At 61.8% G+C, this 56439-nt stretch carries 53 protein-coding genes, 1 tRNA gene and 1 CRISPR repeat array (1 of these 55 cut by a window edge); of the genes, 24 read left to right on the forward strand and 30 right to left on the reverse strand.

Features of this window, described 5'->3' with window-relative positions; genetic code table 11:
• From glpX to Q8K08_RS18465, 4 genes are all read left to right on the forward strand, one after another.
• Positions 1-17, forward strand: partial view of a class II fructose-bisphosphatase gene (glpX, locus tag Q8K08_RS18450; RefSeq protein WP_305251168.1) — the final stretch only. The gene continues 964 nt to the left of window position 1, outside the view; 17 of the gene's 981 nt are visible here — the last part of the coding sequence; the start codon falls outside the window, past its left edge; the stop codon is at positions 15-17.
• Positions 18-171: 154 nt separating this feature from the next.
• Positions 172-1917, forward strand: a complete 1746-nt coding sequence (gene recJ, locus Q8K08_RS18455) for a single-stranded-DNA-specific exonuclease RecJ (protein WP_304802367.1) — start codon at positions 172-174, stop codon at positions 1915-1917.
• A 64-nt stretch (positions 1918-1981) separates the two neighbouring features.
• Positions 1982-2056, forward strand: a tRNA-Glu gene (locus Q8K08_RS18460).
• A 94-nt stretch (positions 2057-2150) separates the two neighbouring features.
• Positions 2151-3506 carry a GntP family permease gene (locus tag Q8K08_RS18465; RefSeq protein ID WP_305251172.1) on the forward strand — a complete coding sequence of 452 codons (1356 nt, stop codon included), beginning with the start codon at positions 2151-2153 and terminating at the stop codon, positions 3504-3506.
• A gap of 9 nt (positions 3507-3515) precedes the next feature.
• Here the strand turns inward: Q8K08_RS18465 and Q8K08_RS18470 are convergent, their stop codons facing one another.
• Both Q8K08_RS18470 and Q8K08_RS18475 read right to left on the reverse strand, forming a co-directional pair.
• Complete coding sequence (locus Q8K08_RS18470) at positions 3516-4286, reverse strand: hypothetical protein (RefSeq protein WP_305251174.1); 771 nt, start codon at positions 4284-4286, stop codon at positions 3516-3518.
• A complete protein-coding gene (locus Q8K08_RS18475) occupies positions 4287-5594 on the reverse strand; it encodes a hypothetical protein (protein ID WP_305251175.1) in 1308 nt (435 codons plus the stop codon).
• Positions 5595-5810: 216 nt separating this feature from the next.
• Between Q8K08_RS18475 and Q8K08_RS18480 the strand changes: the two genes are divergently transcribed.
• The 10 genes from Q8K08_RS18480 (at position 5811) to Q8K08_RS18525 (ending at position 18183) form a co-directional block, all read left to right on the forward strand.
• A complete protein-coding gene (locus tag Q8K08_RS18480; protein WP_304804268.1) occupies positions 5811-6269 on the forward strand; it encodes a pyridoxamine 5'-phosphate oxidase family protein in 459 nt (152 codons plus the stop codon).
• A gap of 133 nt (positions 6270-6402) precedes the next feature.
• On the forward strand, positions 6403-6621 hold the full coding sequence (locus tag Q8K08_RS18485; RefSeq protein ID WP_304804270.1) for a ribbon-helix-helix domain-containing protein: 219 nt from the start codon (positions 6403-6405) through the stop codon (positions 6619-6621).
• An 84-nt stretch (positions 6622-6705) separates the two neighbouring features.
• Positions 6706-7374 (forward strand): phosphoribosylformylglycinamidine synthase subunit PurQ, encoded by a 669-nt coding sequence (gene purQ / locus Q8K08_RS18490; protein ID WP_304804272.1) that lies wholly within the window; start codon positions 6706-6708, stop codon positions 7372-7374.
• Positions 7375-7502: 128 nt separating this feature from the next.
• Positions 7503-9191: an ATP-binding protein gene (locus Q8K08_RS18495; protein ID WP_370654184.1), complete on the forward strand. Its 1689-nt coding sequence runs from the start codon at positions 7503-7505 to the stop codon at positions 9189-9191.
• A 7-nt stretch (positions 9192-9198) separates the two neighbouring features.
• The gene (locus Q8K08_RS18500; RefSeq protein ID WP_305251178.1) at positions 9199-10527 is read left to right on the forward strand and encodes a sigma-54 dependent transcriptional regulator; all 1329 of its coding nucleotides are present in this window, start codon (positions 9199-9201) and stop codon (positions 10525-10527) included.
• Between the two features lie 65 nt (positions 10528-10592).
• The gene (ppk2, locus tag Q8K08_RS18505; protein WP_304799285.1) at positions 10593-11498 is read left to right on the forward strand and encodes a polyphosphate kinase 2; all 906 of its coding nucleotides are present in this window, start codon (positions 10593-10595) and stop codon (positions 11496-11498) included.
• 442 nt (positions 11499-11940) lie between these two features.
• Complete coding sequence (locus tag Q8K08_RS18510; protein ID WP_305251180.1) at positions 11941-14640, forward strand: Rne/Rng family ribonuclease; 2700 nt, start codon at positions 11941-11943, stop codon at positions 14638-14640.
• 147 nt (positions 14641-14787) lie between these two features.
• Positions 14788-15546: a cytochrome c biogenesis CcdA family protein gene (locus Q8K08_RS18515; protein WP_304800616.1), complete on the forward strand. Its 759-nt coding sequence runs from the start codon at positions 14788-14790 to the stop codon at positions 15544-15546.
• A gap of 70 nt (positions 15547-15616) precedes the next feature.
• Positions 15617-16840 carry a hypothetical protein gene (locus Q8K08_RS18520; RefSeq protein ID WP_304800614.1) on the forward strand — a complete coding sequence of 408 codons (1224 nt, stop codon included), beginning with the start codon at positions 15617-15619 and terminating at the stop codon, positions 16838-16840.
• Complete coding sequence (locus Q8K08_RS18525; protein ID WP_305251185.1) at positions 16837-18183, forward strand: cytochrome P450; 1347 nt, start codon at positions 16837-16839, stop codon at positions 18181-18183. Before Q8K08_RS18520 ends, Q8K08_RS18525 begins: the two co-directional genes overlap by 4 nt.
• A gap of 91 nt (positions 18184-18274) precedes the next feature.
• On the opposite strand, the gene purS is transcribed toward Q8K08_RS18525, so the two are convergent.
• The 3 genes from purS to Q8K08_RS18540 all read right to left on the reverse strand — a co-directional run bounded on the left by purS (position 18275) and on the right by Q8K08_RS18540 (position 20075).
• Complete coding sequence (purS, locus tag Q8K08_RS18530) at positions 18275-18514, reverse strand: phosphoribosylformylglycinamidine synthase subunit PurS (RefSeq protein ID WP_305251186.1); 240 nt, start codon at positions 18512-18514, stop codon at positions 18275-18277.
• Positions 18515-18633: 119 nt separating this feature from the next.
• Positions 18634-19404 (reverse strand): phosphoribosylaminoimidazolesuccinocarboxamide synthase, encoded by a 771-nt coding sequence (locus Q8K08_RS18535; RefSeq protein WP_304800608.1) that lies wholly within the window; start codon positions 19402-19404, stop codon positions 18634-18636.
• 221 nt (positions 19405-19625) lie between these two features.
• A complete protein-coding gene (locus Q8K08_RS18540; protein ID WP_305251189.1) occupies positions 19626-20075 on the reverse strand; it encodes a tellurite resistance TerB family protein in 450 nt (149 codons plus the stop codon).
• 190 nt (positions 20076-20265) lie between these two features.
• Between Q8K08_RS18540 and Q8K08_RS18545 the strand changes: the two genes are divergently transcribed.
• Complete coding sequence (locus tag Q8K08_RS18545; RefSeq protein ID WP_304800603.1) at positions 20266-20580, forward strand: DUF1476 domain-containing protein; 315 nt, start codon at positions 20266-20268, stop codon at positions 20578-20580.
• Positions 20581-20735: 155 nt separating this feature from the next.
• Positions 20736-21752, forward strand: a complete 1017-nt coding sequence (bmt, locus tag Q8K08_RS18550; protein ID WP_304800619.1) for a betaine--homocysteine S-methyltransferase — start codon at positions 20736-20738, stop codon at positions 21750-21752.
• A gap of 6 nt (positions 21753-21758) precedes the next feature.
• Here the strand turns inward: bmt and Q8K08_RS18555 are convergent, their stop codons facing one another.
• On the reverse strand, positions 21759-22847 hold the full coding sequence (locus Q8K08_RS18555) for a PA0069 family radical SAM protein (RefSeq protein ID WP_305251191.1): 1089 nt from the start codon (positions 22845-22847) through the stop codon (positions 21759-21761).
• Between the two features lie 159 nt (positions 22848-23006).
• Here Q8K08_RS18555 and Q8K08_RS18560 point away from each other — a divergent pair, with 159 nt between their 5' ends.
• From Q8K08_RS18560 to Q8K08_RS18580, 5 genes are all read left to right on the forward strand, one after another.
• Complete coding sequence (locus tag Q8K08_RS18560; protein WP_304800599.1) at positions 23007-23702, forward strand: B12-binding domain-containing protein; 696 nt, start codon at positions 23007-23009, stop codon at positions 23700-23702.
• 117 nt (positions 23703-23819) lie between these two features.
• Positions 23820-23975 (forward strand): hypothetical protein, encoded by a 156-nt coding sequence (locus Q8K08_RS18565; protein WP_304800596.1) that lies wholly within the window; start codon positions 23820-23822, stop codon positions 23973-23975.
• Entirely contained in the window at positions 23972-24628 is a 657-nt protein-coding gene (locus Q8K08_RS18570) for a DUF1638 domain-containing protein (protein WP_305251289.1), read from the forward strand. The genes Q8K08_RS18565 and Q8K08_RS18570 overlap by 4 nt, the downstream gene beginning before the upstream one ends.
• A gap of 24 nt (positions 24629-24652) precedes the next feature.
• Positions 24653-26020 carry an FAD-binding oxidoreductase gene (locus Q8K08_RS18575; protein ID WP_305251194.1) on the forward strand — a complete coding sequence of 456 codons (1368 nt, stop codon included), beginning with the start codon at positions 24653-24655 and terminating at the stop codon, positions 26018-26020.
• A complete protein-coding gene (locus Q8K08_RS18580) occupies positions 26017-26403 on the forward strand; it encodes an SgcJ/EcaC family oxidoreductase (RefSeq protein ID WP_304802399.1) in 387 nt (128 codons plus the stop codon). The genes Q8K08_RS18575 and Q8K08_RS18580 overlap by 4 nt, the downstream gene beginning before the upstream one ends.
• Positions 26404-26530: 127 nt before the next feature.
• Here the strand turns inward: Q8K08_RS18580 and recN are convergent, their stop codons facing one another.
• The 9 genes from recN to Q8K08_RS18625 form a co-directional block, all read right to left on the reverse strand.
• Entirely contained in the window at positions 26531-28177 is a 1647-nt protein-coding gene (recN, locus tag Q8K08_RS18585) for a DNA repair protein RecN (protein ID WP_304802397.1), read from the reverse strand.
• A gap of 36 nt (positions 28178-28213) precedes the next feature.
• On the reverse strand, positions 28214-29056 hold the full coding sequence (locus tag Q8K08_RS18590; protein WP_305251197.1) for an outer membrane protein assembly factor BamD: 843 nt from the start codon (positions 29054-29056) through the stop codon (positions 28214-28216).
• Between the two features lie 128 nt (positions 29057-29184).
• Positions 29185-30105 carry a UDP-3-O-acyl-N-acetylglucosamine deacetylase gene (lpxC, locus tag Q8K08_RS18595; RefSeq protein ID WP_304803869.1) on the reverse strand — a complete coding sequence of 307 codons (921 nt, stop codon included), beginning with the start codon at positions 30103-30105 and terminating at the stop codon, positions 29185-29187.
• 212 nt (positions 30106-30317) lie between these two features.
• Positions 30318-31961 carry a cell division protein FtsZ gene (gene ftsZ / locus Q8K08_RS18600; RefSeq protein WP_304803871.1) on the reverse strand — a complete coding sequence of 548 codons (1644 nt, stop codon included), beginning with the start codon at positions 31959-31961 and terminating at the stop codon, positions 30318-30320.
• Between the two features lie 229 nt (positions 31962-32190).
• Positions 32191-33522 (reverse strand): cell division protein FtsA, encoded by a 1332-nt coding sequence (gene ftsA / locus Q8K08_RS18605; RefSeq protein ID WP_304803874.1) that lies wholly within the window; start codon positions 33520-33522, stop codon positions 32191-32193.
• Entirely contained in the window at positions 33519-34430 is a 912-nt protein-coding gene (locus tag Q8K08_RS18610; protein WP_304803876.1) for a cell division protein FtsQ/DivIB, read from the reverse strand. The genes ftsA and Q8K08_RS18610 overlap by 4 nt, the downstream gene beginning before the upstream one ends.
• Positions 34418-35335 carry a D-alanine--D-alanine ligase gene (locus Q8K08_RS18615; RefSeq protein WP_304803878.1) on the reverse strand — a complete coding sequence of 306 codons (918 nt, stop codon included), beginning with the start codon at positions 35333-35335 and terminating at the stop codon, positions 34418-34420. Before Q8K08_RS18615 ends, Q8K08_RS18610 begins: the two co-directional genes overlap by 13 nt.
• A 62-nt stretch (positions 35336-35397) precedes the next feature.
• Positions 35398-36318, reverse strand: coding sequence for a UDP-N-acetylmuramate dehydrogenase (gene murB, locus Q8K08_RS18620; RefSeq protein WP_304803880.1), 921 nt, complete (start codon positions 36316-36318; stop codon positions 35398-35400).
• Positions 36319-36421: 103 nt separating this feature from the next.
• Entirely contained in the window at positions 36422-36769 is a 348-nt protein-coding gene (locus Q8K08_RS18625) for a PRC-barrel domain-containing protein (RefSeq protein ID WP_305251202.1), read from the reverse strand.
• Positions 36770-36995: 226 nt separating this feature from the next.
• On the opposite strand from Q8K08_RS18625, the gene Q8K08_RS18630 reads away from it, so the two are divergent.
• Positions 36996-37295 carry a hypothetical protein gene (locus Q8K08_RS18630; RefSeq protein ID WP_305251203.1) on the forward strand — a complete coding sequence of 100 codons (300 nt, stop codon included), beginning with the start codon at positions 36996-36998 and terminating at the stop codon, positions 37293-37295.
• A 30-nt stretch (positions 37296-37325) separates the two neighbouring features.
• Here Q8K08_RS18630 and Q8K08_RS18635 read toward each other — a convergent pair whose 3' ends face one another.
• From Q8K08_RS18635 to Q8K08_RS18705, 15 genes are all read right to left on the reverse strand, one after another.
• Positions 37326-37583 carry a DUF2484 family protein gene (locus Q8K08_RS18635; protein ID WP_304802253.1) on the reverse strand — a complete coding sequence of 86 codons (258 nt, stop codon included), beginning with the start codon at positions 37581-37583 and terminating at the stop codon, positions 37326-37328.
• Positions 37580-38992, reverse strand: coding sequence for a UDP-N-acetylmuramate--L-alanine ligase (murC, locus tag Q8K08_RS18640; protein ID WP_304802254.1), 1413 nt, complete (start codon positions 38990-38992; stop codon positions 37580-37582). The genes Q8K08_RS18635 and murC overlap by 4 nt, the downstream gene beginning before the upstream one ends.
• Positions 38989-40089: a glycosyltransferase gene (locus Q8K08_RS18645; protein ID WP_305251205.1), complete on the reverse strand. Its 1101-nt coding sequence runs from the start codon at positions 40087-40089 to the stop codon at positions 38989-38991. The genes murC and Q8K08_RS18645 overlap by 4 nt, the downstream gene beginning before the upstream one ends.
• The gene (gene ftsW, locus Q8K08_RS18650; protein WP_304804300.1) at positions 40089-41252 is read right to left on the reverse strand and encodes a putative lipid II flippase FtsW; all 1164 of its coding nucleotides are present in this window, start codon (positions 41250-41252) and stop codon (positions 40089-40091) included. Before ftsW ends, Q8K08_RS18645 begins: the two co-directional genes overlap by 1 nt.
• Before the next feature lie 257 nt (positions 41253-41509).
• A complete protein-coding gene (locus tag Q8K08_RS18655) occupies positions 41510-42415 on the reverse strand; it encodes a hypothetical protein (protein WP_305251207.1) in 906 nt (301 codons plus the stop codon).
• 165 nt (positions 42416-42580) lie between these two features.
• Entirely contained in the window at positions 42581-43984 is a 1404-nt protein-coding gene (gene murD / locus Q8K08_RS18660) for a UDP-N-acetylmuramoyl-L-alanine--D-glutamate ligase (protein WP_305251209.1), read from the reverse strand.
• A 78-nt stretch (positions 43985-44062) separates the two neighbouring features.
• The gene (locus Q8K08_RS18665) at positions 44063-44695 is read right to left on the reverse strand and encodes a DUF2161 family putative PD-(D/E)XK-type phosphodiesterase (RefSeq protein WP_305251211.1); all 633 of its coding nucleotides are present in this window, start codon (positions 44693-44695) and stop codon (positions 44063-44065) included.
• A gap of 112 nt (positions 44696-44807) precedes the next feature.
• The gene (gene mraY, locus Q8K08_RS18670; protein ID WP_304804294.1) at positions 44808-45890 is read right to left on the reverse strand and encodes a phospho-N-acetylmuramoyl-pentapeptide-transferase; all 1083 of its coding nucleotides are present in this window, start codon (positions 45888-45890) and stop codon (positions 44808-44810) included.
• On the reverse strand, positions 45891-47333 hold the full coding sequence (gene murF, locus Q8K08_RS18675) for a UDP-N-acetylmuramoyl-tripeptide--D-alanyl-D-alanine ligase (protein WP_305251291.1): 1443 nt from the start codon (positions 47331-47333) through the stop codon (positions 45891-45893).
• A gap of 5 nt (positions 47334-47338) precedes the next feature.
• A complete protein-coding gene (locus Q8K08_RS18680) occupies positions 47339-48808 on the reverse strand; it encodes a UDP-N-acetylmuramoyl-L-alanyl-D-glutamate--2,6-diaminopimelate ligase (RefSeq protein ID WP_304804292.1) in 1470 nt (489 codons plus the stop codon).
• A gap of 11 nt (positions 48809-48819) precedes the next feature.
• On the reverse strand, positions 48820-50613 hold the full coding sequence (locus tag Q8K08_RS18685; RefSeq protein ID WP_304804290.1) for a penicillin-binding protein 2: 1794 nt from the start codon (positions 50611-50613) through the stop codon (positions 48820-48822).
• Positions 50610-50972: a cell division protein FtsL gene (locus Q8K08_RS18690; protein ID WP_304804288.1), complete on the reverse strand. Its 363-nt coding sequence runs from the start codon at positions 50970-50972 to the stop codon at positions 50610-50612. Before Q8K08_RS18690 ends, Q8K08_RS18685 begins: the two co-directional genes overlap by 4 nt.
• Entirely contained in the window at positions 50972-51979 is a 1008-nt protein-coding gene (gene rsmH / locus Q8K08_RS18695; RefSeq protein ID WP_304804304.1) for a 16S rRNA (cytosine(1402)-N(4))-methyltransferase RsmH, read from the reverse strand. The genes Q8K08_RS18690 and rsmH overlap by 1 nt, the downstream gene beginning before the upstream one ends.
• Before the next feature lies 1 nt (position 51980).
• On the reverse strand, positions 51981-52364 hold the full coding sequence (locus Q8K08_RS18700; RefSeq protein ID WP_305251215.1) for a division/cell wall cluster transcriptional repressor MraZ: 384 nt from the start codon (positions 52362-52364) through the stop codon (positions 51981-51983).
• 762 nt (positions 52365-53126) lie between these two features.
• On the reverse strand, positions 53127-54200 hold the full coding sequence (locus Q8K08_RS18705) for an Mrp/NBP35 family ATP-binding protein (RefSeq protein WP_305251217.1): 1074 nt from the start codon (positions 54198-54200) through the stop codon (positions 53127-53129).
• 256 nt (positions 54201-54456) lie between these two features.
• Between Q8K08_RS18705 and Q8K08_RS18710 the strand changes: the two genes are divergently transcribed.
• Entirely contained in the window at positions 54457-54672 is a 216-nt protein-coding gene (locus Q8K08_RS18710; protein WP_304800733.1) for a DUF1127 domain-containing protein, read from the forward strand.
• A gap of 280 nt (positions 54673-54952) precedes the next feature.
• A CRISPR array of direct repeats spans positions 54953-55171; the repeat unit is 24 nt; unit sequence CCCCCTCCTCCTCCCTGGGGTTGG.
• Positions 55172-55243: 72 nt separating this feature from the next.
• Positions 55244-56389: a benzoate/H(+) symporter BenE family transporter gene (locus tag Q8K08_RS18715; protein WP_304800731.1), complete on the forward strand. Its 1146-nt coding sequence runs from the start codon at positions 55244-55246 to the stop codon at positions 56387-56389.
• Positions 56390-56439 lie beyond the last annotated feature (50 nt).

A 56439-nucleotide genomic window follows, 5' to 3' on the forward strand; every position in this document is an offset into this window, starting at 1 on the left:
ACCCGATCCGCACATGACCCTTGGGGTGCAGGCAAACCCTGCGCCCCGCCCTTTCGCGTGCGCGCCCTGCAATTGCTGCTTGCCAAATACTCCCGCCGGAGGTGTCCCGCGCTGGCCCCTTGTGTTGCATTTGCAGTTGAAGCCCGCCCCGGCTTGGTGCAGACCAAACCCATGACCCGCGCTTTTCTCAACGTTGATGCCTCCGTCCTTGGCCGCCGCTGGATCGGTCCCGAGAGCGAAGAGGAACGTCTGGCCGAAGCCATGGCGCAGCAGACCCGCCTGCCAATGGCGCTGTGCCATACCCTTGTGCGGCGCGGTGTCTCCCCGGCAGATGCTCCGGCCTTCCTGGCCCCTGCCCTGCGCGATCTGCTGCCCGACCCGCTGACCCTACGCGATATGGCCGCCGCAACGAGCCGATTTCTGGCCGCGGTCAACCGACGTGAACGCATTGCCATCTTCGCCGATTATGACGTCGACGGCGGGGCCTCTGCTGCGCTTTTGATCATCTGGCTGCGCGCCATGGGGCGCGAGGCTACGCTCTATATTCCTGACCGTATTGACGAAGGTTACGGCCCGAACGTGCCCGCAATGCAGGCGTTGGGCGCGGCGCATGATCTGATCCTGTGCGTGGATTGTGGCACGCTTTCGCATGACCCGATTGCGGCGGCCGGTTGCGATGTGGTGGTGCTGGACCATCACCTTGGCAGCGATACCCTGCCCGCCGCACTGGCCGTGGTGAACCCGAACCGACAGGACGAGACCGGTGATCTGGCGCATCTGTGCGCGGCCTCAGTGGTGTTTTTGATGCTGGTCGAGGCCAACCGCCGCCTGCGTGCAGATGACGTGCAGGGCCCGGATCTGATGGCGATGCTGGATCTGGTGGCACTGGCCACTGTGGCAGATGTGGCCCCGCTGATCGGGGTGAACCGCGCCCTTGTGCGCCAGGGCCTGAAGGTGATGGCCCGGCGCGAACGCGCTGGTCTGGTGGCGCTTGCCGATGTGGCGCGCATGGATCAGGCTCCCACCCCCTATGCGCTTGGCTTTGTGCTGGGGCCGCGCGTCAACGCGGGCGGGCGCATCGGTCAAGCCGACCTTGGCGCGCGCCTCCTGGCCTCTGACGATCCGCGCGCCTCGGCCGCGATGGCCGCGCGGCTGGATCAGTTGAACACAGAGCGCCGCGAAATCACCGAGCGCGTCCGCGAAGAAGCCATGGCACAGGCCGAAGCGCGCGGCGCGGATGCCCCTTTGGTCTGGGCCGCGTCCGAAGGCTGGCACCCCGGAGTGGTCGGCATCGTTGCCGCCCGGCTGAAAGAGGCGTTCAACCGTCCCGCCATCGTCATCGGGCTGGAGGGCGGCGAGGGCAAAGGCTCGGGCCGCTCGGTTGCAGGTGTTGATCTGGGGGCCGCTGTCCACCGCGTCGCCGGTGAGGGCCTGCTGCTGCGGGGCGGCGGGCACAAGATGGCGGCGGGCCTGACCGTTGATCGCACCCGGCTCGAGGAAGCGATGGCGCGTCTGTCCGATCTTTTGGGCCGGCAGGGCGCAGGCATGGACGGCCCGCGCGACCTGCGCATCGACAGCCTGCTGATGCCCTCGGCCTGCACACCGGGCTTTGTTGAACAGATTGACTCCGCCGGTCCCTTTGGTCAGGGTGCCCCCGCCCCACGATTTGCCTTTGCCGATGTCGCCGTGGTGCCGCGCCGGATTGGTGACAAGCACCTCAAACTGACCGTGTCCGACGGCACCGGCGCGCAGTTCGAGGCGATGGCCTTTGGCGCCTATGAAACCCCGATTGGCCCTGCCATGGATGGCGCTGGCCACCGCCGCTTCCATCTGGCGGGACGGCTGGAACTGAACCACTGGGGCGGCCGGACCAAAGTGCAACTCCGCCTCGAAGACGCTGCCCCCGCATCTGGCTAGGGCCTCGCGTTTTTCCTCTTGCGAGTCAGTAGCAAGGCCTCTACACACCCCCCACCGACAGCGTGGCCCGTTCGTCTATCGGTTAGGACACCAGGTTTTCAACCTGGGAAGAGGGGTTCGACTCCCCTACGGGCTGCCACTTTTTCCCATACCAGTCTTGCAAGCCTTCCCAGCGGTGGTAGCTGGTCCCTGCGGCCTGCATGCGCTATGCTGCGGCGCAGCAAGGGGGCGATATGGCGGTTATTCTGATCCTGATGGCTCTGACGCTTCTGATCGTGGGGGCGTGGCGTGGCATGTCGGTGCTGGTGTTGGCACCACTTTTGGCAATGCTGGCTGCAGCCCTGTCGGGAACGCCCGTTCTGGCAGGCTATACCCAGATTTTCATGCAGGCTGCCGGGGGCTTTGTTGTCGCCTTCTTCCCGCTCTTTCTGCTGGGGGCGGTGTTCGGCAAGGTGATGGAGGCGTCGGGTGCCGCCGCGCGTCTTGCCACAGCGATTGCCACCGCGCTTGGCCCCCGCAACGCCATTCTGTCTGTGGTGGCCGCATGTGCAGTGCTGACCTATGGCGGCGTATCATTGTTTGTGGTGGCGTTTGCGGTCTGGCCCTTGGCGCGGGCCTTGTTTGCAAAGACGGAGCTGCCTGCACGGCTGATCCCGGCGACAATTGCCTTGGGGGCTTTTACCTTTACGATGACAGCCCTGCCCGGCACGCCGTCGATTCAGAACGCAATCCCTATGGCGACCTTTGGCACCACAGCCTTTGCAGCCCCCGGTCTGGGGCTTGTTGCGGGGGCTGTTATGCTGGTGCTGGGGATTGCGTGGCTTCAGGCGCGGGTGCGGCGCATGTCAGACAACGCGCCCCCGCTTGCGGTCGATCCGATGCGCGACGATCCCTTGCCGCTTTGGGTCGCACTGGTGCCGATCTTGTCGGTAGGAGGTGTCACGCTGACCATGGGCAGTCTGATCCTGCCTGCAATTGACACAACCTATCTGGCGGACCCCCTTTATGGCGAAAGTGAGCTGTCACGCGTTAAGGGGCTGTGGTCGGTGATCACAGCGCTGGCGGTCGCTTTGGCGCTTGCGCTGCTTCTGAACCGGCCCCCAGAGGTGATGAAAACGGTAAACGCAGGGGCAGAACAGGCGCTGCTGCCGCTCTTTAACACCGCAAGCCTTGTGGGCTTTGGCGCGGTCATCGCCTCGCTTCCGGGGTTCGAGATGTTGCGCATGGGTCTCGAAGGGCTTTCAGGCGGTGACGTGCTGGTTTCGGCGGCGCTGTCTTCAGGCGCTTTGGCGGGCATCACCGGGTCAGCCTCGGGCGGGATGTCGATTGCGCTTGACGTGCTGGGCCCATCCTTGATGGTGCAGGCCGCCACACAGGGTGTTGATCCGGCAGTTTTGCACCGGGTGGTGGCAGTCGCGACGGGCGGTCTGGACACCTTGCCCCACAATGGCGCAGTGATCACGCTGCTTGGCATCTGCGGCATGACCCATCGGCAAGCCTATGGCGACATCTTTGTGGTCGCTGTGCTGATCCCCACACTGGCCTGCGCGGTGATCATCGGGTTGGCGCTGGCCTTTGGCGCTTTCTGAGCAAGGGGTCTACTCCACCATCTCGGTCGCCAGAGCGAACCCGGTCAGTTCTTCCTCGACCAGAATGTAGATGTTGGCGGGCGGGGTTTGCATGGCTTTGGCCGACAGGCGCAGGTCAATCCCCATGCTGTCCAGATAGTCCAGCACCTCGCCCTGCCCATGCTGGATGCTTTCCACCGCAAGAAACGCGGGCAGCAGGGTATTTTCGCCAAAATAGTGCTGATGCACGCCCACCAGCGCGGTGCGGCTGACCCGGCGATCAGTGCCAGCGGCAAGGATATAGGGACAGGAGGAAAAGCAGGCAGCCCCGGCTTGCATGACCGTGGGCCAGCCGCCCGCACGGATCATGCGTCCGATCTCCAGCGCGTCGGTCACGGATCCGCCGGGACTGTGCAGGGCAATCTGTTCGGGTGCTGATCGGCGCTGGTCCAGATACTGGGCCAGACGCGCGCTGTCACCGGGCTCAATCGCGCCTTCCAGCAAAACGGTTTTAAGGCCGCTCACCTGTGTCTCGGTGAATTGCAGCCGTTGCGGCACCTCGTCGCTGCGCGGAAAGCCCGGACCGGCGGGCTGGTCGCGGGGCAGATCACGCGGGGCATAGCGGCGGGTTTGGTCGCCGGGTCGCACAGGCACCGCAGCAGGCGGGGTCGAGTTTGCGCGCCACAGATCCGGGGCGATCCGGCGAAAATCGCCAAACACGATCAACCCCGCCAAAGCGATCTGGGCGGCCAGCATGGCCTGCAATATCCGACCCGACCGGGGCACGCGCCAGCCGGGCATTCAGCGCCTGCCGCTGACCAGGTGGGGCGGCGGGGAGTCTGCTCCTGACGCGTCGGCAAGCGGTTCGACCGCAGCAACGCGCACCGGCACGGACGCAGGCGGGTCAAGCGCGCGCAGCGCCATCACTGCCGCACGGATTTCGGCCAGCGTCATGGTTTCTTCCGGCGCGGTCGTTCCCCGGTCAGACCGGATGGCACTTTGCGCCACCATCATGATCAGCACCAGCACCGCCGGCAGCAGGTCAATCGCGATGGCCCCGGCCCATGACGGGATGAAATCGCCCGCATAGCGCAGCACCGCATCTGCGGTGGAAATCGGCGCATAGGTCGTGTCGTCTGGCGTCGGCATCGCCAGCACCTCATCCGCCGCCACCTTCAGCGTGGTCGCGCGTTGCGCAAGCAAGGTCAGCACCGCATCAATCGTGCTGCGCTGGTCATTGCGGATGCTGTCGGTAGACCCGTCCAGTTCCGGCACCACAACCGAGGCCGACAGATCCTGCGCCGCGCGTGCGACCAGCGGGGCCACCGACAACTGCCGCAACTGCGCGATCAACCCAGCAAGGCGCACAGATTCTTCGGCAAACTCCACCGATCTTTGTTCAACATCCCCGGCCGAAGCCGTCAGCGCCCGCATCCGGCTAAGGATCTGGTTTCCCTCGGCAAAGGCGGCATCAACCAGCGGACCTTGGGTGGTAATCTGCGCTTCCAGCCCGGCCAGTTCGTCCGCCTTCTGGATCAGCACCCGAAACACCGCGCCACGTCCGGCGGTGCCGGACAGGTTGCCCGTGGCCTCTTGCGCGGAAAGATCCTGAAAACTCTGCCGGGTGCGCGCGACATCAAGGCCCAGACCTTGCGCCGCAACCGTAACCCTGTTGGCCTGTTCTAACCCGATCTGGTATTGCTGCACGGTCTTGGCCAAATGCTGTTCAACCGCCGCCGACCCGGCCAATGCTGCCGCGTTCAGCCAGCTGGACATCGCAATAATCGCAACCGACCCCAGAGCCATCGACAAAAACAACCCAAGACGTGAAGCTGCACTGCGCATCGCAGGCAACAGCCGGATCAGATAGCTCCAGAACACAAAAATCGCGACCGACACGGCCAGCGAATAGGCGATGGCGGCAAAAAAGCTCATCGCGCCGCTGTCATTCAAAAGCGATGAAACGCCCAGATAGGTGTAAATCCCGGATGCCACCGACAAGACGCCCAGCGCCATCGGGGTAAAGGTTTCCAGCGCCGTCAGATGGCCCTCGATCTCGCGAGCTGATTGCAGGCCGCGCGTCTCGGCGGCGGTGGGGGGCTGGGTCATTCGGCTGCGGTTCCTTTTGTACGGCCGGAAGCCGGAAGGCGGACCAGCGCAAGATAGGCGCTGGCAGGCCCCGAACCAAATGCCAACACCGTGAACGTGCTTTGCCCTTTGGCGCGCATTGGGTGGAACCCTGACCCGGCCCAGGCGTTGACAAAACGACGGTGTACGGTGCCGCAACTGCGCGCGCCCATCCCAAATTCACATATGAGGTAATCCATGTCGGTTGAGAAATTCTGGAAAGAACTGGAGGGCGTCCGGTCCTCGATGCTGGCCATTGGCAGCGCCCGCCATGTACCGATGGCACCCTATGCAAAGCAAGATGACCGCGCGATCTGGTTTATCACCGCGCAGGGCACCGCTCTAGTAGAGGCGGTCACGCGCGGCGAGACCGAGGCATCGCTGATCGTGACAGGCGACAGCAACATCCACGCCCGCATCGAGGGCAGCGCCGCCATTGTTGCGGACCGCGCCAAGCTGGAAGAGCTGTGGAACCCGGTCGCAAGCAGCTGGTTTGACGGGATCGACGACCCCGATATCCGTCTGGTCAAACTGACCCCATCGGCGGCCGAGGTCTGGCTGACCTCGGGCGCGCTTGGTTTTGCGTTTGAATTGGTCAAATCCAAGGTCACTGGCGAGCAACCAGATATGGGCGAGCATTTCAGTCTGGCATTCTGAACCGCTTCAAACCCGAAATGAGAAAAACCCGGACATGCCTGTCCGGGTTTTTTTGTTGGCACCAGCTTTCTGCACGCGCCAGAGTGGTCGAACTACCCTTTGCGCCACGCCCTGCCCGCGATAGACTGTCATCATGACCACCCGCCCCGCCAAACATTCGCTGACCCTGCACGGCCACCGCACCAGCGTTTCGCTGGAGCCAAGTTTCTGGGACGCGTTTCGCAGCATCGCCACCGAACAGGGCGAGACGGTAAACGCCCTTGCCGCGCGCATCGACGCGGGCCGTGAGGGCGATGAAGGACTGGCCTCGGCAATCCGGGTGTTTGTCTTGCAGCATTATCGCAGCAAATAGGCCAATCGCGCACTGGAAGCGGCCAGCGGCTTGCGCTATGGGCAAGTCACCCAACCATCAGGGCCAACCAGCAGGGAGAGTCCCATGAAAGCCGCTGTAATCACCTTTCCCGGTTCAAACTGCGACCGCGATCTGGCTTCGGCCTTCGAGCAGGCAGGCTTTCAGGTGGCACGGGTCTGGCACAAGGATACAGACCTGCCGCATGGCGTGGACGTGGTCGGTGTGCCGGGCGGGTTTTCCTTTGGCGATTACCTGCGCTGCGGGGCGATTGCGGCGCAATCCCCGATCGCGGCGGCGGTCAAGGCCCATGCCACCCGCGGCGGTCATGTGCTTGGCATCTGCAACGGCTTTCAGGTGCTGACCGAAATGGGCCTTCTGCCCGGTGTGCTGATGCGCAATGCGGGGCTGAAGTTTGCCTGCAAACGTGTTGCCTTGCGTGTGGCAACCACCGACAGCCCCTATACCAACACCTATGGCCGCGGACAGGAGATCGAGATCCCGATCGCGCATCACGACGGCAATTACACGATTGACACCGAAGGTCTGGCCCGGCTGCAAGGCGAAGACCGGATCGCCTTCACCTATGCGCAAAACCCCAATGGCTCGATGGCGGATATCGCGGGCGTGCTGTCTGAGAACCGTCGCGTGCTTGGCATGATGCCTCATCCCGAACGTGCATGTGAGCCGGTTCACGGCGGCACGGATGGCGCCGGAATGTTCCGGTCGCTAATGGGCGGGATGGCGCTTGCCTGACCGACCCCGGCTTGAGGCGGCAGTGGCCACAGCCTAGAGTCGCGCCCATGGCAGAGACAAGGCCCCCTTACGACCAAGGCGATGATGCGCAGGGCATTTCCTGGCGCGTAAAACTGGTTATTGCGCTAATGGTTGTGCTGGCGGTCGGTGTGGTGCTGGTCACAAACCGCTGGCTGACCGAGCGATTCTCGGAAACCACCCGCAACCGGGCCGATCTGCGGCTGGCACTGTATTCGGGCAATATGATTTCCGAATTGCAGCGAACTTCGGTCGTGCCGCTCTTGCTGTCCACCGATCCCGCCTTTGGTGAGGCCCTGCGCAGCGGCAATTTTTCGCAGACCTCGCAACGGCTGATCAAGGTGCAGTCCGAAATCGGCGTGGCCTCGATCATGATCATGGACCGCGATGGCCGCGTGGTCGGGGCGACCAATCGCAATCTGCTCGGCACGCTTTACCGCACCGAAAGTTTTTACGTCGACGCTCTGCGCGCCAAGGACACGATCTTTACCGCCGCCCGTCGTGGCACGGCGGGGTTTGATTTCACCTATTCCCGGTCGATCATCATTGATGGCCGCCCGGTGGGCGTGATCGCGGTGGCCGTCGACCTGTTGAAATACGAACGCGCCTGGGCAGGGTTTCAGGATGCGGTGCTGGTGACCGACAGCGAAGGCACGGTCATTCTGGCGACAGAACCGCGCTGGCGCGGCCTGCCGTTGGCAGATGCGCTTGCCGTTCGCGAAGAACGATCAGCAATCGGGCGCGCCTTGCAGGCCACCGCAGACTGGGCGCAGAACCCGCCCGATGCTTATCTGGCCGGGCAAGCCGTGATGAAGACCGAAGCGCGCGTGCCATTTCGCGGTTGGCGCATGGTCACCTTTACAGCCTACGATTCGGTGCGTGAGCGGGTGAATGGCGTGCTGGCGCTTGAAATCATGGGCTTTGCCATCCTGCTGGCGCTGACCTTCTATGCGCTGTCGCGCAAGGCATGGTCGCAAAGCATGAGCTTTCAGCGCGAGTCGGCGGAACTGCGGCTGCTGAATGCGCGGCTGCAACGCGAGATTGCAGAACGCGAAAAGGTGCAGAAAGATTTGGCGGTGGCCGAACTTACGCTGGCACAATCGTCCAAACTGGCGGCTTTGGGCGAGATGTCGGCGGCGGTCAGCCATGAGTTGAACCAGCCCTTGGCGGCTATGAAAACCTATCTGGCGGGGGCGCGGCTGCTGTTACAACGCCGCCGTCCCGAAGAAGCCTTGTCGTCGTTCCAGCGCATCGATGATCTGATCGAACGGATGGGCGCGATCACCCGGCAGCTGAAATCCTATGCCCGCAAGGGTGGCGAGGCGTTTGAACCCGTCGATCTGCGTCAGGCGCTCAGCTCTGCCCTGTCGATGATGGAACCGCAGCTCAAGGCGCGCGTGGTCAAGATCACCCGCACCCTGCCCCGCCAACCCGTGATGGTGATGGCCGACCGCATCCGGCTGGAACAGGTGATCATCAACCTGCTGCGCAATGCGCTGGACGCGACCAAAGATCGCTCTGGCCCGCAGATCGACCTGATCCTCAGCCAAGGCGACACTGCCATGCTGCTGGTGCGCGACAATGGCCACGGGATTGCCGATCTGGATAACCTGTTCGAGCCTTTCTACACAACCAAGAAACCCGGCGAAGGCGTGGGCCTTGGCCTTGCGATCTCTAGCGGGATCGTCGGCGATCTGGGCGGTCGCCTGACTGCACGCAATGCGACAGGCGGCGGCGCAGTCTTTGAAATGCAATTGCCCCTGATGGGGCCAGCGAAAGAGCAGGAAGCTGCGGAATGAGGTATTCATGTCGCGCGCAATGAAAGTGGCCATCGTCGATGACGAGGCCGATATGCGTCAATCCATCAGTCAGTGGCTGGCCTTGTCAGGCTTTGACACCGAAACCTATGCCAGTGCTGAAGACGCGCTCAAAGGCATCGGCGCTGATTTCGCGGGCGTTGTGGTCAGCGATATCAAGATGCCGGGCATGGATGGGATGGCGTTTCTGAAACGCCTGATGAGCATGGATTCGGGTCTGCCTGTCATCATGATCACGGGGCACGGCGATGTGCCGATGGCGGTCGAGGCGATGCGGGTCGGGGCCTATGATTTTCTGGAAAAACCGTTCAACCCTGACCGGATGACCGAACTTGCCAAGAAGGCCACGCAGGCGCGCCGGATGACGTTGGACAACCGAGCGCTGCGCCGCGAATTGTCAGATGGCACAATCCTGATGAAAAAGCTGATCGGCGGCAGCCCGGTGATGGAGCGTTTGCGCGAAGATATCCTCGATCTGGGGCAGGCCGACAGCCATGTTCTGATTGACGGCGAAACCGGCACCGGCAAAACGCTGGTCGCCCACGCGTTGCATGCCGTGGGGCCGCGCGCGTCAAAGAAGTTTGTCACCATTTCTTGCGCAGCATGGTCCGAAGACCAGCTTGCCGCCAAGCTGTTCGGCCCCGCCGAAGATGGCGCGATTGCGCTGGTCGAAGAAGCCCGTGGCGGGACGCTGTGTCTGGAAGATGTCGAGGCGCTGAGCCATTCGCTGCAAGCCCGGCTGCTGACCGTGATCAACGAGTCTGGCACGCCGCCGGAAACCCGGATCATCGCAATCTGCAACGAACATGTGGCCGATAAAACGCTCGAAGATATTCTGCGTGCCGATCTGTTCTACCGCCTTGGCGCCATGACCATCCTGTGCCCGCCGCTGCGCTCGCGCGGCGAAGATATTCTGACCCTGTTCACCCGGATGTCGGAACAGTTCGCCGAAGAATACGGCTGCGACGCGCCGCAAGTCACCGCGCAAGAGGCGGCGCAACTGTTGCAAGCCCCATGGCCCGGCAATGTGCGCCAGCTGGTCAACATCGCCGAACGTGCGGTCTTGCAAAACCGGCGCGGGTCGGGGTCCATCGCCAGCCTGTTGATGGCCGACAACGAGGCATCTGGCCCCGCGATGACCACCGAAGGCAAGCCCCTGAAAGAATATGTCGAAAGCTTTGAGAAAATGCTGATCGACAACACCATGCGCCGCCACAAGGGCAGCATCGTCGCGGTTATGGATGAGTTGTGCCTGCCGCGCCGCACACTGAACGAGAAGATGGCGAAATACGGGTTGCAGCGGCAGGATTACACCTGACCCCGTCGCGATACTGTTACACTGCCGGGGGTAAGCACGGGGGAAATCCCCGAAAGGTGCCTGCCGTGAACACCCCCGCGCAAGACTGGCTTAAGGCTGAACTGGCCGACACCTTTGACGAAGACTTTGAGCTTGAGCTGGAAGACGCCCAGCTTTCCTTGGAAATCGCGCGAATCTACAAGGAAAAGCACCCTCAGACGATTGATCGCACCCAATACTTCCACGCCCTGATCCGCATGCAGTCAGAGCTGATCAAGCTACAGGATTGGGTGCAATATCACCGCAAAAAGGTCGTGGTGATCTTTGAGGGTCGCGACAGCGCCGGTAAAGGCGGCGTGATCAAGCGCCTGACCCAGCGGCTCAATCCGCGCGTGGTGCGCGCAGTGGCCCTGCCCGCCCCATCAGACCGCGAAAAGTCGCAATGGTATTTCCAGCGCTATGTACCCCATCTGCCTGCGGGCGGCGAGATCGTGCTGTTTGACCGCAGTTGGTATAACCGCGCCGGGGTGGAGCGTGTGATGGGCTTTGCCAGCGATGATCAGGTAGAGCAGTTCTTTCACGACGTGCCAGAATTTGAACGCATGCTGGTGCGGTCGGGGATCACAGTCATCAAATACTGGTTTTCGATCACCGATGAGGAACAGCAGATGCGCTTTTTGATGCGCATCCATGACCCGATGAAGCAGTGGAAACTGTCGCCTATGGATCTGCAAAGCCGGATCAGATGGGAACACTATACCAAGGCCAAAGAGGAAATGATGGCACGCACCAACATTCCCGAAGCCCCATGGTATATTGTGGAAGGCAACGACAAAAAGCGGGCGCGGCTGAATTGTATCGACCATTTGCTGGGTCTGATCCCTTACGAGCCGGTCCCGCACGAAGACATCAGCCTGCCCGAACGCGTGTTCAACCCTGACTACGAACGCGCCGTCCTGCCGCCTGAACTTTACGTTCCGGCCAAATACTAGACCGCGACTTCGGCACAAGACCCGGCTTCTTTGCGTCAAACACGCAACGGCCCGGCAAAAATTGCCCATTGCCCTTGGTCTTGCTTTGCCGCTAGGGTTGGCGAGCTTGGGGATAACCTATGCACAGAATTCTCTGCCTGCCATGGCCGACGCGATGAAACGCGACGCACTGGCGAGCAGCCGGATCGGCCGCAAGGCTGTTGTCATTGCCCGTATGTCTTTGGATCATCGGGCTTTTTTGAAGGTGGGGGGCGCCAGACGCCCCTCAGACGTGAACCGCGATGACGTGCGCGACAAAGACGATAGACGGCGTGGGATGCCCAACGGGCATTCCGCTGTCATGCGTTACGCGCGCCTCCGCCCGAACAAGACGCCTTATCCCGTACCAATGCCCCTCTGGTCCGCCAGAGGGTTTGGTGCGTCTAGGGCGCAATGGAACAAAATGGCCAAGAAAATGCTCATCGATGCCACCCACTCCGAGGAAACTCGGGTGGTTGTGGTGGACGGAAACAAGGTCGAGGAATTCGATTTTGAAACCGTCAACAAGCGCCAGCTTGCTGGCAACATCTACCTTGCAAAGGTAACGCGGGTTGAACCGTCGCTTCAGGCGGCTTTCGTCGATTACGGCGGCAACCGGCACGGCTTTTTGGCATTCGCCGAAATCCACCCCGATTACTATCAGATCCCGGTCGCTGACCGCAAAGCGCTGATCGAAGAAGAACGCGCCTATGCCCGCGCCGAGGAAGAAGAAGAAAACCGTCGTTCGCGCAAGCGCAGCCCTCGCCCAAAGCCCGCCGCAGAGGACGCAAAACCGCAAGACGCGGTAACCTCTGGCCCGGCCGGGATGGATGTTGTTGACCTTGGCGACGATGCCGAAGCCGATGCACCGCAGGTCGAACAATCTGACCAGGGTCACGACGAAAACGGCCATGACCATGGCACCGAAAACGGTGGCGAAAACGGCAGTGGTGAAGCGCCTTACCGCGCGATGGATCACGCGTCTGAAACTGATGATGATATCGAATCCATCGCCGAAGAAGACGTGTCTGAAGAAATCAGCCAGCCGCGCAAGCCCCGCGCCCGCCGCTACAAGATTCAAGAAGTGGTCAAGGTCCGGCAGATCATGCTGGTTCAGGTGGTCAAGGAAGAACGCGGCAACAAAGGCGCTGCGCTGACCACCTATCTGTCGCTTGCCGGTCGTTATTGCGTCTTGATGCCAAACACCGCGCGCGGTGGCGGCATTTCACGCAAGATTACCAATGCCGCCGACCGTAAAAAGCTGAAAGACATCGCCGCCGAGATCGAGGTGCCCGAAGGCGCTGGTCTGATCGTGCGCACCGCAGGGGCCAAGCGCACCAAGGCGGAAATCAAGCGCGATTACGAATACCTGATGCGGCTGTGGGAACAAATCCGCGAGCTGACGCTCAAATCCATCGCGCCTGCCCCGATCTACGAGGAAGGCAACCTGATCAAACGCTCGATCCGCGACCTGTATAACCGCGAGATCGACGAAGTTCTGGTCGAAGGCGAAGACGGCTTCCGCACCGCAAAAGACTTCATGCGGATGATCATGCCAAGCCACGCAAAGGCCGTGCAGCGCTATACCGACCCGACCCCCTTGTTCGCCAAATATCAGGTCGAAGGCTATCTGGGCGGGATGTTCAACCCGACCGTGCAACTCAAATCAGGCGGCTATATCGTCATCGGCATCACCGAAGCACTGGTTGCCGTTGACGTGAACTCTGGCCGGGCGACGAAAGAGGGCTCGATCGAGGACACCGCACTCAAGACCAACCTTGAGGCCGCCGAAGAGGTGGCCCGTCAGTTGCGTCTGCGCGATCTGGCCGGTCTGATCGTCATCGACTTCATCGACATGGAAGAGCGTCGAAACAACGCCGCGGTCGAGAAGAAGCTGAAAGACAAGCTCAAGACCGACCGCGCCCGCATTCAGGTTGGCCGCATTTCAGGCTTTGGCCTGATGGAAATGAGCCGCCAGCGCCTGCGCCCAGGCATGCTTGAATCTACCACCCAGCCCTGCCCGCATTGCCATGGCACCGGGCTGATCCGGTCTGATGATTCCATGGCGTTGCAGGTTTTGCGCGCACTGGAAGAAGAGGGCACGCGCAAGCGGTCCAAAGAGGTGCTGCTGAAAGCGCCGGTCGGGATCATCAACTATCTGATCAACCAAAAACGCGAACATATCGCGTTGATCGAGGCCCGCTATGGCATGTCCGTCCGGCTGGAAGCCGACCCGTCGATGATCAGCCCAGATTACACCATCGAAAAGTTCAAAACTGCGCTGCGTGTGGTGCCGGAACCGGGGTCGGTGATCTCGGGCAATTCCAGCCTGATGGGCGCCGCGGTAGACGAGGACGAAGACGAAGATCTGCCGATTGAAGATGATATCGAAGATGAAGCGGAGCCAGAGGCCGAACCAGAGGCCAAGACCGAACCCTCCGCCGATCCACGTCAGGCAGACGGCAACGGCACCAAGAAAAAGCGCCGTCGTCGTCGCCGCCGCAAGGGATCAGGTGCCAACGGCACCGAGACCGATGGCAATGGCGAGTCGGAAGATGGCGAGTCGGATGGGGAAGATGATGCCGACGCATCAGAAACCCCGGCAGATGCTGCCGCTGAACCTGCGGCTGCAGACCCGGTGGTGACAGCCGCAGCCGATGCCGATGCGCCAATTGCCGAGGCAGAGCCTGCGAAGAAGCCGACGCGCAGCCGTTCGCGCAAGCCAAAGGCACAGCCCGCTGATACGCCTGCCGCCCCGGCAGAGGTGACAGCCGAGCCTGTGGCCCCAGAATCGGCCCCGGAACCGGTGGCAGAGCCAGTGGCAGAGGTGGCCAAAAAGCCAACCCGCAGCCGTTCGCGCAAGCCAAAGGTCGCGCCAGCAGATGCCCCGGTCATGCCAGAGGCCGTAGTAGAGCCAGTGGCAGTGGCCGCGGCAGTGCCAACCACGATGGTGCAACCCGCACCAATGGCCGAGCAGCCTGCACCAGTGGCCGAAGCGGCCCCTGTTCCGCCGGCCCCGACGCCCGAGCCTGCGCCCGTGGCTGACACAGCCGCCGCGGTTGCGCCCGAAGACACCGGGCCCGAAAAACCCAAGCGCAAAGGCTGGTGGTCGTTGAGCCGCTAAACCTTGGCGACAAACAGTCGGGGGCGGCAGGTGATCCTGCCGCCCCCATGCTTTTGGTGATGTTTCACAAAGACCACGACGATGTGACACCCCGCCCCCGTGACGTGCAGGCGCGTCCGGGCTATCACTTGGCGAAAGGGGACAGACATGTTCGGACTAGACCTGATCGACGCGGCACTTTTGCCCGCCATGCTGATCGCGCTGATGGCGGGGGTGTTGTCGTTTCTGTCGCCCTGTGTGCTGCCGATTGTTCCGCCCTATCTGGCCTATATGGGCGGCATTTCTATGACCGACATGCGCGGCGATGCCACCGCCCGCCGCCGGGTGATCGTCCCGGCCCTGTTCTTTGTCATGGGCCTGTCCACTGTGTTCCTGCTGCTGGGCTTCACCGCCTCGGCCTTTGGCGCGTTCTTTTTGCAAAATCAGATGCTCTTCTCGCGCATATCTGGCGCTGTGGTGCTGGTGTTCGGCCTGCATTTCATTGGTCTGTTCCGCATTCCTATGCTTGACCGCGAGGCGCGGCTGGATGCGGGCGACCGAGGTGGCTCGGCCTTTGGCGCCTATGTGCTTGGCCTTGCCTTTGCCTTTGGCTGGACGCCCTGCATCGGTCCGCAACTTGGCGCGATCCTGTCACTGGCGGCACAAGAAGGTTCGGTCCAGCGCGGCACATTGCTTTTGGGCGTCTACGCGCTTGGCCTTGGCCTGCCTTTCCTTCTGGCCGCGCTGTTTGTCGAACGCTCGCTTGGCCTGATGCAACGGCTGAAGCCTCATATGAAAACCATCGAGCGGGTCATGGGCGTGCTGCTGATCATCGTCGGGCTGGCGCTTCTGACCGGGGCCTTTACGGATTTCAGCTGGTGGTTGCTGGAAACCTTCGACCGTTTTGGCATCCCGCTGCTGGGCTGATCGGTTTTCCCTTATTTCTGCCCGAAATCCCGCCTAGACTGGCCAGGATCAGGAGCGGCGTATGGCGAGAATGGATCCTTTGATACCTAAAACCACGGCGCAAAGCGTAAAGCTTTTTCACCGCCGGGTGTTCTATATCCCCGGATATGATCCGATCCATCCCCGCCGCTACCGCGAACTTTACCGCAAGGAATCCACCGATCAGGCCGCGATTTCCGGCTATGACATTTCCCTGCACGCAAAGCAGACCAAAGGCCCCTATGGCTGGCGGGTCCATGGCACGATGAACAGACGGCAGGCGCAGGCCGATATCGAGGTGCTGATCTGGTCAGACATCGTGCGTGGCAGCATGTCGAACTCGATCCCCGCCACCTATGCGCAGCTTGCGCGCACCGCATGGGCCTATATCGGATCGGGCGCGCTGTTCCGCCTGATGCTGTTGCGCAAAGGGCCAGTGATCGCGGCGCTGTATCCGATCGTGTTCCTGCTGGCGCAACTGGCCGTTGCCCTGGGCCTTGGCTGGGCTTTCGGTGCGTTGGTCGCAGCCTTTACCCATCCGGCGCTGATCCTTGTGGGCCTTATCCCGGTGCCCTTCATCCTGCGCTGGTTCAAGGCCCGAGATAACAAGGTCTTTGCCTATTACCTGATGCACGACTACGCCTTCTCTGCCCGCTGGAACGGCGCCAACCCCCCGGCCCTTGAGACCCGCATGGCCGAGTTTACTGCCACTATCCGCGCAGCCTTGGAAAGCGACTGTGACGAGGTGCTGGTGGTCGGCCATTCTTCGGGGGCGCATCTGGGTGTGTCGATTCTGGCCGACATGCTGCGCGCAGGCCTGCCCGCTGGCCACCCGCCGCTGGCCTTTCTCAGCTTGGGCCAGGTGGTGCCGATGGTCAGCTTTCTGCCCGGCGCAACCCGTTTGCGGGCCGATCTGGCCTATCTGTCCGCGCGCAATGACCTGACATGGGTCGATGTCACCGCCCCCGGCGACGGCTGCGCCTTCGCATTGTGTGATCCGGTGGCCGTCTCGGGAGTCGCACCAAAGGATCAACGCTGGCCGCTGGTGCTGTCTGCCGCCTTCACGCAAACCCTGTCACCCGAGCGTTGGGCACAACTGCGCTGGCGGTTTTTCCGCCTGCATTTCCAGTATCTGTGCGCCTTTGACCGCCCCGGCGACTACGACTACTTCCAGATCACTGCCGGGCCGAAAACCCTTGCCGCCCGCTATGCCGCACGCGCCCCGTCCAAAAGCCGCATCACCCGCGCCGTAAACCGCCATACACACACGGCATGACCCCGCCCAAACCCATCCCCCGCCCCGACCGTGTCTCGCTCTGGCGCTACCTGCGCCTGTTCCGGCAAGACATCCTGTCGGCGCAGCCTGCCCGGCTGTATCGCGCGTGGATGGCCGAATTCCGCACCCCGTTCTTTCGCAGCTATATGTGCAACGATCCTGCGCTGATTGATCTGGTGCTGAAAGCCCGCCCCGACGATTTCCCAAAATCCGACCGCATCCGCGAAGGGCTGAACCCGCTCTTGGGAAATTCGGTATTCGTCACGAATGGCGAAGTCTGGAAACGTCAGCGCCGCATCATCGACCCCGCGTTTGAAGGCGGACGTCTGCGCGAATCCTTCCCTGCAATGTGGGATGCCGCCCTTGCCGCCACCGCCCGTCTGCGGACAGGCGAGGTCGAGGTCGAGGAGGAGATGAGCCACGCCGCAGCTGATGTGATCTTCCGCACGCTGTTCTCGATTCCGATTGAACATCAAACAGCGCAGGCGGTGTTTCATGAATTTCGCGCCTATCAGCGGACCCAGCCAATCCTGAACCTTGCGGCCTTCCTGCCCTTGCCACGCTGGTTTCCCCGCCTGCACCGCCGCGCCACGCTGCGCTCTGCGGAAAAGATCCGCGCCCTCATCACCCAGATGACCGAATCCCGCGCAGCCGAGATCGCCTCTGGCCGCGCTCCCGACGATCTGGCGACCAAAATCATGCAGACTGCCGATCCACAGACCGGACAACGCTTTGACACACAAGAGATGGTCGATCAGGTCGCGATCTTCTTTCTTGCAGGACATGAGACCAGCGCCTCGGCCCTCGCTTGGGCGCTCTATCTTCTGGCCACCCACCCCGAGGCGCAGGCGCGCGTCGCGGCCGAGGCCGCCACCCTGCCCGACCACCCCGATTTCGCCGCCCTGTCACGGCTCAAATTCACCCGCGACGTATTCCGCGAAACCCTGCGACTCTACCCACCGGTGCCGATGATGGTGCGCGAAAACACCTGGCCCGAGACCTTTCGCGACCGCCCCATCACCCCCGGTGCCCAGATCGTGCTGTCGCCCTGGCACCTGCACCGGCATGAACGGCTCTGGACCAACCCCGACGGCTTTGATCCCGACCGCTGGACGCGCGAGGACAACAAGACCAGCGCCCGCGATGCCTACATGCCGTTTTCGGCAGGCCCGCGCGTTTGCACCGGTGCTGGCTTTGCAATGGTAGAGGGCACACTGTTGCTCGCCCATCTGATCCGTACCTACCAGTTTACCCCGGTTGAAAACGCGATACCTGTCCCTGTGGCTCACCTTACGGTACGCGCCGCGAACGGCATCAGACTGCGTCTCACAAAGCGCAGCTGACTTTCATCTTGGAAAAAACACTCTCGGGGGCGGGCGGCGGAGGGCATACAGCCCCAGGGCGACGCCAGCCGCACAGCGCGCTCTGAAAGACTCAGAGAATCTCGATGCGGTAAGACTCGATCACCGTATTGGCCAGCAGCTTGTCGCACATCGCCTTTACATCGGCTTCCGCCTGTGTGGCATCTGTCTCGGCCAGGTCCAGCTCAATTACCTTGCCCTGACGTACCCCACCCACGCCTGCAAAGCCAAGTGTGCCAAGCGCGTGGCGCACGGCTTCGCCCTGCACATCCAGAACGCCGTTCTTCAGCATGACGGTGACACGGGCTTTCATGGCAATTCCTCAATGGCTGACCAGATTTCGTCTTCCCCTTACCGCCCCCTCCCCTTCGGAGCAAGAGGGCGCGCGGGCAAGATCAGTTGCAAATCTGCCCGCCGCGGCACCGGGTCCAGCTAATTGATCAGGGTTGGTTTCAAAGAATGCGTAACATTGGTGGGCAAAACCCCCAGCCGCCGCGCCAATTCGGTGTAAACATCGGCCATCGGCCCCGGCTCTGCCACCGGCTGGCCGTCGCCGCGGTCAATCACCGGGCGCATGTCCCACAGCCGGCAATTATCGGGACTAATCTCATCGGCGATGATCAGGCGCATGTAATCGCCCTCCCAGACCCGGCCCACCTCGATGCGGAAATCGGCCAGACGCACGCCCACGCCCATCATGACGCCCGACAGAAAATCATTGACCCGCAGCGCCAGTGCCACCACATCATCCAGATCTTGCTGGCTGGCCCAACCGAACGCCACGATATGTTCCTCGGCCACCATGGGCGAGGAAAGGCGGTCATCCTTGTAATAATACTCCACAATCGGTCGCGGCAGCGCGGTGCCTTCGGGGATGCCCAGCTTGACCGACAGCTCTCCGGCGGAGAAGTTGCGCACCACAACCTCAAGCGGCAGAATTTCGGCCATCCGCACCAGTTGCTCACGCATGTTCAGCCGCTTGATGAAATGCGTAGGCACCCCGATGCTGTTCAGCCCGGTCATGAAAAACTCTGACAGGCGGTTGTTCAACACGCCCTTGCCTTCAGTGCCTTTGGCCTCACTCGTCACAGGTGCCTCGGACGAGATGCCCTCATCCTTGAAATACTGGATCAGCGTGCCGGGTTCTGGGCCGTCGTAGAGGATCTTGGTCTTGCCTTCATAGACCTTCTTGCGCCGTGCCATGAACTCTCCGAAAAACAAATGCAGTCAGGGGCGGTGAAGCACCGCCCCGCTGGCTTTGTCAGGCGTATATGTCAGGACCAGACCCGCTGCAAGCGCGCGCGCCTTCAAAAGCCTTTATCCACGCACCAGAAGAACCTGAACCTAACATTTAAGCCAGCTTGCCCCTGCCCGCCACTGCCAGACGCGCGCTTACGATGATGGTGATGGTAAGGCGGCGGTCGTCAGGCTGCGCGCTGTAGCATCTGCATAACGGCGACAATCTCTTCGAAACTGTCAAAGGGCAGCCCCATCCGCTCGCCCATTGCGGCAAGTTTGTTCAGCGCGGCGTCGTCGATGTGACCATCCGCCATGGCCGTGCGCACAGCAAAGCACATCGCCGTTTCCACCTGCTTGGACGTCAGCAAAACCCTTGCCTCGGCCAAGCAGGCATCGGTGCCCTGACTGCGCAACTTAACCAGAATGTCCTGTACGATTTCATGCGTGCGCATGCGGCCAATTGCATGAAACAGGGGGCTGTCGCTGCACATGTTGACGACTTGCTTGATGCTGGTCGCCTCGACCCGACCATCTGCGGCGGCGATCAACATGACCATCGTCAAAATGCCGCGCGCAGGCGCTTCGACGGGCGATACACCACCCGCACCAGTGCGAAGATTCGTGAACAGCCCCACAGATGACGCCTTTCCTGAGCATGGCAATGCCTTGACCTGCCGCAAAACATGCACTGCAACTGCGGCGCGATTGCGGCTCAATTCGCACATCTTTCGACTTTGCAAGCGGGCCTGCGGCGCACTGCCCCTTGCAGCGAAAGGCGCGCAAGGGCATATGAAAGGGGACACATTCCTACGAGGGGGCCTGCCAATGACCACGTTTGACGATCGCGAAAATGCCTTTGAAAACAAGTTCGCCCACGACGCGGAAATGCAATTCCGCGCTGAAGCGCGCCGCAACAAGCTGGTCGGCCTCTGGGCTGCGGACCTTTTGGGCAAAACCGGGGATGACGCTGCTGCCTATGCCATCACGGTGGTGCAGGCTGATTTCGAAGAAGCTGGCATTGAGGATGTGGTGCGCAAAGTGGCCGCAGACCTTGGTGACCGCGCCAGTGCCGACGATATTCGCGCCAAAATGGCCGAGATGATGCCGATCGCCAAAGCGCAACTGATGACCGAAATCTAAGAAGCGCCCGCCCCGATGCCACTGTGGGCCGTCCTTTGCGGCGGCCTTTTAAAAGCGCAACTCAGGCTACGCGCATGATGATCTTGCAGGAAATGGGTTTGCCTCTGCGCCCCGCTTCTGGCATTCCCTGTGCAACCGTTCATGCCGAGGCCCCGATGTCACAAGATGCCCTCTCCAAGCTTCTGTCCACCCGCGATTGGCTGATGGCCGATGGTGCGACGGGGACCAACCTGTTCAACATGGGCCTGTCTTCGGGCGAACCACCAGAGTTCTGGAATATCGAGCAGCCCGACAACATCCGCAAACTCTATCGCGGCGCGGTAGAGTCGGGATCAGACATCTTTCTGACCAACACCTTTGGCGGCAACGCCAGCCGGTTGAAACTGCATCAGGCCCAGAGTCAGGTGCATGAGCTGAACCGCGTGGGCGCAGCACTGGGGCGCGAAATCGCTGATGCTTCGGGCCGCACGGTCGTTGTCGCGGGTTCTGTCGGCCCGACGGGTGAGATTTTCGTGCCGATGGGCACTCTGACCCATGCGCTTGCGGTCGAGATGTTCCACGAACAGGCCGAAGGGCTCAAAGCAGGCGGCGCCGATGTGCTGTGGGTCGAAACCATCAGCGCCCCCGAAGAATTCAAGGCCGCCGCCGAAGCTGCTGCCCTTGCTGGCATGCCGTGGTGCGGCACCATGAGCTTTGACACCGCAGGTCGCACGATGATGGGCACCACTTCTGCCGCCATGGCGGAGATGGTGGAAAAGCTGGCCAATCCGCCACTGGCCTTTGGTGCCAATTGCGGCGTGGGTGCGTCCGATCTGATGCGCACCGTGCTGGGCTTTGTCACAACCGGCAGCGATCGCCCGATCATTGCCAAGGGCAACGCCGGGATTCCGAAATATCACGATGGCCACATTCATTATGATGGCACGCCGGAACTGATGGGCGAATATGCGGTGCTGGCCCGCGATGCCGGGGCGCGCATCATCGGCGGTTGCTGCGGCACCATGCCCGAACACCTCAAAGCCATGCGCGCCGCTTTGGAAAACACCCCCCCCGGCCCGCGCCCGACGCTGGACGACATTTCGGCCAAACTGGGCGGCTTTTCCTCGACATCAGATGGCACCGGCGACACCTCTAACGATCCCAAGCGCGAACGTCGCAACCGGCGCGGCTAAGACCCGTCAGAACAGCGCCAACTGATCGCCCGCCCTTGGGGGTGGGCGAAACAGGTCGGCGCGCAAGGGCGGCATCTGTTTGACCAACCCCAGCCGCGCCACCGCCTTGTCAAATCGTTGCGCGATGAGGTTGGCCCAAACCCCCTCGCCACGCATCCGCCGCCCCCAGTGCGCGTCATAATCCTTGCCGCCATGCATCTCGCGCACGCGGGCCATCACCTTGGCTGCGCGGCCCGGTACATGCTGTGCCAGCCAGTCCTGAAACAGCGGCGACACCTCCAGCGGCAGGCGCAGCGCAATCCAGCTTGCGGCCTGTGCGCCCGCGTCACGACAGGCAGTCAGGATCCCTTCCAGTTCAGGGTCTGTCAGGCCGGGGATCACGGGGGCGAGCATGACCCGCACCGGAATTCCGGCATCAGACAGCCTGCGGATCATGGCAAGGCGCCGCAAAGGCGCAGGCGCACGCGGCTCCAACTTCCGGGACAGGTCGGCTTCCAGTGTCGTCACCGAAATCCCCACCCGCAACAGCCCCTTAGCCGCCATCGGGGCCAGTATGTCGATGTCACGTTCAATCAGCGTGCCCTTGGTGGTGATCGCCGTCGGATGGTTGAAATCAGACAACACCTGCAACACCTGCCGCATCAGCAGATGATCCACCTCGCACGGTTGATATGGGTCAGTGTTGGTGCCAAGGGCCACGGTCGCCACCCCATAGCGGCGCGCCCGCAATTCCCCCGCCAACACCTCGGCAATGCCGGGCCGGGCGATCAGTCTGGTTTCAAAATCCAGACCCGGCGACAGGTTCAGATAGGCGTGGCTGGGTCGGGCAAAGCAATAGACGCAGCCATGCTCGCACCCGCGGTAAGGGTTGACGCTGCGATCAAACGGCAGATCCGGCGACCGGTTGTAGCTCAGCGCCGACCGCGGCCGCTCGATCCGCACCTCGGTGCGCAGCAGGCGGTCATCTTCGGCGATTTCCCAGCCATCATCCACGCGCGCACGCCTCTGCGCCTCAAAACGCCCGACCGCGTTCGACGCGGCCCCCCGCGCGCGCAACCGCAGTCCAGGCAAGAGTGTGGCATCTGTCTCTGACATGAGCCACACCATGAACATATCATGAACTATTTTCAAGTCCCGCATGCGCGGCGCACCTTGCTGTCGGCTTTCATTCCGGGCATGTCGTAAACCGGAAAGTTGTGGGAGCAATTTGGCCCCATGCAGTCTGCAAGACACCTCGCCGCAGGAGCGCACCCAATGGCTGACGACGAAATCATCCTTTCTGAACTGTCGGATGACGAACTTGTGCTGCAAATGCACGACGATCTGTATGACGGCCTGAAAGAAGAGATCGAGGATGGCGTCAACATCCTGATCGGACGCGGCTGGACGCCCTATGACGTGCTGACCAAAGCATTGGTCGCCGGCATGACGATCGTGGGCAACGACTTCCGCGACGGCATTCTGTTCGTGCCCGAAGTGCTGTTGTCGGCCAATGCCATGAAGTCGGGCATGTTCATCCTCAAGCCGCTCTTGGTGGAAACCGGCGCGCCGCGGATGGGCAAGATGGTGATCGGCACGGTCAAGGGCGACATCCACGACATTGGCAAGAACCTTGTCGCCATGATGATGGAAGGCGCTGGTTTCGAGGTGCTGGATCTGGGCATCAACAACTCGGTAGAGAAGTATCTGGACGCGCTGGAAGCTGAAAAGCCGGATATCCTTGGCATGTCAGCTCTGCTGACAACGACCATGCCCTATATGAAGGTCGTGATCGACACGATGAAAGAAAAGGGCCTGCGCGACGACTATATCGTTCTGGTCGGCGGCGCGCCGCTGAATGAGGAATTTGGCCGCGCCATCGGTGCAGACGCCTATTGCCGCGACGCTGCCGTTGCGGTCGAAACCGCAAAAGCCTGGGTTGCGCGCAAGCACAACCAGCTTGGTGCCTGATCGGCGCCGAACACGTCAACAGCCCCGGCGTCATTGACGACCGGGGCTTTTTCTTGGAATGGGGCTTGGCAATTGCAAAGCCAAGCGCCACATTCAACTCAGGAAAAGGAGAGTCGGATGCCCCTTCCCCTGTTTTTGGTGATGATCGCCTTTGTGATCGCTGCTGCCGGTGCCACGCTGGCGCTTGCATTCTGGGTGCAGGCACCGATGGTTGCGGTTGCTCTTGCTGCTCTTGCCGGTAGCCTGATGATGGGCATGCGCCAGTGGCGCTGACGCCACCCGATGATGCCACCCTGACCATTTCCGGCCTGCCGCCCGAAGGGGCGGGCCGCATTTTGCTGATCGCCTGCGGCGCGCTTGCACATGAAATTCTGGCGCTAAAGCGGATCAACCACTGGTCGCATCTTGATCTGCAATGCCTGCCCGCCAACCTGCACCTCTGGCCAGATCGCATTCCGGCCGCTGTTGAACAGGCGGTCACCGACCACCGCGCAAACTATGACCGTGTTTTCATCGTTTATGCCGATTGCGGCACCGGCGGTCTTTTGCAGGCCAAATGCGCTGAACTGGGTGTGCAGATGGTCGAAGGGCCGCATTGCTACAGCTTTTTTGAGGGCAATGCCGCCTTTGCCGCCAAGGCCGAAGACGAGTTTACCGCCTTCTACCTTACCGATTTTCTGGTGCGCCAGTTTGATGCCTTTGTCTGGCGGCCCATGGGGTTGGACCGGCACCCCGAATTGCGCGACATGTATTTCGGCAATTACACGAAACTGGTCTATCAAGCCCAGACCAACGACCCCGCGCTGGATGCGAAAGCGGCTGACTGCGCCAAACGGCTGAACCTTGCCTATGAACGGCGGTATACAGGCTATGGAGATCTTGCCACCGCGCTGACACAGGTTGCGGCGCGCGCCACAGCCCCGTAACTTGCGCCTCAGCCGGAGAACGCAATGAGCTTTGACACCGCCCTACCTGACCTTTCCTTTCTGGGCGACCGCCTCAGCCGCGCACGGTCGGTTTTGGACCATCACAGCCAATCCGAAAGCTACATCCATTCCGGCAGCCCCGATGCGGTGGCCTTTCCCGAAACGACAGCCGAAGTGGCGCAGATTGCAGCCATTTGCAGTCGCCACGGCGTGCCGATGATCGGCTGGGGGGCTGGCACCTCGCTTGAAGGTCATGCTTTGGCAGTGCAAGGCGGCGTGACGGTTGATTTCAGCCGCATGGATGCGATTCTGGCCATTTATCCCGAAGACATGCTCGCCGTGGTCCAGCCCGGCATTACGCGCGAAGCGCTGAACGCCGAATTGCGCGCGACGGGGCTGTTTTTCCCGGTTGATCCCGGCGCGAATGCCAGCCTTGGTGGTATGGCGATGACACGGGCCTCTGGCACCACTGCGGTGCGCTACGGCACCATGCGCCACAATGTTCTGGGGCTTGAGGTGGTTTTGGCCAGCGGTCAGGTCATCCGCACAGGCTCCTCTGCGCCAAAATCCAGCGCAGGCTATGACCTGACCGCCCTTATGGTCGGATCAGAGGGCACGCTTGGCCTTATCACCGAACTGACCCTGCGCCTGCATGGCCAACCCGAGGCGGTTTCAGCCGCGATCTGTACCTTTCCCGATATTGCGCAGGCGGTGGATTGTGTCACTGCGACCATCCAGATGGGCATTCCCATGGCGCGGATCGAGTTTATGGACACCGATGCAGTGGCAGCCTGTGCCGCATGGTCCGGGCAAGACATGGCCCTCGCCCCGCAACTGCTGGTCGAATTCCATGGCAGCCCGCAAGGCGTTGCCGAACAGGCCGAACGCTTTGGCGAGATCGCGCGCGACTATGGTTGCGGCAGCTTTCAATGGGCCAAGGCACAGGAAGACCGCGCCCAGCTGTGGAAGATGCGCCACGCTGCCTACCCAGCCATTCTTGCCACCCGCCCTGGCTGCACTGCGATTGTCACCGATGTTTGCGTGCCGATCTCGGCACTGGCCGAAGCGGTCGAAGAAACCCGCGCCGATATTGCAGCCACGCCCATTCCCGGCCCGATCCTTGGCCATGTCGGTGACGGCAACTTCCACGCCATCCTTCTGGTGCGCCGCGAAGACCCGGCCGAAATGGCCATCGCAAAACGACTGTCCACCCGCATGGCCGAACGCGCCTTGCGGTTGGGCGGCACCATCACGGGAGAACATGGAATCGGCATAGGCAAGCTGGGCCATATGACAGCCGAACACGGCCCCGCATGGGCGGTGATGGGCGCGATCAAACAGGCGCTGGACCCACAGGGCCTGATGAACCCCGGTAAACTGGTGCCACAATGAGCGATGCCGCCGACTTTCCCCGCGCCTTTGCCAATGCTTTCGGCACCCAGGACGCCACCGGCATCGCAGCGCTGTTTGCCGAAGACGGCAGCTTTCACGCCCTCACGGGCCATTGGGCCGAAGGTCGGTCGGCCATAGTGGATGGCATGCGCCAGGAGTTTGCAGGGCTCTCACGCATGGCCCGGCTGGTCAGCGGCAAAACCACACTCCGGCCGCTCGGCCCTGGCGCGGCTATCCTGCATCAACGCTATGTGGTGACGGGCCTGCGTGATGCCAGCGGGGCCGAACTCCCGCGCGTCGGTGCGCTGCTCACTGCCATTCTGGCGGCAAAGGGCGAAGGCTGGCAAGCCCTGACCGCCACCTTTGCCGTGGTCGAAGGCTGACCCAGCAGCGCGCTGTCAATTGCTGCTTTCCAAATACTCCCGCGCGGAGCGCCCTTCTCTCCCTGACGGTGGGTCATGGCGACAAGCGCCCATAGGGACGCACCGACAAGGTCACACGGGTACCCGGTCAGACCTCGCTCAAAAGCGCCCGCGCCGCTTGGCGTGCTGCATCGCTGACCGTATCGCCTGACAGCATCCGCGCGATCTCCTCCACCCGCTCTGCGGGCGGCAGCGGAACCACTGTGGAGAGGGTCTGACCAGCCTCAACCCGCTTCTCGACCCGCCAGTGATGCGCGCCCAAGGCCGCGACCTGCGGGCTGTGGGTGACCACCAGAACCTGCGCCGTGTCCGACAACAGCTTCAGCCGCCGTCCGACCGCATCGGCGGTGGCTCCGCCGACACCCCGGTCAATCTCGTCAAAGATCATCGTCAAGCCCTCAGCCTGCCCGGTCAGGCACACCTTCAGCGCCAGAAGAAAGCGGCTCAGCTCGCCCCCCGAGGCAATCTTGTTCAGAGGCCCCGATGGCGCGCCGGGGTTGGTGGCCACGGTGAATGTCACCTCATCCGCCCCGTCCGGCCCGCCCTCTGATCGCGTCACCGCAGTCAAAAACACCGCGCGTTCCATCTTCAGCGGGGCAAGCTCCGCCGCCATGGCCCGGTCCAACAGGGTCGCTGCCTCAGTCCGTGCGGCAGTCAGACGTGCAGCCTCGGCTTTCCATGCCGCCTCGGCCTCTGCCACCGACGTTTGCAACAAGCCGATCCCGGCCTCACCACTGTCCAGCGCCAGAAGCCGGGCGCGCAGCGCGTCGGCAAAGTCGCCAAGATCATCAGGCAGCACCCCATGTTTCCGCGCAAGGCCCCGGATCGCAAACAGCCGTTCCTCAATTGAGTCCAACTCGCCGGGGTTCACATCCAGACCTGCAAGGCAGGACTCGACCCCGGCCTGCGCATCAGACAATTCGATCAGCGCCCGCGCAATTGCAGCCAGCGGCGCCTCCAGCGCGCCTTCGGCCTTGTCCGAAGCGCCTTCCAGCCAGCGCGTTGCGTCGCGCAAAGCCGCCTCTGCCCCGTCTTCGGACAGCATCTGCAACGCCCGCGCCACATCAGCCCGGATCCGCTCGGCACCTTGCATGGCGCGGCGGCGGGCGTCGAGCAAAGCTTCTTCGCCCTGGCCAGGGTTCAGCTTATCCAACTCGGCCACAGCATGACGCAGGAAATCTTCCTCGGCCCGGGCCGCTGTCAAAGCGGCCTCGGCTTCGGCCAACGCCCCGCGTGCCACCCGCGCCGCCGCCCACGCGCAGCGCGAGGCAGACAGATCAATCCCGGCAAAACTGTCCAGAAGCGCCCGATGCCCGCGCGGGTTCAACAGCCCGCGGTCGTCATGCTGGCCATGCAACTCTACCAAGACCTCAGACAACGCGCGCAGCACCTCGCCCGACACCCGGCGGTCGTTGACGAATGCCGTCTTGCGCCCGTCGGCAGAGTTGACCCGGCGCAGAATCAGATCATCCTCGGCCTCGATCCCTGCCTCGTCCAGCACCGCACGTGCGGCATGGCCGGGCGGCAGATCAAACACCGCCGTCACTTCCCCCTGCGCAGCCCCTGCGCGCACCAGTTCTGCACGGCCACGCCAGCCCAGCACAAACCCCAGTGCATCCAGCAAAATCGACTTGCCTGCCCCGGTTTCACCGGTCAGCACATTCAGACCCGACCCCAGGTCAAGGGTCAGCCGATCAATGATCAGCACATCGCGGATATCAAGCGAACGGAGCATAAGTTTTCCCGTAGGGCGGGGTTCACCCCGCCGTGATCAAAGCCACTCGCCCTTGATCATCTGGCGATAGACCTGCCGCAGCCAGCTGTCACCCTGCGCCTCTGGCGCCAGCCCGCGGCCTTTCAAGAGACGGAAGCTGTCATTATAGAAGGGCGAGGATTGATAGTTAAAGCCCAGAATCGCCCCGGCAGTCTGCGCTTCGGCATTGAAGCCAAGACCCAGATACGCCTCGACCAGACGGTGCAGCGCTTCAGCAGTGTGGGTGGTGGTCTGGAAATCCTGCACCACGGTGCGGAATCGGTTGATCGCCGCAGTGTAATTGCGCCGCTTCAGGTAATAGCGGCCGATTTCCATTTCTTTGCCCGCCAGATGGTCAAAGGCCAGCTCGAATTTCAGCATGGCCGACCGCGCATAGTCGCTGTCAGGATACTGCTCGATCACGCGGCGCATCCCCTGCAGGGCCTGAAAGGTCAGCCCCTGATCTCGGCCCACTTCGTCGATCTGATCGTAATAAGACAGTGCCATCAGATAAGCGGCATAGGGCGCATCATCATCGCCAGGATAGGTATCAAGGAATCGCTGCGCCGTAGAGCGCGCATCTTCGTATTCCTTGGCCTTATGCTGGCTGAACGCCTGCATGATCAATGACCGCTTGGCCCATTCGGAATAGGGATAAAGCCGTTCGACTTCCTGAAAGTAGCGGATCGCATCCTTGGGCTTTGCACCGGTTTCCAGCTGCAGCTCACCCTGTTTGTAAATTTCTTCCGCCGTGTAGCTGTCAAGCGCGCGTTGCTGAGATCCACGACCCGCGCAGCCCGCCAAAATCGAGACCACGAGCGCGATGCCCAACAACCGTGCGCCCGATTTTCCGACTGCCATCGTCTGCCTATCCATCAAACCACCCGGAACGCACGCGCCATGTCGCGCTGTTTCCGCCTTGTTGCAGACGTCCTAGCACAGAAAAATCCGGTGCGCAAAACGCCTTTGCGCTTCAGATCATAACCCTTTCAAGCCGTTGCGCGAAGGTCGCGGCGATGCACGCCCATACCGGGCAATTTGCCCACGGTCATGGCGCTGCATTCCACCATGCGCCAAGCGCTTGGATCGGCAAACAGCGCGACCAGCAGGCGGTTGGTCAGCGCATGGCCCGCGCGAATGCCGGTATAGCGCCCCAGAATCGGGCCACCTGCCAGATAAAGATCGCCCATCGCATCCAGCATCTTGTGGCGCACGGGCTCATCGTCATGGCGCAAGCCACCGGGCGACAAGACACGGTCGCCTTCGAACACCACCGCGTTATCCAGGGTGCCGCCAAGGGCAAGCCCACGCGCGCGCATTGCATCAACATCGGCCTGACGGCAAAAGGTGCGGCTGTCGGCCAGTTCGCGTACAAAGGTGCCATTGGCAAGGTTCAGATGTTTGGCCTGCGACCCGATCGCGGCGTCATCGAAATGGATGGAAAAATCAATTTCCAGCATATCCGCCGGGTCCAGACGCGCAACTGCCTCACCCTCGGTGACTTCGACGGGCTTCAGAACCCGGATCGCCCGGACTGGCGCAGATTGCTCGATCAGGCCTTTGGCCAGAAATCCATCGACAAAGGCCAAGGATGAGCCATCCAGAATGGGCACTTCCGGCCCGTCAATTTCGATCACCGCATTATGGATGGCGCATCCCGCAAGCGCCGCCATCACATGCTCGATGGTGGAAACCTCAACGCCCGCGCTGTTGCGGATCAGCGTGCACAGCCGCGATGGCACCACCTGATCCCAGCGGGCGGCAATCATTGCATCACTCAAGGCTACGTCGGTGCGCTTGAACCAGATGCCGTAATCTGCCGAAGCAGGCCGCACCACCATGCGCACAGGTGCGCCGGAGTGCAAACCCCGACCTTCAAACACCACAGCGGATTTTAGCGTATTCTGCAAAGCAAGACCCCTGATCGTCGCGTCAAAGTAACAGTCGACAGAAACCCTTCGCTACAAAGCGTCTCGTAATACAGAATTAAGGATTTACACGGCCAAAGCCAACTCACGCTTTATGTCGAAAAATGACAGAAAGAAATTCGCGCAAACTTCTGATAACAAACAGAAAAGCCCGCTCAACTGGCGGGCTTTTCTGCAATTGTTACAGCGATGTATCAGTTCGCCTGACGACGCAGAAACGCTGGAATCTCAATGCGCTCCTGATCGGCGCTCAATTCCGGCTCGTCATCATAAGATGTGACCGGAGGCTGCTGACGGCTTGGCGCGGGGCGCTCTGCCGCTTGTGGCTCGTGCCCGCCACCCGCCATGCGGTTGATCAGTGAACCGATCCCAAAGCGTGGACGCGCCTGCTCGGCAGCCTTTGGCGCGGCAGCAGGTTGTGGGGCAGCCGCTGCAGGGCGCTGTGCGGCCTGACCAGGCCCGCGCGACACGGCAGCTTGCAAGCGGGCCAAAGCTTCAGGCGACGGGGTGCCGGCCGCACGCGGACGCGGTGCAACGAAAGCGGCGGCGTCGTCATGCATCGGAACACCCCGCGCTGGCGCAGCTGGCGCGGCGGCTGCGGGCTGCGGGCGGTACGCGGGTTCCGGCATCTCATCGCCGTGGTCTTCTGCGCCTGGCGCATAGGTGGTGCGCGGTGCCGGGTCAAACAGTTGCGGTTGCTGCGGGGCGTGCTGAACCGGCTGCGGCGCGGCGGCCGGGGTCACCGCGACCTGCTGGACCGAAAACGCAGGCTGCGGCGCGTAAGCCGGAGCCTCGGCCGGCGCGGTCAGGTGCGACGGCAGCGGCGCCGCCATCGACCGGCGCGCAACCGGCTGATCAGCCTTTGCCACAGCCACATCGATGCCCGTTGCCACGACCGACACGCGAAGCATGCCTTCCATCGAGGTATCCAGCGTCGAGCCGACAATGATATTCGCGTCCGGATCAACCTTTTCGCGGATGATGTTTGCGGCTTCATCCAGTTCAAACAGGGTCAGGTCATAACCGCCGGTGATGTTGATCAGCACGCCCTTGGCGCCATTCAGGCTTATCTCGTCCAGCAGCGGGTTGGCGATGGCCTTCTCGGCCGCCTGCACGGCGCGATCCTCACCCGACGCTTCGCCGGTGCCCATCATCGCCTTGCCCATCTCGTCCATCACGGCACGCACGTCGGCGAAGTCAAGGTTGATCAGGCCGGGGCGCACCATCAGATCGGTCACGCCCTTGACACCTTGATACAGCACATCGTCAGCCATCGCGAAGGCTTCGGTGAAGGTCGTGCGTTCATTCGCCAAACGGAACAGGTTCTGGTTCGGAATGATGATCAGCGTATCAACGACCTTTTGCAGCGCCTCGATGCCTTCTTCGGCCTGCTTCATCCGCTTGGCACCCTCAAACTGGAAGGGCTTGGTCACGACGCCAACAGTCAGCACACCCAGTTCACGCGCGGCTTGCGCGATGATCGGGGCCGCGCCGGTGCCGGTGCCGCCGCCCATACCCGCGGTGATAAAGCACATATGCGCGCCCGCCAGATGATCGACGATTTCCTCAATGGTTTCTTCGGCAGCCGCCGCCCCAACGGTCGGGCGCGCACCTGCACCCAGACCTTCGGTCGCCTTGATCCCCATTTGGATCTTGGAGGTGGCTTTCGATTGCTGCAACGCCTGTGCGTCGGTGTTGGCAACGACGAACTCCACCCCTTCAAGGTTTTGTTCGATCATGTTGTTGACCGCATTTCCGCCCGCACCACCGACACCAAAAACGGTGATCCGGGGCTTCAGCTCTTCGCGCTGCGCGTTCACGATGAAGTTGAGTGCCATTGCCTATCCGCCTGTCTTTTGTTGTGCCGCCAGAGGTCGTCTTGCCGCCGCGTTCAATCTTCTGATCGGGTGATAGGCGCCTGTCCCGGACGCGATGTCTCCCGAATTACGGCCTAGAATATCCACAAGGCCGCCAGTCGTCATTAGAAAAAGAGCCCAGACCCCACAAAATATGGGGTTTGAAGCATGTTTTTCAGCGGGATTTCGCCGTTCACGCAGAATGTAGCGGTTACCAGTTGTCTTTGAACCATTTCACCACCCGCTTCAGCGACCGCGCAGGGTAGCGCTCGGTCGGAATTTCAAAGTCCCACCACTCGTCCTGTGGATGCGCCGCGAACAGCGACAGCCCCACGGTTGACGCAAAGGCCGCCCCTGTTGCCGCCTGCGGCAGGCCTTGCACCCGCAGCGGACGTCCAAGACGCACGCGCTGCCCAAGAATGCGGCTGGCCAGCCCGTCAAGCCCAGGGATCTGGCTTGCGCCACCGGTCAGCACGATCTGCTGGCTTGGCAGGCTGTCAAAGCCCGCCGCATCCAGACGCGCCCGAACCTCCTCCAGAATTTCCTCGACCCGTGGCCGCATGATGCCGATCAGCTCGGTCCGGCTGACCTGACGGCGGTCTTTATCCCAATCGCCGGAATCGCCGCCCACTTCGATCCTCTCGCGGTCATCCATGCCGGTGGCCTGCACGCCGCCATGCTTGGTCTTGATCCGCTCTGCCACCGCCATTGGCACCATCAGGCCCTTGGAGATATCGCTCGTCACATGGTCGCCGCCCATCCGCACCGCATCGGCAAAGATCATGTGCTTTTTGATGAACACCGAAATCCCGGTCGACCCGCCGCCCATGTCAATGCACGCCGCGCCCAGTTCCTGTTCGTCCTCGACCAAAGCCGCAACGCCGGAGACATAGGCAGAGGATGCCATGCCCGCCAGTTCCAGATCACAGCGCTGAATACAGTGCAGGATGTTCTGAACCACCGTTCCGTCAACCGAAAGCAGGTGCATATCGGTCGCCAGCCGGTTGCCGATCTGACCGCGCGGATCGCCAAGGCCAGAGCGGTGATCCAGTGCGAAGTTGACGGGTTGCGCGTGCAAAACCTCGCGCCCCTGCCCGATGTCGGGCACATCACAGGCTGCCAGCACGCGGGCCACATCCTGTTCGGTCACGACCGAGTCTTCCAGATCAATCTCACCCGCCAGACCATAGCTGCGCGGCTCGGCCCCCGAAAAACAGGCGATCACATGATCGACACGCACATTCGCCATCTTCTGCGCGGCCTGCACCGCGGTTCGTACCGCGCGCTCGGTTTCCGCCATCACCGCGATTTCGCCAAAGCGCACCCCGCGCGACCGCGTGGTGGCTGCCCCGATCACGCGGAACGACGACTGACCAGCCATCGGGCCTACAGTATCGTCGCCCAAAGAGTCGATCCCGTCAAACCGCAGGATAAGGCAGGCAATTTTCGATGTGCCAATGTCCAGAATGGCAATGACACCACGTTGCATGGCGGCACGGCGCATGTTCCGCATGGCACGTTGCACCTGATAAAGATCGGTCATAGCTCGCTCCTGCTGGTGTCGATGCCCTGTGATTGCCGCAACTGGTTCAGCGCATAGGGCGCCAGACGCAGCACGGGGCGATGGTCGGTTCTCAGGTCTACGGTCAAGATATCGCGCCCCAGCAGATCACCCGCCTGATGCAGGGCGATCAACCGTTCGATGGCGGCAATCGGTTTGTCTTCAGGCAACAGGATGCGCTGGTTGCGATCCAGCACCACATCCCAGCGGCGTTCGCCCACCCGGACCAGCCCGCGCACGCGCGGCAGGATGGGTGAAGCCGCCGCAAGCAGCGCCAATGCCTCGGGCGTAGCCGCATCTGCCGCATCCCCCGCGACAATCGGCAAATCCGGCCGGTCAGAGCGCGCGCCAAGGCTGGCCACCCGGTGTCCGGCAGCGTCCAGCATCTCTATCCCGTCCGCCGTGCGCCACAACAGCGCGGGGACGCGTTCGGTAATCGCCACTTCCAGCACGCCGCCCGACCGCACGATCAAATCGGCCCGCGCGATGGCGTCCAACTCGTGGATCCGCCCGCGCGCCGCTTCCAGATCAATGTCAAAGGACGATTGGGGCAGCTTCAGGTCCAGACGCTGCCGCACTACATCGGCCAATTCAGGCGAAGCGCCGATAACAGACACCAGACCCACCATGAATTCAGGGCGGTTCTGAAACTGCGTGCGCATTTCGGTAATCCCACCAGCGATCATGTCGCGGCGGTCCTCGTCGGCCAGGAAGATGCCAACTGTCGACACAAGCACAAATGTCGGCACACCCACGCGAAACATGATGCGAAACAGCGGGGTAAGCCACAAGCGCTGCATCCGGTAGGCCCAACGCGACGGTGCCGGATCCCGGCGCAGCGGGCCAGCAGCAGATGGCGCGTAACGGGGCGGCGCGCTTAGCGGTCGCATGAGGCATCCTCCACGATCCAGCGGCACAAATCCGGGAACGGCATGCCCATATGCGCCGCCTGCTCGGGCGACAGTGAAGTGGGCGTCATCCCCGGCTGGGTGTTGGTCTCAAGCAGGATCAGGCCTGCAAGACCCTTGCTTTCATCCCAGCGGATATCGGTGCGGCTCAAGCCACGGCACCCCAGTGCCCTGTGCGCACGCAAAGAGTAGTCAAGGCACGCGGCCTCGATCTCGGCGGGAATTTTTGCAGGCAATTCGTGACGGCTGCCGCCGGGTTTGTATTTGGCATCATAATCATACCAGCCATCGGTGATAATGTCGGTCACACATAGTGCCCGGTCGGCCATGACACTGACCGAAAACTCACGCCCCGGCGCATAGGCCTCCACCATTACCTGCGCCGGCATCTGAGACGACAACCGTGGCGCATTGCTGCCCGGATGCACGATGTAGACGCCAACCGATGAGCCCTCGCTATTGGGTTTGACCACATAGGGCGGCGGCAGAACATGGCCTTGTTCGACCTGTTCGCGCGGCACGATCACCGACTCTGCCACCGGCAGACCGGCAGCGCGATACACGTCTTTGGTGCGCTGCTTGTCCATAGCCAGAGAGGACGCCAGCACACCGGAATGGGTGTAAGGAATCCGCAACCATTCAAGAATACCCTGCACGCAACCGTCTTCGCCCCAGCGGCCATGCAGGGCGTTGAAGACAACATCGGGTTTGATTTCAACCAGCCGTGCGGGCAGGTCCGGGCCTGCATCGACCTCGACCACGTCAAATCCCGCCTCGCGCAACGCATGCCCACAGGCTTTGCCTGTCGACAAGGAAACCTCCCGCTCTGCGGAAAGCCCACCTTTTATGACCGCTACGCGGGACACCCTGCCAGATGCGCCCGCCATTTTACTGCCTCTCGGGTCACATTACGGACCCTTATTCTTGTTATTTTGCGGCTGGTTGGGCGTTACGCTTCACCAACCCGCATGATTTCCCACTCTAACGTGATACCGCTGGTTTGGAAAACCTTTTTTCGCACATCTTCGCCCAGATTTTCCAGATCAGCGGCAGTTGCGCCACCAGCGTTGATCAGGAAATTGGAATGCATGGGGCTCATTTGCGCTCCACCAAGGGTTGCGCCCCGCATTCCCGCGTCATCAATCACCTTCCACGCCTTTAACTCGTGGCTGTCATCGGCCCTGCCCGTTGAGGAATGGCCGACCGGATTACGAAAAGTTGATCCGGCGCTGCGCTCTTTGGTGGGCTGGCTGGCGTCGCGTTTGGCGATCTGGTCTTCCATGCGCTGTTGAAGGGCATCCGGCGCGCCCTGCCCCGCGCGAAAGGTGGCGCTGACCACAACAGCGCCTTCGGGCAGGTCAGACTGGCGATACCGAAGGTTCAGCGCGGCGGCAGGCATATCAACCACCCGACCATCCCGCATCACCACCCTTACCATTTCCAGCACATCGGCCACATAAGACCCGTAACACCCGGCGTTCATCCGCACCGCCCCGCCAATACTGCCCGGAATGGTGCGCAGAAATGTCAGATCCAGCCCGGCTTCGGCCGCTTTGCGCGCCACATGCGCATCCAAAGCTGCGGCCCCGGCTGTGACGGTTGTGCCTTCGGTCGCAATCCCGTTGAACCCGCGACCAAGCCGGATCACCACCGCGCGCAAACCGCCATCGCGCACGATAAGGTTCGACCCGACGCCCATCGGAAACACCGCAATTTCGGGCGACAATGCCGCCAGAAAGCTGGCAAGATCGTCCTCATCCGCAGGCTGAAACAGCCAGTCCGCAGGCCCACCGACACGCAGCCATGTCAGATCAGCCAAGGTTCGGTTCGGGGTCAGGGTGCCGCGGGGGGTGGGAAGGGTCTGGGTCATGCCCCTTGGTATCCGCGCGCGACCCAAAAATACAAGTCCCCCAAATGCAAAGGCGGGCGCAGCAATGCCGCGCCCGCCTCGTCAAAGGATATCAATCAGCTTGTTACAGCCAATAGGGGGCCACGCCGTAATGCTCGTGGCTGCGCTTTTGCCAGTCACGGTTTTCACGCCAAGTTTCATCCTGCTTTGGCGCAGCTTCAAGCTGCTCTTTGGTCAGATCCGTGACATAGCCGTCGCGCGAATGATCGTATGTCAGCTTGCCAAAAGGGATGGCGTGATGGTCACTGCCAAGCCCCAGAAAGCCGCCGAACTCCAGCACACCGTAAACGGTTCTTCCGGATGCTGCGTCGATCATGACATCATCAATATGGCCCAGATCGTCGCCAGCGGGGCTGTAAACGCGGGTGCCTTGAATCGTCTTGCCAGAAATCAGCGCATTGCCGTCGGGCATTGTCGATGTCTTGTTTGCAAAAGATTGGGTCTGCATAGCAAGTCCTCCATTTTTGGCGCAGGCCGCCAGAGTGGTCTGACAATCTGCCTTGATGGAGAAACAACGGTGATACCCGCCAAAGGGTTCCGGTTCATCTGCCCCGCTGAGGTGTTGACCCGACGTGAGGAACCATAGCCTCAACTGGCGCGTTTAAGGGGGACATCATGGATCATAAAAGGAAAATCCTATGACATTTCCATATTTGCGATCAACGATTGTGCCGCTTGCCGTTGGATGTGTGGCCGGGGCGGTCATCATCGCAGGGCTGACCGCAGGCTTTTACGGCTGGCAGCTTTTCGCCGTGGCAGGCGTGATTGGTCTGGCCGCTGGCGTGCCGTTCGGGCTGTGGAATGTGCGCCGGATGCGTGCCACCGATCCGTTGATCCGCCCGGAAAGCGCCACGATGGACCCGACCGCTTCGGCGCGCGCGATTGATCCACGCCGGGCCGAGCCTTATCCGGCAGCACCCGATCAGGGGCAGGCGTGACCGTTCAGCGGCAGATCACTCTGCCGCTGATCATTCTGCCGGGGTGCCGCCCTTTGTCTTGATCCAGCGCCAAAGATGGATCAGCGGCCAGCGCAACACGCTGGCTCCGGCAGCAAGGATCAACAGGCCCCAGATAGGGCCACTTTGCACTGTGACCCAACCCAGAAGCGGAATGCCAATGGCAATCAGCGCATAGGCTGCGCGCCAATGGTGGTCGCGACTTGGAAACATTGCGATAACATTCGCAATCAATAGCCAGATCAACGCAGCTGTCAAAGCAGGGGTCATGCCGCTTTCTCCGTCAGTTTGGCGGGCAATGCATTGGCCCAGGTGCTGATGGTGCCCGCGCCCAGGCAGACGAAGATGTCACCGGGCCGGGCCTGTTCACGGAACAACCGGGCAAGGTCGGCCTCGTCGATCACCGCGCGGGCGTGGCGGTGACCATGGGCGATCAGCCCGGCCACCAGATCATCACGGCTGGCACCGGGAATGGGGTCTTCGCCCGCCGCATAAACCTCGGCGATGCCCACGACATCGGCCTCGTTGAAGCAGGTGCAGAAATCGTCGAACAAGGACGACAGGCGACTGTAGCGGTGCGGTTGATGCACCGCGATCACCCGGCCCGTCGTCGATTGGCGCGACGCGCGCAGCACAGCAGCAATCTCGACCGGGTGGTGGCCGTAATCGTCGATGATGGTGACGCCATTGACTTCGGCCACCTTGGTAAAGCGGCGGTTCACCCCGGCAAAGCTGGCCAGAGCCTCACGGATTTCGTCCTTTTTCATGCCCAGATGGCGTGCGACCGCGACCGCCGACAGCGCGTTGGAGACGTTGTGATCCCCCGGCATCGGCAAGACACAGCCTTCAATTTTCGAACCTTCACCTTCGTTGTTGAGCAGGATATCGAACAATGCCTTGCCATTTTCGAACCTAAGGTTCACCGCCCGCACATCAGCCTGCGCATTGAACCCAAAAGTCACGATCCGGCGGTCGGCGACACGTCCCACCAGCGCCTGAACCTCGGCATGATCGGTGCAGCACACGGCCAGACCATAGAACGGAATGTTAGACACAAAATCGAGGAAGCCTTTGCGCAGCGCGTCAAAGCTGCCCCAATGCTCCATATGCTCGGGGTCGATATTAGTCACGATCGCAATGGTGGCGGGCAGGCGGTTGAACGACCCGTCAGACTCGTCCGCCTCTACCACCATCCACTCACCCGCGCCCGCACGCGCGTTGGAGCCATAGGAATGGATCACGCCGCCGTTGATCACGGTCGGATCAAACCCGCCCTTGTCCAGAAGCGTAGCGACCATCGTTGTTGTGGTGGTTTTGCCATGCGTGCCCGCTACCGCGATGTTGGAGCGCATCCGCATCAACTCGGCCAGCATCTCGGCGCGGCGCACCACGGGCAGCTTGCGCCGCCGGGCTTCTTCCAGTTCCGGATTGCCCTTTTTGATGGCCGAAGAAATCACGATCACCGCCGCATTGCCGATGTTCTCGGCTGCCTGACCTTCAAAGACCGTCGCGCCCAGCGACACCAGACGGTCGGTGATCTTGCTGGCCTTGGCGTCAGACCCCTGCACAGTATAGCCTTGGGTCATCAGCACCTCGGCGATGCCGGACATGCCGATACCGCCAATCCCCACAAAGTGAATCGGGCCAAGTTCCAGCGGCAATTTGGTTGCTGCATTCATTGTGGGGCTCCTTCTGCGAGGGCTTCAACAAGGGCGACCAAGCGGTCGGTGGCATCGGGGCGGCCCTGTGACAGGGCATTGGCAGCCATCCGGTTTGCGGCATCGGGCTGCGACAGCACCGCCGCCATGTGGCTGCTGAGTGTTTCGGCGTCAAGCGCCTTTTCCGGGATGACGATGGCTGCTTGCGCTGCCGCCAGCCCGCGCGCATTGGCCGATTGATGATCCCCCGTCGCCGCGGCATAGGGGATCAGGATGGCCGGACGCCCGATCACTGAAATATCCGCAATCGACGACGCCCCAGAGCGCGAGATCACCAATTGCGCCTCGCTCAGACGCGCCGGAATGTCGTTGAAAAACGGCTGCACCTCGGCCCGGACACCCGCATCGGAATAGGCTTGCACCACCCGGTCCAGATCTTCGGCCCGCGCCTGATGCGCCACCCGCAGGTTGCGGCGGATGGCATCGGGTAGCGCCGCTACCGCGTCCGGCACCACGTCAGACAAGATGCGCGCGCCCTGACTTCCGCCCATCACAACCAGACTCATCGGGTAGTCACCGGGCGCGATATAGCCTGCCCCAGCCCGGTCAAGCACGGCCAGACGCACCGGGTTTCCGGTATGCTCACCCTGCACGCCATCTGGCAGATCGGTCGGCCATGTGCCGCAGGCCACCCGGTTCACGCGGGGCGCAAACAACTGGTTCACCCGCCCAAGCACGCCATTTTGTTCGTGAATCATCCGTGGACGCCGCAACACCCACGCGGCACCAAGCGCCGGGATGGTCGGATATCCGCCAAACCCCACCACCACCGCAGGCCGGTCGCGCAGTTGCCCAACAATCGCCGCCAGCACCCCGCCCACGACGCGGAACGGCACAGCAAGTTTGGCACCAAGCCCACCGCGCGCGAATGTGGCCGAGGCCACCTGCTCCACCACCACCACATGCGGAAACCCACCCGCATAGCGCGCGCCACGCGCATCGGTCGACAACTTGACCCGCCAGCCCTTGCGCACCATCGCCTCGGCCAAGGCCTGCGCGGGAAACATGTGCCCCCCGGTGCCCCCGGCCGCGATCAGCAAAAGCGGTCCCCCTGTCATCAGCGGCCCCTGCGCAGAATGTCGCCAATCTCACCCTGCGGCCGCGTGCGGGTCAGCGCAAGAAGCATGCCCACCGTGATACCCGCCGCGATGACCGATGACCCGCCATAGCTCACAAAAGGCAGCGTCATCCCCTTCGCGGGCAGCAGGCGCACCGCCACGCCCATGTTGATCATCGCCTGCACCCCGAAAATGCAGGCAAGCCCCGTGCCCGCCAGCCGGATGAACGGATCGCGCTCGCGCATCAGGCGGAACAGCGACCGCACGACGATCGTGGCATACAGCGTCAGAATGATCAGCACCAGAATCAGCCCGTATTCCTCAGCTGCGACGGCGATGATGAAGTCGGTATGCGCGTCCGGCAGCGTCCATTTGACCTGACCCTCGCCCACGCCGACACCAAAGAACCCGCCCTCTTGAATGGCGTTGGTGGCATAGCCGATCTGGCTGCGCGGGTCGATTTCCGGGTTCAGAAACCCGTCGATCCGCCGCGCGAAGTGCTCTGAACTTTCATAGGCAATGGTGCCGCCAAAGCTGACAAGCCCCAGAATGATCGCGATAAGCGTCATCGGGGCCCCGGCCACGAAATAGATCACGCCCCAGCCGAACAGGATCAGCGCCGCCTGACCAAAGTCGGGCTGGATGACCAGCAGCAACAGCACCACCACCGTCAGGCCAAAGGACACTGTCTTGCCCGGAGGACCGTTCAGATCCTGACTGGCCGCCATCAGCCATGCCACGATCACCATGAAACCCGGTTTCAGGAATTCAGACGGCTGCACCGATGCAAAACCAAACGAGAACCAGCGCACCGCACCCTTGCCAAAATCGGTTCCAAAGAATGGCAGCAGCATCATGGCGACAAAGGCGCCCGCAAAGCCGATGACCCCCAGACGGCGGATCATCGGAGGCGGCATCATCGACACGCCTGCCATCGCAATCAGCGCAACAACGCCAAAAACCGCCTGTCGCTGCACATAATAGAAATCATTCAACCCGTTGCGACTGGCCAGCGGCACCGATGCCGCAAGCCCCAGCAAAAGCCCGATGCCAAACAGCACCATGATCGCCGTCAGCGACCATTTGTCTATCGTGCGCCACCAACGTGGAATAACAGGCTCTGTCACCCTAACGGGACTGGAGCCATAGACCATTTCAGTCATGGGAAAACCGCCTGTAATGCCTGCACTGCCGATTGCCCGTTTGCCGGGTCTGGCTCAAATACTAACCAAGAACGCGGCGCAAAGCCAGAAGAAAGCGGACCGCCCCACGCGTGATCGATCGTGTTTTGTCAGCGGCACCAAGCGGACCATCCCTCTGCATCAGTGGCAAACGCCCGCCTGCAACAGACCGCACAGGCTCAATCTATGCCCCTGCGCGGCAATTCTGGTAGCGACTTCGCGCAAGGAAGAAGCGAACGCTACCGCGACAAAACAGCCAAAAACTCATTTGCCCCATGAACCGTCTGATAAACCCGCAAGGGTTTCAAGGAGATGAGGTCGATTTTCCTGAGCAGCGCAATGTTAAGAGCAAAGCTGTCAGGCGTGAACTGCCACGCGTGAACATCGACATAGCCACCATTGCTGTTCTGCCACTCCTGTATCGAGGCGGCCAGACGGTCAGTGTCAGTTCCGCTTGGCACTCCGTGATCCTTGCGCCAGTGCCGTGCAGGATCGTTGTGTGTGGTCAGCGCGCGGTGTTCGATCACGCTGGCCAAGGTATGGACTTTTCTTTTCTCTACATGGGCTTGGAGAATTTCGGCAATCGTGGTCGGGCTGATAAAATGATCGAAGCAATATCGACAGTCTGGGATCATAAGGGCATAAACGCCGTCATGCGTCAGGATTTTCTCGACATCCAGAAGATGCCTGACAAGATCCGGCGTGTGCTCGATCGCATGGCTCGAAATAATCAGTTTGAACTTTTCGGCCACGACGGAAAGGTCTGCTTTAGTTGAGAAAAAATCTATGTATGGGACTGTCTGGGCATTTCGGTTCAATTCGCTGGCGCGCTTTCTAAGCGCGGCTTGATCCAGCACATCGAAATGCTTAACGTGCGTTTGCTCTAGAAGTGGGGCGTCAAAGGCCCCGATCTCCAACGCAGGCCGGATTTCGTTCAAAAGTTTGATAAAGTCAAAACGGTTGCGAACCGGGCAGGATTGTCGCCCCTCTTTTTTACCGTGCTGCGCATAGTGATCTTCAAGAGTCGTATCGTCCATATCCGCAAGATCCGGATGAAGCTTGCGATAGGTTTTCGCACACCAGGTGTCAGGAAAATGGGTCGAAGCCCACCCGCCTGCTTGCTCTGATTTTCCAAACAAATTCAACTCGCAACCCCTTTCGAAACTCGCTCATGACAAGAGTACGTCATAGCAGTTGTCTTGCAAGCTGATTCACAGGGGTGGGTTGAACGACCATGCGGCAGGGGATGAAAAGGCGTGATGCCCTTGCGCGCAAAGAAGTTGTACCAGCACCCGCCCCTCTTGCCGCTGTCAGCCCGCAAGCACCGCATGCACCTGCGCAACAAAGTCGTCGCCGCGCTTTTCAAAATTCGGATACTGGTCAAAGCTTGCGGCGGCGGGGGCAAGCAAAACCACCTCGCCGGGCAGCGCATCGGCGGCGGCGCGGGTTACGGCAGACGCCATCGTTTCGCAGATCTCATGCGGGGTGTCGCCTAGCTGCAACGCGAAGTCTCGGGCAGAGTGACCGATCAGATAGGCTTTGACGACGGCCCCAAGATGCGGTGCAAGCCCGGCGATGCCGCCGTCTTTGCCCATACCCCCGGCAATCCAGCGGATCGCGGGAAAGGCCTGCAACGCCTTGGCCGCGCTGTCGACATTGGTGGCTTTCGAGTCGTTGACAAAGCGCACACCGTCCCGTTCGCCGACCATCTGACTGCGGTGCGGCAGGCCTGCAAAGGAATGCAGCGCGCCCTCAATCATCTTTGGCGCAACGCCCAATGCGCGGCACGCCGCATAGGCAGCACAGGCGTTCTGGTGATTATGCGCCCCCGGCAGGCCAGATACGTTGCGCAGATCAAGGCTGGCCACCTGCCGCCCCTTGCGCCATTCAGACAAAAAGCCTTTGCGGGCAAACACGCTCCAGCCGAACTGGTCCAGCTTTTGCCCGGAGGAAATACGGATCACCCGGTCATCCAGCGGCCCCATGCCCATCTGATTGGCCAGAAACTGTCCCTCGACCTCATCCACACCGATCACCGCGCGGTCCGGCCCGCCTTCGGCAAACAGCCGGCGCTTGGCGGCGAAATAGCCGCCCATGCCGTTGTGGCGGTCCAGATGATCGGGCGATAGGTTGGTAAACACCGCAATATCAGGGGTCAGCGCGCGGGCAAGGTCGGTCTGATAACTGGAAAGTTCCAGAACTACCACCTCGCCATCCTGCGCCGGGTCAATCGACAAGACACCTTTGCCAATATTCCCCGCCATCTGGCACGGCCTGCCTGCAACGTCCAGAATGTGGTGAATAAGCGCCGTGGTGGTGGATTTGCCATTCGACCCGGTCACACAAACCACGCGCGGGGCGGTTTCAAAGTCATCCCAATCGGCTGTGGCAAAGCTGCGAAAGAACAGGCCGATATCATTGTCTACTGGCACACCCGCCTCCAGCGCGCGGGAGATGACCTTGTTGGGCGAGGGGTAAAGATGCGGGATCCCGGGGCTGGTGATCAGCACCGCCACATCGTCAAATGCAGTCTGGCGTGTCAGATCTGTCAGCTCGAAACCGTCCGCTTCCGCCTTGGCGCGGGCTTCCGGGCTATCGTCCCATAGCAGGGCCGTAGCCCCCCCCGCCGTCAGCGCGCGCGCGGTCGCAAGACCAGAGCGACCCAGACCCAGAACGGCAACCTTTGCGCCCGCATAGCCCTTTACCGGAATCATCTGTCGCCCCTTCTTACTGATCCAGACGGGATAAGGGATGGCGCGCGATCTTGGAAGGGGGCGGCTTTGGCGCGCGGGTCACAGCGCGGCCTGTCCTGCAGCAGACAGGGCATAGCGGCCCTTTGCCGGGTGGTCGAACCAGCCATAATGATTGGCGCGCAGGATGGCGGCGGCGCGGGCAATGCCGGTCGCCTTGGCAAGCGCTGCGGGGCTGGTGCCTTCGGGCATTCCGCCAAGGGCGGCAGCAAGGCGCATCGCATCCTGCCGGTAGGCGGTCACGCGTTTGATGCCGGTGGTGCCGCCGATATTCGGATCGCCCTGCCGCTTGTGAAACTCGCGCAGCAGACGGCCAGCTTTGGCCACGTTCTTGCGCGGCTGATAGGGGGCGGGGTCAAGGTGCGGCTCGACCAGCCCGTCGCGCACGGTCAACAGGCCAAGGCCAAGTCGACGCAAAAGCACTGTCAGGTCACGGTAGCGGTGGGTCCATTTCGCGGGCTGCGGCACGGCGAGATAGACATGATCGAACAGCCCTTGGCGGGCCACACCTTGCAGGATGAGGGCGAGGTTCAGGGCGGTCTTCAGTTCAACAATCAAGGGCGGGTCAGAGTCGCGGCAGGCCATGACATCCACCGCGCCAACCTCGGCCTTGACGGTATAGCCCTGCGCTTCGAGGAAGGCTTTGACGGGGGGGTAGAGATCGGACTCCTTCAAGGCGGGGCTCCTTGGGCAAGCGGTGCGCGCCGGGGGTTTCACACCCCCGGACCCCCGTGGGATATTTAGGAACAGAAAATATGCGCAAAGCGGGTTTTATTGCAGGGCCGGTTCACCGCACCTTAAGAGTGGCCAGACCGATCAGGGCGAGGATCAGGCTGATGATCCAGAAACGGATGACGATCTGCGGCTCGGCCCAGCCCTTTTTTTCAAAATGATGGTGGATAGGGGCCATCAGGAAGACGCGTTTGCCGGTGCGTTTGAAGTAGAGCACCTGAATGATGACCGAGAGCGCCTCGACCACGAACAAACCGCCCACGATGGCGAGGACGATTTCATGCTTGGTGCAAACGGCGATGGCGCCCAACGCGCCACCAAGAGCGAGGCTGCCGGTGTCGCCCATGAAGACGGCGGCGGGGGGTGCGTTATACCACAAGAACCCCATGCCGCCGCCGAACAGAGCGGCGCAGAAGATCAGCAGCTCCCCTGTGCCGGGGACAAAGTGGACGCCGAGGTAGTCGGTATAGTTAAAGTTGCCAACCACATAGGCGATCACGCCGAAGGTGCCGGCCGCGATCATCACTGGCATGATGGCAAGACCGTCAAGCCCGTCTGTCAGGTTCACGGCATTGGCCGACCCCACAATGACAATCATGCCAAAAGGGATGAAGAAGAACGACATGTTCAGCAAAAGGTCTTTCAGGAAGGGAAAGGCAAGCTGGTTGGTAAGGGTCGCGGGATGGAAACTGGCAGCGGCAAAGGTGGCAAGCGCCGCGATGATCAGCCCAGCGGAAAACCGGACCTTGCCAGAGACACCTTTAGTATTTTGCTTGGTGACCTTGGCGTAGTCATCGGCAAAACCGATCAGGCCAAAAGCGATGGTGACCAGCAGGACAATCCAGACATAAGGGTTGTCAAGCCGCGCCCACAAAAGGGTGGAGACAAGCAGCGCCGACAGGATCAAAAGCCCGCCCATCGTGGGAGTGCCTGCCTTGGCGAAATGCGAGGCCGGGCCATCGTCGCGGATCGGCTGGCCCTTGCCTTGCTTGCGGCGCAGAATATTGATCAGCGGCTGGCCGAACATGAAACCGAAGATAAGGGCCGTGAGAAAGGCGCCGCCAGCGCGGAAGGTAATATAGCGAAAGAGGTTGAAAAAATCCCCCCCCGTCGAAAACTCGGTCAGCAGATACAACATTTACGCAGTCCCTTCTGTTGGGGCGCTGCCTTGGCTCATTTTGCGCAAGGCGTCAACAACGAGGCTGACCTTTGACCCTTTGGAGCCTTTGACAAGAACGATATCGCCGGCATCGACAAGTTGGCGGGCATGGGCGGCAAGCTCTTCGGCGGACTCGGCCCATTCGCCGCGTTGCGCGCGCGGCAATGCCGCGTGCAGCGCACGCATCCGGGGCCCGACGCAATGGATGGTGTGCAAGGCATCAAGACCGGGGTGCCGGGCGATGCCCGCATGCAAGGCGGCCTCGGTGGGCCCGAGTTCCAGCATATCGCCAAGGATAGCGATACGACGGCCCTGCCCCACACGGCCCACACCGTTTTCTGGCTGGGCGGCAATCAGCACGTCAAGGCTGGCGGCCAATGATGCAGGGTTTGCGTTGAAGGAGTCGTCAATCAGTTGGAAATTGGTTTCATCCACCCGGTCGAGCAGGATCGTCTCCCGCGTGCCGCGTCCCGCCGGGGGCTGCCAGTTGCCGATATCGCAAGCGGCGATGGTGCCATCGCAGCCAAGAGCATCGGCAACGGCAAGCGCGCCAAGCGCATTGAGCGCGAAGTGTTTGCCGGGGGTGCGGACCTTGAACAGCAAAGCTGCGCCGTTGCAAGTGGCGCGGACCACGGTGGCATCGTCGGTGATATCGGCGTGGTCCATGTGGTAATGCGCACCAAGGGTAGCGCCGAAAAGGAAGGTGGCTGCTCCGACGGATGCAGCTTTGGCGCACAAAATCGGCGTCGTGGCCAGATCGGCGTTCAGGATGGCCACGCCACCGGGCACAAGGCCGTCCATGATCGCAGCTTTTTCATGGGCGATGGCTTCGACATTCTCAAACGCCTCCAGATGGGCGGCGGCGACCGTGGTGATCATCACCACATGCGGCTGCGCCATCCGGGCGAGCGGGGCAATTTCGCCGGGATGGTTCATACCGATTTCGATGATCGCAAAATCGGCATCCGCAGGCATCCGTGCCAGCGTCAGTGGCACACCCCAATGGTTGTTATAGCTTGCCTCGGCGGCGTGCACCCGGCCTTGCCCGCCAAGGATGGCGCGCAGCATTTCCTTGGTGCTGGTCTTGCCGACCGACCCGGTGACACCGACGACCTTGGCCCGCGTGCGGGATCTGGCGAAGGTGCCCAGCTTTTCAAGCGCTTGCAGCACATCCGGCACGATCAGCAACGGCGCGTCTTTGGCCACACCGTCGGGGTGGTGCGTCACAAGGGCTGCCGCCGCGCCTTTGGCAAGGGCTTGCGCCACAAAGTCATGGCCGTCGCGTGCATCGGTCAGGGCAACGAACAGATCGCCCCTTTGCAAGGTGCGGGTGTCGATCGACACGCCGCTTGCCTGCCATGGCAGGGTGATTTTACCCCCACTGGCAAGGGCGGCATCGGCAGCGGTCCAGAGTGGCACCAGGCCCATCAAATCACCCCATCCAGCGCGGCCACAGCGACGCTGGCCTGTTCCACATCATCAAACGGATAGACTTGCCCGGCGATGGTCTGGCCGGTTTCATGCCCCTTGCCCGCAATCAGCAGCGCATCGCCGGGTTGCAGGGCATCGACACCGCGCAGGATCGCTTCGGCCCGGTCGCCGACTTCGGTGGCGTCGGGACAGGCGGCCATGATTGCGGCGCGGATGGTGGCGGGGTCTTCGCCGCGCGGGTTGTCATCGGTGACATAGAGCACATCAGCATGGGCGCTCGCGGCGGCCCCCATCAGCGGGCGTTTGGTGGTGTCGCGGTCGCCACCTGCGCCAAATACGATGACGATGCGGCCCATGACATGCGGGCGCAACGCCCTGAGCGCGGTTTCTATCGCGTCGGGTGTATGGGCGTAATCGACATAGACCGCCGCACCATTGCTGCGGGTGGCGGCAAGCTGCATCCGGCCCCGCACACCTGTCAGCCGGGGAAAGGTTGCAAACACCGCCCCTGGATCGTCACCGGACGCGATGGCAAGGCCAGCCGCAAGCGCCACATTCTCGGCCTGAAACCCGCCCACAAGGTTAAGCCGGGTCATATGGGGCTGGCCCTGCCACGAAAAGCGCAAGTCCTGCCCGGTAGCATCATAGCGTTGCGACAAAAGGCGCAGGTCGGCCCCCTGACCATGGCCGATTGTCATGGTCGGCAGGCCCCGGTCAAGGCACAGCTCGACAATATCAGACCCGTGTGCGCCGTTCAGGTTGACCACGGCCACAGCCTCATCCGGCAATAGCCGGGTGAACAGCGCCGCCTTGGCCGAAAGGTAAGCCTCCATCGTATGATGGTAGTCGAGGTGATCTTGCGTGAGGTTGGTGAACCCTGCTGCGCACAGCCGCACGCCATCCATCCGGCGCTGGTCAAGACCGTGCGAAGACGCCTCCATAGCGCCATGGGTCACGCCCGCCTCAGCCGCCTGTGCCAGCATGGCGTGCAGGGTTATGGCATCGGGGGTTGTATGCGCCGATGGTGCGGTCCATGCGCCCTCTACGCCTGTGGTGCCGATGTTGATAGCGGCGTGATCCAGCGCCTCCCAGATTTGCCGGGTAAAGGTGGCCACGCTGGTTTTGCCGTTGGTGCCGGTCACGGCAACCATGCGGCCGGGCTGAGCGCCAAACCAAAGCGAGGCGGCGCGGGCCAGCGCTTCGCGCGCATCTTCCACCACAACCACCGTCGGGGTATTGGCGGGCAGCAGGCGTGCGCCCGCAGCATCGGTCAGGATCGCAGTTGCGCCCTGCTCAATTGCGGTGGCGGCAAAGGTTGCGCCATGCACGCGACTGCCGGGCAGTGCAGCAAAGAGAAAGCCGGGCTGCACGGCCCGGCTATCAACCGTGATGCCAATGATGGCAGGGTTTGCCCCTGCCCTTGGGGTCAGTCCCAGATCTGCAAGTGTCGCGCGGCGGGTCGCCATTTCATTTCCCCTCAGTTCCGCACGGCTGTTAACCTATCTGCGGGGGAGGCTTCAACCATTGGCCGGATTCCCAAGAGAGGTGCGATGCGTCTTGTGATCTCGGCTGCGACCGGAACGGCGGTCCAGCCTGCTGTGCGGCGCGGCTCTGTGCCGCTTGTTTCCACAGGCTCATCAAGGGTCACAAGGACGACATAGCGCGGGTCCGATGCGGGAAAGACCGACGCAAAGGTGTTGATCACCTTGTCTTTATAATAACCGCCAGTGCGTTTGGGTTTGTCGGCGGTGCCGGTTTTGCCGCCGACCTCATAGCCCGGCACTTCGGCCATGCTGGCGGTGCCGCGTGTCACCACCTGGCGCAGCATGTCCACGGACGCATCCGCCACATCCTCGCGCATGACCCGGATGCCGGGGCGCGGTGCGTCCTGTTTCAGGATGGTTGGTTTGACAGTGATTCCCCCATTGGCAATGGTGGCATATGCGGCAGCAAGGTGCAGCGGGCTGGCCGACATGCCATGGCCATAAGATGTGGTGATGGTCACAATCTCTGGCCATTTCGCGGGAAGCAGCGGTTTTGCGCCGGGGGCTTCGGTCAGCTCTATCGGGGTCGCCTCAAAAAAGCCCAGCGATTTGAGAAACGCCTGCTGACGCAAGCCGCCGATTTGCAGCGCCATCTTGGCGGTGCCGACGTTAGAGGATTTCACAATGACATCGGTAACCGACAACAAGGGACCGTAGTTCTTGTTCTGAAACTCACGGATGCGGTGCTTGCCCCATTGCATCGGTGCATTGGCATCCACCATCGTATTGGCATTGACCAGACCCAGTTCCATTGCCTGTGCGGCAGCAAAGATCTTGAAGGTCGAGCCAAGTTCATAAACCCCCTGCACCGCGCGGTTGAACAGCGGGCTGTCACCCGGTTCGGCGTCTTTGGGCAGCACCGGGTTGGGGCGAATGTTGGGATCAAACGTCGGCAGGCTGGCCAGTGACAGGATCTCACCGGTTTTCACATCCATGATGATGGCGGCACCGCCCTTGGCGTTCATCATGGTGATGCCTGCGCCAAGGATTTCCTCGACTGCGGCCTGCACGGTCAGGTCGATCGACAGTTCCAATGGTGTAGTCGACAAAGCAGGATCACGCAGCCGGGCATCCATCGCGCGTTCAACACCAGCGGTGCCGATCACCTCGGCAGAATGTACACCCTCGGCCCCAAAGGACGACCCGCCCAGAACATGCGCGGCAAGCTGGCCGTTGGGATAGAGCCGCATTTCGCGGGGGCCAAACAACAGGCCGGGATCACCGATTTCATGCACGGCTTGCATCTGTTCAGGGCTAAGAACCTTGCGCAGCCAGATGAAGCTGCGGCCGTCAGTGAAACGGCGGGTCAGATCGTCGGCTTTCAGTTCCGGGAAGATCGCAGCCAGCTCGCCCGCCACACGGGCCGGGTCCACCATGTCTTTGGGATGCGCATACAGCGCATGAGTCAGCATGTTGGTGGCCAGCACTCGGCCATTGCGGTCGGTGATATCGGCCCGTTGCGCAAGAATTTCGGCCCCCGCCGATGAAGATCGCGGCTCGGCGGCCTCGGTCGTGGCGACAAAACCCATACGCGCGCCGATGGCAGAAAAGGCCACGAAAAAGGCAAAGCCAAGGATCAGCAGGCGCACTTCTGCGCGCGACCGCGAGGCATCACGCATTTCTTCATGGCGCTGTCGCAGGTTTTCGCGCTCGATCACATCGGGGTTTTCGCCTTGCGCGCGGGCCTTGAGGATTCGGGCAAGCGGGCGGAGGGGGGTGCGGGTCATAGCGGATCCTCCTCGGGGTTCAACTGGCCAGTGACCATGACCGAATTATTGATATCGCCAAAGAATTCTTCGGCCGCCGGATAGGACAGGTTCGCCGCATCGCCAAACTGAGCAGGCTCCAGCGGCATCAGACCCAGGCGTTCAAAGTTTGCAGAGGCCAGTTCGCGCAGACGGTCTGGCCGGTTGAGGTAAGCCCATTCTGCACGCTGAAGCGCAAGCGCTTCACGCAGGCTGGCGATTTCAGAGTTCAAAGCCGACACTTCGCGCAGCGCTTGCCGGGTGTCGTAATGTTCGCGGTAGGCCCAGAACCCAAGGCCAAGCACGGCAATGAAGGACAGAACATAAATGACGGGGCGCATCAGCGGCGTCCTTTCTTCTGGGGCGGCGGTTCCGGAAGGCCAAGGGCAGACGGATCAAGGCTTTGCGCGGGGGCTGTGGTGCGGCGACCAATACGCAACTTGGCCGACCGCGCGCGCGGGTTTTCATCCAGCTCGCGGTCGTCCGGGCCGACGGCGCGTTTGGTCACGATCTCAAAGCGCGCGGTGTTCAGAGCCGTTTGCGGCGCATAGCGGTTGGCATTGGCCTCGGTGCCCGAAGCCAGTTGAAAGAAGCGCTTGACGATGCGGTCTTCCAGACTGTGAAAGCTGACCACGGCCAAAAGCCCGCCGGGTTTCAGCGCACGTTCAGCCGCCATAAGCCCTTCGGCCAGTTCGGTAAACTCGGTGTTCACCGCGATACGGATAGCCTGAAAGCTGCGCGTGGCCGGGTGGCTTTGCCCCGGCTTGGGGCGCGGCAGGCAGCGCGCGACAATTTCAGCCAGTTGCAGCGTGGTCTCAATCGGCGCGCGGGTGCGATGCTCGACAATGGATTTGGCGATGCGGCGCGAGGCGCGTTCTTCGCCATAGTGATATAGAATATCGGCGATGCGCGTCTCATCCGCGGTGTTGACCAGATCAGCGGCAGAGGGGCCTTCTTGCGACATGCGCATATCAAGGGGGCCGTCTTTCATAAAGGAGAAGCCGCGCGCCGCCTGATCCAGCTGCATCGAGCTGACGCCAAGATCCAGCACCACACCGTCAAGCGGCGTGTCGCTGTATTGGTCAAGGTTCGAGAAGGTGCCAGCCACCAGCGTCAGGCGGTCGCCATAATCGCCGCGCCAGCTTTGCGCCATGTCCAGCGCCTGCGGATCGCGGTCAACGCCGATCACACTGGCCCCGGCATCCAGCAGCGCGCGGGCATAGCCCCCCGCCCCGAAAGTGCCATCCAGCCAAAGCCCGCCTATCGGCGCGCACAGGTCCAGAATGGGGCGCAAAAGCACCGGGATATGGGGGGCGCGACCCTGCTGTTGATCGCTTGCGTCTGTCATGTCAGACCGCCTTTGGGTAACGGCCAACCACCGCAAGGGCATCTTCGCCGTCGTCATCATCGTCGTCATCGCCGAACACATCGCGGTAGGCATCGCCGCGCCACAACGAGAACCTGTCGGTCGCGCCGGCAAGGGCAGCTTCGACGCCGTCTTTGATCATCTCAGGCGTAATTCCCAGCTTTTCGCGCACCGGACCGGGCAAAACGATACGACCGTCGTCATCAATTTCCACCGTAGCAGAGCGGGTGATAAGGTCGCGTTCGGCCTTGACCCGGTCTTTGCTGCCCAACGGGATGCTCTCGACCAGACGGGCCAAAGCATCGGCGCCCGCCATGGAATAGCAATCGCAGAACTGCCGGCCTTTGCCGCCATAGACGATGATCATACGGGTGCGGGGACTTTCAGAGCTGCGGGGATCACCGGCGTCAAGGACACGTCGAAACGGTGCCGGGATCAGGACCCGGACTTTCGAATCTACCTTCTGGTAGTATTCACCGCGAAACATATCCGACATATTGCCTGAGCTTTCGCCCGTCCCTTTCCGTCGATGTGACCCCCGAACCGGGGGCCAGAAATGAATACGGCGGATCGAGCTGCTGCCACTGCTCGATCCGCCGCCTGTCCCATCGCTGGGCGTCCTGCTACGCGTGCCACCTGGGGGAGATGTCTGCTCGCTCGCGCGCCGGATCTGTGTTGTCTAAACGGGGTTGCCTGTATGAAGCCTGACTGTTTCGCCTGTTTGCGGTCTTGAAGCTGCCGCTGCTGTTCGTACTGCCCGTTTCGATGTCACAAGGGATGACATGGGATGATCTGGGAAGCAACGGGAAATTTTGGGTCAAGATGGGTAGATCTGGTCCAAAAGTAAGGCTGGCAACAGCATGTAGTGGGCAGGTAGATCAAAATACAGCGGAAAAATGGTATTCACGTGAGCGTGAGCGCTATATGTAGTAATGCGATTTCTTTCCCGGATTTTCCCACCCAATGCAAAATTTCTTGCGGGATGGGGTCGGAAATTGCAGAAATACAACAACACAATGGCCCGAAAATGCGAAAATCCGGGGCTTTCACCCGGATTTCCCAGAAATTCCCGTTTGCGTGATTCGGCGTGATCAGTCTGTCCCGGCTGATCCCGGGCCCTCCCGCCGCTTCAGGCCATGCCGCCCGCAATCAGACGATAGGCGAGCCGCGCATAGGCTTCGGCCTCAGGGGCATCGGTGGCGGCAATAGGGGTGCCGCTATCGCCCGCCTGCCGCACCGCAAGCGTCAGGGGCAATTCGCCAAGGAACGGCAGATCAAGCCGTTCGGCATCGGCTTTAACCCCGCCATGGCCGAAAATCTGCGTTTCATGCCCGCAATTGGGGCAACAGAAGGTGGACATGTTCTCGATCAGACCCAGCACAGGGGTTTTCAGCTTGAGGAACATATCAAGCGCCTTTCGGGCATCCAGCAACGCCACATCCTGCGGCGTGCTGACCACAATCGCTCCGGTCAGTTGTGTGCGCTGGCACAGTGTCAGTTGTATATCACCGGTGCCCGGCGGCAGGTCGATGAGCAGGATATCAAGCTCTCCCCACGCCACCTGCGTCAGCAGTTGTTGCAGTGCCCCCATGATCATCGGGCCGCGCCAGATCACCGCCTCGTTGTCCTTTAGCATAAGGCCAAGCGACATCATGGTGACGCCGTGGGCCACGACCGGCTCGATGATCTTGCCATCGGGGCTGCCGGGACGGCGGGAAACGCCCATCATTCGGGGCTGACTTGGGCCGTAGATATCTGCGTCCAGCAGGCCCACCCGGCGGCCTTGGCGCGCCAGGGCAACGGCGAGATTGGACGACACGGTGGATTTGCCCACCCCGCCCTTGCCAGAGCCGATGGCAATGATCCGGTCGATCCCGGCCAGCTTCTGAGGCCCGCCCTGTTGCGGCGAAGGGTGCTGACCGATTTTCAGGCTGGGCGCTGCGGGCTTGGCAGCAGGGCCATGGGCGGTGGTAACGGCATGGACCATTGAAACGCCCGCCAGTGCGCGCACGGCGGATTCGGCCTGTGCCTGCAACGGAGCAATAAGGCGCGCCTCGTCCGGAGTCGCCGCCTCGATCACGAATCGCACCGTACTTTCTTCGATGGTGACAGCCCGGACCATGTCACGTGACACAAGATCGCCACCGCCCGGCAGTCTAATTCCTGCCAGAGCCGCCATCACATCATCGCGCGAAACTGTCATCGCTGTTTTCCTTTTGCCTGTCTGAGCAGCACAGTTGCGATCTTTGCACGAAACCTCAAGGTTTGCTTGACCAAACGCTCAAATTTTACGCGAAGGCGCTGTAATTAATGACGATTTCGTGACAAGAAGCCATGCCGTCGCTGCATGGCAGCATTGCGCAAGAAGGCTATTGTGCAGTTGCAGCATTTGCCCCATGTTATCCCTAACAACGCGGCAGAACGCTGCAACCGACCCAAAATCGAGAGGCTAGAGTGCTATGGCTTATGTAAACTCATCACGTGCTGCATCCTACGGCATTGTTGACCGGGCCGCTGCCATCGTGAAATCCATTCGCGTTGGTCTGGAGCGTCGCCGGGTGTTCAAACAAACCGTCCGCGAATTGCAGGCGCTGTCGAACCGCGAGCTGGCTGATCTGGGCATTCACCGCACCATGATCACCCGCGTAGCCAACGAGGCTGCTTACGGCAAGTGAATTTCTTTGCGAGGCCCCTATCCTCCTCCCAGGGGTCTGTAGCAAAAGCGTCGGCATCAATCCTCCTCCCTGATGCCGACGCCCTTTAAAACGGAGCGAACGCTCCTACCTGATACGAGAAGCCCTCTCCTCCTCCCTGGGCTTGTCGGAACAGCGGCACCCTCTCTCCTCCTCCCTGAGGGTGCCGCGGATCATTTGAGGGCCAGAGTTTTCTGGAATTGACCCTCACCATAGTTCGAACGGCTCTTCCTCCTCCCTGAGCCGGTCGGAATCGCGGCGGCCCCTTCCTCCTCCCTGGGGTCGCCGCACCCGAAATACGGGGGCTTGTCCCCCACCCTGTTCGGTCCTGCCCCCTCCTCCTCCCTGGGGTTGGACTGAAAAGTGGAACTCTGACCCCGTCCTCCTCCCTGGGGTTTGGGTTCCCTGATACGCCGGCCCCCTCCTCCTCCCTGGGGTTGGTTGTGAATGATGCGGCGGCGCCCCTCCTCCTCCCTGGGCGCCGCCGTTTTCATTTTCGGGGGTTGCGGTCGCGGCGGGTGCCGCGCATCGTCGCCCCAAGAATGAGGACAGCATGCGTATTTCCCTGATATCGGCGGCTATTGTGGCGGCATTTGTTGGCTATGGGTCCACCATTGCGCTGGTGCTGGCAGCCGCGGCAGCAGTGGGGGCCGACGCGGGCCAGACCGCGAGCTGGGTGCTGGCGGTATCGCTGGCCAAGGCAGTTGGCTCGGGCTGGCTGTCGGTATGGAACCGGGTGCCGGTGGTGCTGGCGTGGTCTACACCGGGGGCGGCGCTGATTGCAGCCACAACAGGCGTGACGATGCCGCAAGCCGTCGGAGCCTTTGTTATGGCGGGCGCGCTGATTGCGCTGACGGCAGCGGTGCGCCCATTGGGGCGGTTGGTTGCATCTATCCCCGACGGCGTTGCAGCGGCAATGCTGGCCGGGGTTTTGCTGCCATTTTGTCTGAAAGGTGCAGGAGCGGCCGAGGCGGCACCGGGGCTGGTTTTGCCAATGGTGGCGGTGTTCGCGCTGGTCCGGCTATGGAACCCGGCCTTGGCCGTACTGGCGGCTTTGGCAATGGGGGTGGCGCTGGCCTTTGTGACCGGTGCGGCGATCCTGACGGATGTGCCGTTTCCCGCCCCTGTGCCGGTGTTCATCTGGCCGGAATGGAATCTGGGGGTGCTGATCGGGCTGGGGGTGCCGCTGTATCTGGTGACGATGGCCAGCCAGAATCTTCCCGGCTTTGCCGTCATGCGCGCGGCCGGGTATGAGCCGCCGGTCACACGGGCACTGGCGGTGACCGGAGGAATTTCGGCGGCCTCAGCCCTGTTTGGCGCGCATACGGTGAACATGGCGGCGATCACAGCAGCGATCTGCATGGGCGATGACGTTCATCCCGACCGCGATCAGCGCTGGAAGGTAGGCGTGGTCTATGCGGGCGTCTGGGTGGCTTTGGGCCTGTGTTCCCCGGCGATCATGATCCTGCTGAGCGCTTTGCCACCGCAGGTGATGGGCGCGCTGGTGGCATTGGCGCTGCTGGGGCCGCTGATGGGGGCGCTGGCGGGCGCATATGCAGTGGTCGACACACGGTTTGCGGCCACGATCACGCTGGCCGTTGCAGCGTCGGGCGTGGTGGTGTTCGGGATAGGCGCGGCATTCTGGGGGCTGATTGCAGGGCTGGTGATTTTCGGGCTGGAGCGGTTGAAGCGCGGCTGAGGTCCGCAACTTGGGCTGCGGTGGAATTTGAGTATTTTTGCCAAGATGAA

This window comes from Pseudotabrizicola sp., from assembly GCF_030684215.1.
In the GTDB taxonomy this organism is placed as follows: Bacteria; Pseudomonadota; Alphaproteobacteria; order Rhodobacterales; family Rhodobacteraceae; genus Pseudotabrizicola.

Bases quoted from the DNA above. Each gene is read 5' to 3' on its own strand.
- Q8K08_RS18480 (WP_304804268.1), top strand. From the start codon at position 5,811: ATGTCGGTTGAGAAATTCTGGAAAGAACTGGAGGGCGTCCGGTCCTCG.
- Q8K08_RS18575 (WP_305251194.1), top strand. From the start codon at position 24,653: ATGAGCTTTGACACCGCCCTACCTGACCTTTCCTTTCTGGGCGACCGC.
- Q8K08_RS18520 (WP_304800614.1), top strand. From the start codon at position 15,617: ATGGATCCTTTGATACCTAAAACCACGGCGCAAAGCGTAAAGCTTTTT.
- Q8K08_RS18545 (WP_304800603.1), top strand. From the start codon at position 20,266: ATGACCACGTTTGACGATCGCGAAAATGCCTTTGAAAACAAGTTCGCC.
- Q8K08_RS18680 (WP_304804292.1), bottom strand. From the start codon at position 48,808: ATGGCGACCCGCCGCGCGACACTTGCAGATCTGGGACTGACCCCAAGG.
- Q8K08_RS18560 (WP_304800599.1), top strand. From the start codon at position 23,007: ATGGCTGACGACGAAATCATCCTTTCTGAACTGTCGGATGACGAACTT.
- Q8K08_RS18705 (WP_305251217.1), bottom strand. From the start codon at position 54,200: ATGACAGTTTCGCGCGATGATGTGATGGCGGCTCTGGCAGGAATTAGA.
- Q8K08_RS18635 (WP_304802253.1), bottom strand. From the start codon at position 37,583: ATGACCCCTGCTTTGACAGCTGCGTTGATCTGGCTATTGATTGCGAAT.
- Q8K08_RS18700 (WP_305251215.1), bottom strand. From the start codon at position 52,364: ATGATCATCGTCTATGGCGGCAAAGGCCGGCAGTTCTGCGATTGCTAT.
- Q8K08_RS18580 (WP_304802399.1), top strand. From the start codon at position 26,017: ATGAGCGATGCCGCCGACTTTCCCCGCGCCTTTGCCAATGCTTTCGGC.
- Q8K08_RS18610 (WP_304803876.1), bottom strand. From the start codon at position 34,430: ATGCGACCGCTAAGCGCGCCGCCCCGTTACGCGCCATCTGCTGCTGGC.
- purS (WP_305251186.1), bottom strand. From the start codon at position 18,514: ATGAAAGCCCGTGTCACCGTCATGCTGAAGAACGGCGTTCTGGATGTG.
- murD (WP_305251209.1), bottom strand. From the start codon at position 43,984: ATGATTCCGGTAAAGGGCTATGCGGGCGCAAAGGTTGCCGTTCTGGGT.
- ftsZ (WP_304803871.1), bottom strand. From the start codon at position 31,961: ATGGCACTCAACTTCATCGTGAACGCGCAGCGCGAAGAGCTGAAGCCC.
- murB (WP_304803880.1), bottom strand. From the start codon at position 36,318: ATGACCCAGACCCTTCCCACCCCCCGCGGCACCCTGACCCCGAACCGA.
- Q8K08_RS18470 (WP_305251174.1), bottom strand. From the start codon at position 4,286: ATGCCCGGCTGGCGCGTGCCCCGGTCGGGTCGGATATTGCAGGCCATG.
- Q8K08_RS18565 (WP_304800596.1), top strand. From the start codon at position 23,820: ATGCCCCTTCCCCTGTTTTTGGTGATGATCGCCTTTGTGATCGCTGCT.
- Q8K08_RS18645 (WP_305251205.1), bottom strand. From the start codon at position 40,089: ATGACAGGGGGACCGCTTTTGCTGATCGCGGCCGGGGGCACCGGGGGG.
- Q8K08_RS18690 (WP_304804288.1), bottom strand. From the start codon at position 50,972: ATGCGCCCCGTCATTTATGTTCTGTCCTTCATTGCCGTGCTTGGCCTT.
- Q8K08_RS18495 (WP_370654184.1), top strand. From the start codon at position 7,503: ATGGTTGTGCTGGCGGTCGGTGTGGTGCTGGTCACAAACCGCTGGCTG.
- murC (WP_304802254.1), bottom strand. From the start codon at position 38,992: ATGAATGCAGCAACCAAATTGCCGCTGGAACTTGGCCCGATTCACTTT.
- Q8K08_RS18685 (WP_304804290.1), bottom strand. From the start codon at position 50,613: ATGACCCGCACCCCCCTCCGCCCGCTTGCCCGAATCCTCAAGGCCCGC.
- mraY (WP_304804294.1), bottom strand. From the start codon at position 45,890: ATGTTGTATCTGCTGACCGAGTTTTCGACGGGGGGGGATTTTTTCAAC.
- Q8K08_RS18615 (WP_304803878.1), bottom strand. From the start codon at position 35,335: ATGGCGGGCGCATCTGGCAGGGTGTCCCGCGTAGCGGTCATAAAAGGT.
- Q8K08_RS18465 (WP_305251172.1), top strand. From the start codon at position 2,151: ATGGCGGTTATTCTGATCCTGATGGCTCTGACGCTTCTGATCGTGGGG.
- Q8K08_RS18555 (WP_305251191.1), bottom strand. From the start codon at position 22,847: ATGTCAGAGACAGATGCCACACTCTTGCCTGGACTGCGGTTGCGCGCG.
- Q8K08_RS18525 (WP_305251185.1), top strand. From the start codon at position 16,837: ATGACCCCGCCCAAACCCATCCCCCGCCCCGACCGTGTCTCGCTCTGG.
- Q8K08_RS18625 (WP_305251202.1), bottom strand. From the start codon at position 36,769: ATGCCCGACGGCAATGCGCTGATTTCTGGCAAGACGATTCAAGGCACC.
- Q8K08_RS18475 (WP_305251175.1), bottom strand. From the start codon at position 5,594: ATGACCCAGCCCCCCACCGCCGCCGAGACGCGCGGCCTGCAATCAGCT.
- Q8K08_RS18710 (WP_304800733.1), top strand. From the start codon at position 54,457: ATGGCTTATGTAAACTCATCACGTGCTGCATCCTACGGCATTGTTGAC.
- Q8K08_RS18715 (WP_304800731.1), top strand. From the start codon at position 55,244: ATGCGTATTTCCCTGATATCGGCGGCTATTGTGGCGGCATTTGTTGGC.
- Q8K08_RS18630 (WP_305251203.1), top strand. From the start codon at position 36,996: ATGACATTTCCATATTTGCGATCAACGATTGTGCCGCTTGCCGTTGGA.
- rsmH (WP_304804304.1), bottom strand. From the start codon at position 51,979: ATGACAGACGCAAGCGATCAACAGCAGGGTCGCGCCCCCCATATCCCG.
- ftsA (WP_304803874.1), bottom strand. From the start codon at position 33,522: ATGACCGATCTTTATCAGGTGCAACGTGCCATGCGGAACATGCGCCGT.
- Q8K08_RS18515 (WP_304800616.1), top strand. From the start codon at position 14,788: ATGTTCGGACTAGACCTGATCGACGCGGCACTTTTGCCCGCCATGCTG.
- Q8K08_RS18535 (WP_304800608.1), bottom strand. From the start codon at position 19,404: ATGGCACGGCGCAAGAAGGTCTATGAAGGCAAGACCAAGATCCTCTAC.
- Q8K08_RS18485 (WP_304804270.1), top strand. From the start codon at position 6,403: ATGACCACCCGCCCCGCCAAACATTCGCTGACCCTGCACGGCCACCGC.
- bmt (WP_304800619.1), top strand. From the start codon at position 20,736: ATGTCACAAGATGCCCTCTCCAAGCTTCTGTCCACCCGCGATTGGCTG.
- Q8K08_RS18510 (WP_305251180.1), top strand. From the start codon at position 11,941: ATGGCCAAGAAAATGCTCATCGATGCCACCCACTCCGAGGAAACTCGG.
- recN (WP_304802397.1), bottom strand. From the start codon at position 28,177: ATGCTCCGTTCGCTTGATATCCGCGATGTGCTGATCATTGATCGGCTG.
- recJ (WP_304802367.1), top strand. From the start codon at position 172: ATGACCCGCGCTTTTCTCAACGTTGATGCCTCCGTCCTTGGCCGCCGC.
- ftsW (WP_304804300.1), bottom strand. From the start codon at position 41,252: ATGACTGAAATGGTCTATGGCTCCAGTCCCGTTAGGGTGACAGAGCCT.
- purQ (WP_304804272.1), top strand. From the start codon at position 6,706: ATGAAAGCCGCTGTAATCACCTTTCCCGGTTCAAACTGCGACCGCGAT.
- Q8K08_RS18590 (WP_305251197.1), bottom strand. From the start codon at position 29,056: ATGGCAGTCGGAAAATCGGGCGCACGGTTGTTGGGCATCGCGCTCGTG.
- Q8K08_RS18500 (WP_305251178.1), top strand. From the start codon at position 9,199: ATGTCGCGCGCAATGAAAGTGGCCATCGTCGATGACGAGGCCGATATG.